Origin of the sequence: Flavobacterium psychroterrae (assembly GCF_018380615.1) — a bacterium.
Classification (GTDB): domain Bacteria; phylum Bacteroidota; class Bacteroidia; order Flavobacteriales; family Flavobacteriaceae; genus Flavobacterium; species Flavobacterium psychroterrae.
Window position 1 is genome coordinate 288,357 of record NZ_JAGYVZ010000002.1, and the last position, 57,671, is coordinate 346,027.

At 33.4% G+C, this 57,671-nt stretch carries 53 protein-coding genes, 2 tRNA genes and 1 riboswitch (1 of these 56 only partly in view); of the genes, 28 read left to right on the top strand and 27 right to left on the bottom strand.

Annotated features, from left to right (window positions below; genetic code table 11):
• Positions 1-63 precede the first annotated feature (63 nt).
• From KHA90_RS03055 to KHA90_RS03075, 5 genes are all read left to right on the top strand, one after another.
• A complete protein-coding gene (locus KHA90_RS03055; protein ID WP_213295199.1) occupies positions 64-792 on the top strand; it encodes a geranylgeranylglyceryl/heptaprenylglyceryl phosphate synthase in 729 nt (242 codons plus the stop codon).
• Positions 793-821: 29 nt separating this feature from the next.
• Positions 822-1,445, top strand: coding sequence for a nicotinamide riboside transporter PnuC (gene pnuC / locus KHA90_RS03060; RefSeq protein ID WP_213295200.1), 624 nt, complete (start codon positions 822-824; stop codon positions 1,443-1,445).
• Positions 1,406-3,520, top strand: coding sequence for a DUF4301 family protein (locus KHA90_RS03065; RefSeq protein ID WP_213295202.1), 2,115 nt, complete (start codon positions 1,406-1,408; stop codon positions 3,518-3,520). Before pnuC ends, KHA90_RS03065 begins: the two co-directional genes overlap by 40 nt.
• Positions 3,520-3,924: an alternative ribosome rescue aminoacyl-tRNA hydrolase ArfB gene (arfB, locus tag KHA90_RS03070; protein WP_213295204.1), complete on the top strand. Its 405-nt coding sequence runs from the start codon at positions 3,520-3,522 to the stop codon at positions 3,922-3,924. The genes KHA90_RS03065 and arfB overlap by 1 nt, the downstream gene beginning before the upstream one ends.
• 315 nt (positions 3,925-4,239) lie before the next feature.
• Entirely contained in the window at positions 4,240-6,402 is a 2,163-nt protein-coding gene (locus KHA90_RS03075; RefSeq protein WP_213295207.1) for a TonB-dependent receptor, read from the top strand.
• A 55-nt stretch (positions 6,403-6,457) separates the two neighbouring features.
• On the opposite strand, the gene KHA90_RS03080 is transcribed toward KHA90_RS03075, so the two are convergent.
• A complete protein-coding gene (locus KHA90_RS03080; protein WP_213295209.1) occupies positions 6,458-6,871 on the bottom strand; it encodes a Rieske (2Fe-2S) protein in 414 nt (137 codons plus the stop codon).
• A 155-nt stretch (positions 6,872-7,026) separates the two neighbouring features.
• Between KHA90_RS03080 and greA the strand changes: the two genes are divergently transcribed.
• Complete coding sequence (gene greA / locus KHA90_RS03085; protein ID WP_213295211.1) at positions 7,027-7,503, top strand: transcription elongation factor GreA; 477 nt, start codon at positions 7,027-7,029, stop codon at positions 7,501-7,503.
• A gap of 73 nt (positions 7,504-7,576) precedes the next feature.
• Positions 7,577-7,963 carry an HIT family protein gene (locus KHA90_RS03090; protein WP_213295214.1) on the top strand — a complete coding sequence of 129 codons (387 nt, stop codon included), beginning with the start codon at positions 7,577-7,579 and terminating at the stop codon, positions 7,961-7,963.
• Between the two features lie 110 nt (positions 7,964-8,073).
• Here the strand turns inward: KHA90_RS03090 and KHA90_RS03095 are convergent, their stop codons facing one another.
• A complete protein-coding gene (locus tag KHA90_RS03095) occupies positions 8,074-9,222 on the bottom strand; it encodes a sensor histidine kinase (RefSeq protein ID WP_213295216.1) in 1,149 nt (382 codons plus the stop codon).
• Positions 9,223-9,385: 163 nt separating this feature from the next.
• Here KHA90_RS03095 and KHA90_RS03100 point away from each other — a divergent pair, with 163 nt between their 5' ends.
• The 4 genes from KHA90_RS03100 to KHA90_RS03115 all read left to right on the top strand — a co-directional run bounded on the left by KHA90_RS03100 (position 9,386) and on the right by KHA90_RS03115 (position 12,263).
• Positions 9,386-10,276, top strand: coding sequence for a flavin reductase family protein (locus tag KHA90_RS03100; protein ID WP_213295221.1), 891 nt, complete (start codon positions 9,386-9,388; stop codon positions 10,274-10,276).
• A gap of 15 nt (positions 10,277-10,291) precedes the next feature.
• Positions 10,292-10,663 carry a DUF3127 domain-containing protein gene (locus tag KHA90_RS03105; RefSeq protein WP_213295224.1) on the top strand — a complete coding sequence of 124 codons (372 nt, stop codon included), beginning with the start codon at positions 10,292-10,294 and terminating at the stop codon, positions 10,661-10,663.
• 165 nt (positions 10,664-10,828) lie between these two features.
• A complete protein-coding gene (aat, locus tag KHA90_RS03110; protein ID WP_213295227.1) occupies positions 10,829-11,464 on the top strand; it encodes a leucyl/phenylalanyl-tRNA--protein transferase in 636 nt (211 codons plus the stop codon).
• 4 nt (positions 11,465-11,468) lie between these two features.
• Positions 11,469-12,263 carry an MOSC domain-containing protein gene (locus KHA90_RS03115; protein ID WP_213295230.1) on the top strand — a complete coding sequence of 265 codons (795 nt, stop codon included), beginning with the start codon at positions 11,469-11,471 and terminating at the stop codon, positions 12,261-12,263.
• On the opposite strand, the gene KHA90_RS03120 is transcribed toward KHA90_RS03115, so the two are convergent.
• The 12 genes from KHA90_RS03120 to KHA90_RS03175 form a co-directional block, all read right to left on the bottom strand.
• Complete coding sequence (locus KHA90_RS03120) at positions 12,260-12,970, bottom strand: HesA/MoeB/ThiF family protein (protein ID WP_213295234.1); 711 nt, start codon at positions 12,968-12,970, stop codon at positions 12,260-12,262. The two genes, KHA90_RS03115 and KHA90_RS03120, sit on opposite strands and share 4 nt — an antisense overlap.
• An 80-nt stretch (positions 12,971-13,050) precedes the next feature.
• The gene (gene thiH / locus KHA90_RS03125) at positions 13,051-14,187 is read right to left on the bottom strand and encodes a 2-iminoacetate synthase ThiH (protein WP_213295236.1); all 1,137 of its coding nucleotides are present in this window, start codon (positions 14,185-14,187) and stop codon (positions 13,051-13,053) included.
• A 107-nt stretch (positions 14,188-14,294) separates the two neighbouring features.
• On the bottom strand, positions 14,295-14,672 hold the full coding sequence (locus KHA90_RS03130) for a GxxExxY protein (RefSeq protein WP_213295239.1): 378 nt from the start codon (positions 14,670-14,672) through the stop codon (positions 14,295-14,297).
• A 130-nt stretch (positions 14,673-14,802) separates the two neighbouring features.
• On the bottom strand, positions 14,803-15,579 hold the full coding sequence (locus tag KHA90_RS03135) for a thiazole synthase (RefSeq protein ID WP_317197370.1): 777 nt from the start codon (positions 15,577-15,579) through the stop codon (positions 14,803-14,805).
• Positions 15,560-16,198 carry a thiamine phosphate synthase gene (locus KHA90_RS03140; RefSeq protein ID WP_213295241.1) on the bottom strand — a complete coding sequence of 213 codons (639 nt, stop codon included), beginning with the start codon at positions 16,196-16,198 and terminating at the stop codon, positions 15,560-15,562. The genes KHA90_RS03135 and KHA90_RS03140 overlap by 20 nt, the downstream gene beginning before the upstream one ends.
• Positions 16,188-16,943 (bottom strand): hydroxymethylpyrimidine/phosphomethylpyrimidine kinase, encoded by a 756-nt coding sequence (locus KHA90_RS03145; RefSeq protein ID WP_213295242.1) that lies wholly within the window; start codon positions 16,941-16,943, stop codon positions 16,188-16,190. Before KHA90_RS03145 ends, KHA90_RS03140 begins: the two co-directional genes overlap by 11 nt.
• Positions 16,910-17,515 carry a thiamine phosphate synthase gene (locus tag KHA90_RS03150; protein ID WP_317197371.1) on the bottom strand — a complete coding sequence of 202 codons (606 nt, stop codon included), beginning with the start codon at positions 17,513-17,515 and terminating at the stop codon, positions 16,910-16,912. Before KHA90_RS03150 ends, KHA90_RS03145 begins: the two co-directional genes overlap by 34 nt.
• A 35-nt stretch (positions 17,516-17,550) precedes the next feature.
• Positions 17,551-19,374: a phosphomethylpyrimidine synthase ThiC gene (thiC, locus tag KHA90_RS03155; RefSeq protein WP_213295243.1), complete on the bottom strand. Its 1,824-nt coding sequence runs from the start codon at positions 19,372-19,374 to the stop codon at positions 17,551-17,553.
• Between the two features lie 290 nt (positions 19,375-19,664).
• Positions 19,665-19,871: a sulfur carrier protein ThiS gene (gene thiS / locus KHA90_RS03160; protein ID WP_213295244.1), complete on the bottom strand. Its 207-nt coding sequence runs from the start codon at positions 19,869-19,871 to the stop codon at positions 19,665-19,667.
• Between the two features lie 85 nt (positions 19,872-19,956).
• Positions 19,957-20,054, bottom strand: a riboswitch (TPP riboswitch).
• 88 nt (positions 20,055-20,142) lie between these two features.
• Positions 20,143-20,712 (bottom strand): DNA-3-methyladenine glycosylase I, encoded by a 570-nt coding sequence (locus KHA90_RS03165; RefSeq protein WP_213295246.1) that lies wholly within the window; start codon positions 20,710-20,712, stop codon positions 20,143-20,145.
• Positions 20,713-21,384: a hypothetical protein gene (locus tag KHA90_RS03170; protein ID WP_213295249.1), complete on the bottom strand. Its 672-nt coding sequence runs from the start codon at positions 21,382-21,384 to the stop codon at positions 20,713-20,715.
• A gap of 13 nt (positions 21,385-21,397) precedes the next feature.
• Entirely contained in the window at positions 21,398-22,060 is a 663-nt protein-coding gene (locus KHA90_RS03175) for a queuosine precursor transporter (protein WP_213295252.1), read from the bottom strand.
• A gap of 169 nt (positions 22,061-22,229) precedes the next feature.
• On the opposite strand from KHA90_RS03175, the gene KHA90_RS03180 reads away from it, so the two are divergent.
• Complete coding sequence (locus tag KHA90_RS03180) at positions 22,230-24,347, top strand: M3 family metallopeptidase (RefSeq protein ID WP_213295255.1); 2,118 nt, start codon at positions 22,230-22,232, stop codon at positions 24,345-24,347.
• Between the two features lie 266 nt (positions 24,348-24,613).
• On the opposite strand, the gene tsf is transcribed toward KHA90_RS03180, so the two are convergent.
• From tsf to KHA90_RS03210, 6 genes are all read right to left on the bottom strand, one after another.
• A complete protein-coding gene (gene tsf / locus KHA90_RS03185) occupies positions 24,614-25,576 on the bottom strand; it encodes a translation elongation factor Ts (protein WP_213295258.1) in 963 nt (320 codons plus the stop codon).
• A 137-nt stretch (positions 25,577-25,713) separates the two neighbouring features.
• On the bottom strand, positions 25,714-26,517 hold the full coding sequence (gene rpsB / locus KHA90_RS03190) for a 30S ribosomal protein S2 (protein ID WP_213295260.1): 804 nt from the start codon (positions 26,515-26,517) through the stop codon (positions 25,714-25,716).
• A gap of 176 nt (positions 26,518-26,693) precedes the next feature.
• On the bottom strand, positions 26,694-27,080 hold the full coding sequence (rpsI, locus tag KHA90_RS03195) for a 30S ribosomal protein S9 (RefSeq protein ID WP_007808909.1): 387 nt from the start codon (positions 27,078-27,080) through the stop codon (positions 26,694-26,696).
• A complete protein-coding gene (rplM, locus tag KHA90_RS03200; RefSeq protein ID WP_213295261.1) occupies positions 27,080-27,535 on the bottom strand; it encodes a 50S ribosomal protein L13 in 456 nt (151 codons plus the stop codon). The genes rpsI and rplM overlap by 1 nt, the downstream gene beginning before the upstream one ends.
• Before the next feature lie 193 nt (positions 27,536-27,728).
• A complete protein-coding gene (locus KHA90_RS03205) occupies positions 27,729-28,541 on the bottom strand; it encodes a ferritin-like domain-containing protein (RefSeq protein WP_213295262.1) in 813 nt (270 codons plus the stop codon).
• Between the two features lie 26 nt (positions 28,542-28,567).
• Positions 28,568-29,314, bottom strand: coding sequence for a ferritin-like domain-containing protein (locus tag KHA90_RS03210; RefSeq protein WP_213295263.1), 747 nt, complete (start codon positions 29,312-29,314; stop codon positions 28,568-28,570).
• Positions 29,315-29,509: 195 nt separating this feature from the next.
• Between KHA90_RS03210 and KHA90_RS03215 the strand changes: the two genes are divergently transcribed.
• Positions 29,510-30,535 (top strand): LacI family DNA-binding transcriptional regulator, encoded by a 1,026-nt coding sequence (locus tag KHA90_RS03215; protein WP_213295264.1) that lies wholly within the window; start codon positions 29,510-29,512, stop codon positions 30,533-30,535.
• Between the two features lie 212 nt (positions 30,536-30,747).
• On the opposite strand, the gene polA is transcribed toward KHA90_RS03215, so the two are convergent.
• Positions 30,748-33,588 carry a DNA polymerase I gene (gene polA / locus KHA90_RS03220; protein WP_213295266.1) on the bottom strand — a complete coding sequence of 947 codons (2,841 nt, stop codon included), beginning with the start codon at positions 33,586-33,588 and terminating at the stop codon, positions 30,748-30,750.
• 410 nt (positions 33,589-33,998) lie between these two features.
• Between polA and KHA90_RS03225 the strand changes: the two genes are divergently transcribed.
• The 7 genes from KHA90_RS03225 to KHA90_RS03255 all read left to right on the top strand — a co-directional run bounded on the left by KHA90_RS03225 (position 33,999) and on the right by KHA90_RS03255 (position 38,727).
• A complete protein-coding gene (locus KHA90_RS03225) occupies positions 33,999-34,211 on the top strand; it encodes a hypothetical protein (RefSeq protein WP_213295267.1) in 213 nt (70 codons plus the stop codon).
• Between the two features lie 35 nt (positions 34,212-34,246).
• Positions 34,247-34,435 carry a hypothetical protein gene (locus KHA90_RS03230; RefSeq protein WP_213295268.1) on the top strand — a complete coding sequence of 63 codons (189 nt, stop codon included), beginning with the start codon at positions 34,247-34,249 and terminating at the stop codon, positions 34,433-34,435.
• 186 nt (positions 34,436-34,621) lie between these two features.
• A complete protein-coding gene (locus KHA90_RS03235; RefSeq protein ID WP_213295269.1) occupies positions 34,622-35,296 on the top strand; it encodes a response regulator transcription factor in 675 nt (224 codons plus the stop codon).
• An 81-nt stretch (positions 35,297-35,377) separates the two neighbouring features.
• Positions 35,378-36,643, top strand: coding sequence for a sensor histidine kinase (locus tag KHA90_RS03240; protein ID WP_213295270.1), 1,266 nt, complete (start codon positions 35,378-35,380; stop codon positions 36,641-36,643).
• A 106-nt stretch (positions 36,644-36,749) separates the two neighbouring features.
• Complete coding sequence (locus KHA90_RS03245; RefSeq protein WP_213295273.1) at positions 36,750-36,938, top strand: hypothetical protein; 189 nt, start codon at positions 36,750-36,752, stop codon at positions 36,936-36,938.
• A gap of 176 nt (positions 36,939-37,114) precedes the next feature.
• Entirely contained in the window at positions 37,115-38,350 is a 1,236-nt protein-coding gene (locus KHA90_RS03250) for a metallophosphoesterase (protein WP_213295275.1), read from the top strand.
• 74 nt (positions 38,351-38,424) lie between these two features.
• The gene (locus KHA90_RS03255; protein WP_059117840.1) at positions 38,425-38,727 is read left to right on the top strand and encodes a thioredoxin family protein; all 303 of its coding nucleotides are present in this window, start codon (positions 38,425-38,427) and stop codon (positions 38,725-38,727) included.
• 23 nt (positions 38,728-38,750) lie between these two features.
• Here KHA90_RS03255 and KHA90_RS03260 read toward each other — a convergent pair whose 3' ends face one another.
• Together KHA90_RS03260 and KHA90_RS03265 are read right to left on the bottom strand one after the other, a co-directional pair.
• Positions 38,751-39,386, bottom strand: coding sequence for a polysaccharide deacetylase family protein (locus KHA90_RS03260; RefSeq protein WP_213295277.1), 636 nt, complete (start codon positions 39,384-39,386; stop codon positions 38,751-38,753).
• Between the two features lie 92 nt (positions 39,387-39,478).
• Positions 39,479-42,757, bottom strand: coding sequence for a protein O-mannosyl-transferase family (locus KHA90_RS03265; RefSeq protein WP_213295279.1), 3,279 nt, complete (start codon positions 42,755-42,757; stop codon positions 39,479-39,481).
• Positions 42,758-43,003: 246 nt separating this feature from the next.
• Here KHA90_RS03265 and KHA90_RS03270 point away from each other — a divergent pair.
• A tRNA-Gln gene (locus tag KHA90_RS03270) sits at positions 43,004-43,074 on the top strand.
• Positions 43,075-43,171: 97 nt separating this feature from the next.
• Positions 43,172-43,242: transfer RNA gene (locus KHA90_RS03275), tRNA-Gln, on the top strand.
• A gap of 226 nt (positions 43,243-43,468) precedes the next feature.
• On the opposite strand, the gene KHA90_RS03280 is transcribed toward KHA90_RS03275, so the two are convergent.
• The 3 genes from KHA90_RS03280 to KHA90_RS03290 form a co-directional block, all read right to left on the bottom strand.
• Positions 43,469-44,275 (bottom strand): helix-turn-helix domain-containing protein, encoded by an 807-nt coding sequence (locus KHA90_RS03280; protein ID WP_213295280.1) that lies wholly within the window; start codon positions 44,273-44,275, stop codon positions 43,469-43,471.
• A 71-nt stretch (positions 44,276-44,346) separates the two neighbouring features.
• Positions 44,347-45,762, bottom strand: a complete 1,416-nt coding sequence (locus KHA90_RS03285; RefSeq protein ID WP_213295282.1) for an aldehyde dehydrogenase family protein — start codon at positions 45,760-45,762, stop codon at positions 44,347-44,349.
• A gap of 194 nt (positions 45,763-45,956) precedes the next feature.
• Positions 45,957-46,781 (bottom strand): universal stress protein, encoded by an 825-nt coding sequence (locus KHA90_RS03290; protein ID WP_213295283.1) that lies wholly within the window; start codon positions 46,779-46,781, stop codon positions 45,957-45,959.
• 175 nt (positions 46,782-46,956) lie between these two features.
• Between KHA90_RS03290 and rimP the strand changes: the two genes are divergently transcribed.
• From rimP to KHA90_RS03310, 4 genes are all read left to right on the top strand, one after another.
• The gene (rimP, locus tag KHA90_RS03295) at positions 46,957-47,421 is read left to right on the top strand and encodes a ribosome assembly cofactor RimP (RefSeq protein ID WP_213295285.1); all 465 of its coding nucleotides are present in this window, start codon (positions 46,957-46,959) and stop codon (positions 47,419-47,421) included.
• Between the two features lie 13 nt (positions 47,422-47,434).
• Positions 47,435-48,682, top strand: a complete 1,248-nt coding sequence (nusA, locus tag KHA90_RS03300) for a transcription termination factor NusA (protein ID WP_065448016.1) — start codon at positions 47,435-47,437, stop codon at positions 48,680-48,682.
• Between the two features lie 48 nt (positions 48,683-48,730).
• Positions 48,731-51,634 carry a translation initiation factor IF-2 gene (gene infB, locus KHA90_RS03305; RefSeq protein ID WP_213295295.1) on the top strand — a complete coding sequence of 968 codons (2,904 nt, stop codon included), beginning with the start codon at positions 48,731-48,733 and terminating at the stop codon, positions 51,632-51,634.
• A 551-nt stretch (positions 51,635-52,185) separates the two neighbouring features.
• Positions 52,186-52,974 carry an acid phosphatase gene (locus tag KHA90_RS03310; RefSeq protein ID WP_213295299.1) on the top strand — a complete coding sequence of 263 codons (789 nt, stop codon included), beginning with the start codon at positions 52,186-52,188 and terminating at the stop codon, positions 52,972-52,974.
• Between the two features lie 164 nt (positions 52,975-53,138).
• Here KHA90_RS03310 and KHA90_RS03315 read toward each other — a convergent pair whose 3' ends face one another.
• Entirely contained in the window at positions 53,139-53,528 is a 390-nt protein-coding gene (locus KHA90_RS03315; protein ID WP_213295301.1) for an SPOR domain-containing protein, read from the bottom strand.
• A gap of 219 nt (positions 53,529-53,747) precedes the next feature.
• Here KHA90_RS03315 and KHA90_RS03320 point away from each other — a divergent pair, with 219 nt between their 5' ends.
• Both KHA90_RS03320 and KHA90_RS03325 read left to right on the top strand, forming a co-directional pair.
• Positions 53,748-55,085: a c-type cytochrome gene (locus KHA90_RS03320; protein ID WP_213295305.1), complete on the top strand. Its 1,338-nt coding sequence runs from the start codon at positions 53,748-53,750 to the stop codon at positions 55,083-55,085.
• A 32-nt stretch (positions 55,086-55,117) separates the two neighbouring features.
• On the top strand, positions 55,118-57,671 hold the 5' portion of the coding sequence (locus tag KHA90_RS03325; protein ID WP_213295308.1) for a TAT-variant-translocated molybdopterin oxidoreductase. 512 nt of this gene lie beyond the right edge of the window; the window shows 2,554 of its 3,066 coding nt (coding positions 1-2,554); it begins with the start codon at positions 55,118-55,120; its stop codon lies off the right edge, out of view.

A 57,671-nucleotide genomic window follows, 5' to 3' on the forward strand; every position in this document is an offset into this window, starting at 1 on the left:
CACAAATATAATTCATTCAAGATAGTTCTTCTGCATTAAAAAACTTTTACTTTTACGCCCGTTATGAGACAAAAAATACCCAACATACGCCATCAAATTTTGGAAGCTAAAAGTAATGGACAAAAATTGCTAGCCATACTTTTAGATCCTGATAAAATTGTTTGGGAAAATTTAGATCATTTATTACTTAAAATAAACCAATCTCCTGCAACACATGTTTTTGTTGGCGGAAGTATTGTTGAATCTACAATATTAGAAGATTTAATTTCAGCTTTAAAACAAAAAACAAACTTGCCAGTTGTAATATTTCCGGGTAATCCATCACAAATTTCACCTCAGGCAGATGCTATTTTGTTCTTGTCTTTACTATCTGGTCGAAATCCGGATTATTTAATAGAATATCAGGTTCAGGCAGCGCCAATTCTTAAAAAAACAAATCTGGAAGTTATTTCAACTGGATATATTTTGATTGAAAGCGGAAATGAAACTGCCGTAGCACGCGTGAGCAAAACAAAACCGCTTAATCGTGATAATTTTGATTTGGTTTTAGCAACTGCGCAAGCCGGAGAAATGTTAGGCAATCAATTGATTTATTTAGAAGCCGGAAGCGGAGCAAAAAAACCGGTTCCTTTGAAAATGATACAGTTAATTGCTCAAAACATTAATATTCCTATTATTGTTGGAGGAGGAATTGTAGATTTGCACGGAATTCAAAATGCTCATAATGCCGGCGCTGATTTAGTAGTTATAGGAACTGCTTTTGAAAACGACAGCCACTTTTTTGAACCATAAAATAAAAACAACCAAAACAACCAAACCTAATGATAGATTTTTTTCTGGAGAGTTACAAAAATGCTCCTTTATGGCATATTGCTTTAGAGTTTTTAGTTTTTGTATTTGGTATTTTAAGTGTTTGGTTTGCTAAAAAAGAAAACATTTGGGTATATCCAACCGGTTTAATCGCTACAGTTATTTCAGTTTATCTTTTATACGTGGCGGGATATATTGGTGATATGATCATTAATGCCTATTTCTCAATTATGAGTATTTATGGTTGGTGGGTTTGGGCAAAAGGAGGAACGGTTGAAGATAATTTGCCTATTACGAGAACGAATCTTAATGAAAAAATAATAGGTATTATACTGTTCTTTGTTACTGTTTTTGTAGTTTTCGGAATTTATAAATATTTTGATTATGAGATTAAAAACGATAATTATGTCGATATGATTTCATCTGGAATATTTTTTGCAGGAATGTGGTACATGGCCAGGAAAAAGATCGAAAACTGGACACTTTGGATCATTGGCGATATTATTGTTGTGCCTCTTTATGCCTATCGTGGCTTAGGGATGTTGTCACTTCAATATTTAATTTTTACAATTTTGGCTATTTCAGCTTATTTAGAATGGAGAAAAATCTTAGACAGCAAAAAACAGCTATCATAAAAATTGCTTTATTTGGTCCTGAAAGTACAGGCAAAACCACATTGGCAAAACAACTTGCAGAATATTATGAAACCGAATGGGTTCCTGAATTCGCACGTGATTATTTACAGCAAAAATGGGAAGAGAATCAGCATATTTGTGTTGAAGATGATATGTTGCCAATAGCATACGGACAAGTTGCATTAGAAAATATAAAACTTGCTTCGGCAAAAAAATATTTGTTTTCTGATACTAATTTGATGGTTACCAAAGTTTTTTCTGAAGTATATTATGGCTTTTGTGATCCGTTTTTAAATGAAGCCGCATTAGAACATGAATACGATTTGTTTTTCCTTACGGATATAGATGTTCCCTGGGAGAAAGATGACATCAGAGATACTTCTGAAGGAAGAGAAACTGTGTTTTCGGTTTTTAAACAAACTCTAATTGATGCAAAAAAGCCTTTCATAACGCTTTCCGGAGATAAAGAAAGTCGTTTGGAAAAAGCAATCGCAATTATTGATAATTTATCAATTGCAACGCAACATGATATTTCATCAGCAGATTTTGTTCAGATATATAATCATGAAATTCCATTTAATAAAATTCTAAAACAATTAGAAATTTTTAAAAGCGGAATTGCAAAAGCAAATCTAATAAGTCCCGCAACAATTAATAACGGAATCTTAAGTTTATCTGAATCGGAATTTAAAGAAAAAGCTGCTTTTTTTGATCTTCAAAAAGAACAATTGAAACTTAAGAAATTTGTTCCAGCCTCAGGCGCTGCAAGCAGAATGTTTAAATTTCTAAATGCTTTTTTGAATGACTTTGAGATTAAAAAAGAAACTATAAATGCTTATATCAACAGAAAAAAAGACAGTGATTTGTCTATTTTTATCGTTGCAATGGATAAGTTTCCATTTTTTAAAGCTTTAGACGAAAAACTAAAAGAAATTTATCCTGATTTTGAAACTTTAGACAGAGATTACAAGAATTATTACTTTATAAAAATATTATTGTCTTCTGATTATTTTGATTTTGCCAATAAGCCAAAAGCAGTATTGCCATTTCATCAATATAAAACCCATATTGCAAATCCTATTGAAGAACATTTGAATGAATGTGTGCATTATGCAACAACAAATCAAGTTTCTAATTTACATTTTACTGTTTCGGAAAATCATCAAAATTTATTTGAAAATGAAGTTGAGGTACTTAAAGAAAAAGTAGAAAAATTATCAGGCGCTCAAATTAATATTAGTTATTCCTACCAAAATAAAAGTACTGATTCTATTTGTGTAGATGCAAAAAACATTCCTATCCGGGATAAAGAAAATAATTTAGTATTTAGACCAGGAGGACATGGTGCATTAATCGAGAATTTAAACGAGCTGGAATCAGATATCATTTTTATAAAAAATATTGATAATGTAATTCAAAACCATATTGATAAAATTGCGTTGTATAAAAAAGCTTTAGCAGGGATTTTAATTGATGTGCAGCAACAAGTTTTTAGTTATTTACAAGCTATTGAAAAGCAGGAAATAAAAGAAAATAACATTGAGGAAATTGTTGCTTTTTTAATGCAAAAACTACACATTGAATTAAATAGCGACTTTAATAAGTTCACTGTTGAAAATAAAATCAGTAAGATTAAAGATTTGTTAGACAGACCAATTCGTGTTTGCGGAATGGTTAAAAATGAAGGAGAACCAGGAGGAGGACCTTTTTGGGTAAGAAATAATAAAGGAACAGTTTCATTGCAGATTGTAGAAACTTCTCAGGTAGATCTGGCAAATAAAAAGCAACAGGAAATTTTAGCAGAAGCAACACATTTTAATCCCGTTGATTTAGTTTGCGGAATTAAAAATTATAAAAACGAAAAGTTTGATTTATTGCAATTTGTAGATCAAAAAGCAGGTTTTATAGTAGAGAAAAGTGTTGAAGGAAAAATAGTTAAAAGCTACGAATTGCCGGGATTGTGGAACGGAGCAATGGCAAATTGGCTTACAATTTTCGTAGCAGTTCCATTGATTACTTTTAATCCCGTGAAAACAGTAAATGATTTATTAAAAGCAGCACACCAACCACAATAATGGATATCGAAAAAATCATATCAGAGTTAAGTTTTAAAGCAGTTAGAAGTAGTGGCGCAGGCGGACAAAACGTGAACAAAGTATCATCAAAAGTAGTTTTGACTTTTGATGTAAATGCTTCTCAGGCTTTATCTGAAGAAGAAAAATTGCTTTTATTAACGAATATTGCATCTCGTTTAACAACCGAACACATCTTGATTTTAAATTGTGATGAAGACAGAAGTCAGCTTAAAAATAAAGATATTGTCATAAAACGTTTTCTGGAAATTATCAAAAAAGGATTATTTGTTCCTAAAGTTCGAAAAGCAACTAAGATTCCAAAATCGGTAATTAGGAAAAGAATCAAAGACAAAAAGAATATTTCTGAGAGAAAGCAATCAAGGAGAAAGCCGGACTTAGATTAAATTCCAAAAAATAAATTCCAAATTCCAAAAAGAAAGGCTACGTTATAGATTTTCAATATAGATTTTCAATTGGAATTTGGAATTTAAAAAATTGAAAATTTGTAAGGTTTGGAATTTCATTTTTTAAGTTTACATTTGTCTCGTCTCAAAGGGGTGCTCTAAATAACGAGCTGAGATCATACCCAAAGAACCTGAGCAAGTAATGTTGCTAAGGGAAAAAACGACAATTTTAGCGTGCACACTATATTTTGTCGTGAAACATTTATTAATTTAACAAAAGAATAATTCCCCCTTTTATTCGTAATTTTTTTACGGATGAAAACATTTTTTTCAGGTACTTTCAAAAGTACAAAGGTACAAAGGCACAAAGGTTCAAAGCTGACTCAAAAGTCTATTTTCTTTCTTCTTTCTTCTATTTTCTTATCACAATTCTCTTTCGCTCAAGAACAAGATTCAACCAAAGTCAACAAGCTTGATGATGTATTGGTTTCTGCTGTTCGTGTAACTACAAAAACGCCGGTTTCGTTTAGTAACTTGGATAAAAAAGATATCAAATACAGAAATCTTGGTCAGGATATTCCAATTTTGATGAACTATTTGCCATCTGTTGTCACGACTTCAGATGCAGGAAACGGAATGGGTTATACAGGAATCAGAGTTCGAGGTAGTGATGCTACAAGAGTAAATGTTACCATAAACGGAATCCCTTATAATGATGCTGAAAGTCAGGGAACATTTTGGGTAAATATGCCTGATTTTGCTTCGTCTCTGGAAAGTTTACAATTGCAGAGAGGAGTTGGAACTTCAACGAATGGTTCTGGTGCGTTTGGCGCAAGTTTAAATATGCTGACAGATAATTATGCATCAAAAGCTATTGGAGAAATTTCAAGCTCTTACGGAAGCTTTAATTCTAAAAAAAATACAGTAAAATTTAGTACGGGTTTATTAAATGACCATTTTGAATTGGCAGGACGTTTGTCTACAATCAAATCCGATGGATATATTGACAGAGCGAGTTCTGATCTAAAATCATATTTTCTGCAAGGAACTTATGTTGGTAAAACGACTTTGATTAAAGCATTGGTTTTTGGCGGAACCGAAAAAACATACCAATCCTGGAACGGAATTGATGCTGAAACCTTAAATTCAGATCGTACATATAATTCGGCGGGAGCCTATACTGATGAAGCAGGAAATCTTCGTTTCTATGATAATGAAACCGATAATTACAATCAAAATCATTATCAATTACACTGGAGTGAATCATTCTCAGATAAATGGAGTACAAACCTGGCTTTACATTATACTAAAGGAAAAGGCTATTACGACAACTACAAAGAAGATGCTGATATGGCAGATTACGGTTTATTGCCAGTTGGCGCTGTAAGTACAACTGATTTAGTGCGTCAGAAATGGTTGGATAACGATTTCTACGGAACTACTTTTTCAGTAAAATACAAAGAAGAGAAGCTGGATGTTATTTTTGGCGGAGGCTGGAATAAATACGAAGGCGATCATTTTGGAAAAGTAATCTGGGCAAGATATGCTTCACAATCTGAACTTGGAGACCATTATTACGATGATTATTCAGCTAAAACGGACGGTAATGTTTTCGCAAAAGCCAATTATCAATTCACAGAAAAGTTAAGTTTTTACGGAGATTTACAATATAGAAATGTAACCTATAAAGCAAATAGTGCCGAAACTGGTTTGGTTGATGATAACTTCAATTTTTTTAATCCAAAAGCGGGTTTGAATTACGATCTTAATCAAAAAAACACACTTTACTTCTCCTACGCAAGAGCAAATCGTGAACCTAACAGAACCGATTATGAAGGGGGAAATGTAAAACCTGAAAAGCTAAATGATTTTGAATTAGGCTGGAGACTCAATTCAGAGAAATTTCAATTGACTTCAAATTTCTATTATATGGCATACAAAGATCAATTGATTTTGACAGGAACATTAGACGATGTTGGAGCGCCAATTCGATCAAATACGGACAAAAGTTACCGTTTAGGTTTTGAAGTTGATGCAACAATTAAGCTTTCGGATAAATTTATTCTAAGACCAAACTTTACTTTAAGCAGTAATAAAAATGTTGATTTGGCAGTTGATGGTCAAAATTACGGAACAACTAAGATTGCTTATTCGCCAGAAGTTATTGCGGGGAATATTATTGTTTACAGCCCAATTGAGAGTTTACATATTTCGTTATTGCAAAAATATGTTGGTGAACAATACATGAATAATATCGAATTACCTGCGGCTAAATTAGCAGATTATTTTGTCAATGATTTTAATATATCTTACGAAATTAAACCTAAATCAATCTTTAAATCAATTTTAATTACAGGTTTAGTAAATAACATTTTAGATAAAAAATATGTGTCAAATGGTTATATGTATGATGTTTATCCATACTATTATCCTCAGGCAGGAATTAATTTCTTAGCTGGATTAACTTTGAAATTCTAAGAAACTTCAAAAAATAAAAAAGCCTGAAAATTTAAACTTTCAGGCTTTTTTTATATTAATTATAAACGTGAATCACGGTTCCTATTACTTCAACCCGATATTGTTTTAAAGGATATTCTTTTCCGCCAAGTCCCGTAAATAAACTATATTCAGTTTTATCGCAGGAACAAACAGCATTAATTCCGTTAATTGTCATTGCGGTACAAGAAGTTAAGGCTTGATTAGGACAAGCTGCATCAAATGCAGTATAGCCGCTTCCTGCATTGAAAATAATAACTCCCTTTGCCCCATAATTAGGAATAATAATACCATTACTTACAAACTTAAGGTTTGAATAAGCAGGCAAATTCATGTCAATAGAAAGGTTAACAGAATAACTAGGTATGTAAGGATTTTTGTTACTGGTGTTGTTATCGCTGCAAGAGAACAAGATAGAAACAAATACAATTAAGAGCCAGAATTTTTTCATTATTTTAATAAGAATTAGTGAAACAAAAATAATTTATTTAGATTTGATTTTTATATGATTAACATATAATTATGTACTATAAAAAATAATAGTATATTTGTAATACAAAATCCCGTCCCGATGGGATTTTTTGTATTTATATAAACGATGAAGTTATGAGTAAAGTATCTTATTATACAGCAGAAGGATTAAAAAAATTAAAAGATGAGTTGGAGCATTTAAAAAGTGTAATGCGCCCAAAGGCATCCCAAGATATAGCAGAAGCAAGAGACAAAGGTGATTTATCTGAAAACGCCGAATATGATGCAGCAAAAGAAGCACAAGGATTACTTGAAATGAGAATTGCTAAAATGGAAGAAGTATATTCGAATGCAAGATTAATTGACGAATCACAACTTGATGTTTCAAAAGCATTGGTACTTTCTAATGTAAAAATTAAAAACCAAAGCAACGGAATGGAAATGAAATATACGCTTGTTGCCGAAAGTGAAGCAGATCTAAAAACCGGAAAAATCTCAGTAACTTCTCCTATTGGAAAAGGTTTACTAGGAAAATCTGTTGGTGAAGTAGCAGAAATCACCGTTCCTAACGGAATATTGAAATTTGAAGTATTAGAAATTACAAGAGATTAAATTATAATGTTTAATTGGTTAATCGTTTATTTGTTTAACCGATTTAACGATTCTACAAATAAACAAATAAACGATGTCAATATTTACCAAAATAGTAAACGGAGAAATTCCTTCTTATAAAATTGCGGAAGACGACAAGTATTTGGCTTTTTTAGATGTAAATCCAAATGCAAAAGGACACACACTTTGTATTCCCAAACAAGAAATCGATAAGATTTTTGATATGGATGATGAGTTGTATTTAGGTTTAATGAAATTTTCTAAGAAAATTGCAATTGCCTTAGAGAAAACCGTTCCCTGCAAAAGAGTCGGAATGGCAGTTGTAGGTTTAGAAGTTCCTCACGCGCATGTACATTTAATTCCGTTAAACGAAATGGATGAAATGCGTTTTCATAATAAAGTATCACTTTCTAAAGAAGAATTTGAAGCTTTGGCAAAAAGTATTAAGGCGAATTTGTAGTCAGGCTGAGTAAACTCGAAACCCAGGTCAACAAATTCGTATGTCGGGCTGAGCGGAGTCGAAGCCCCCAAGACAATAAAAAAATATAAAGTGTAGTAAAGTAATTTTTACTACACTTTTTTATTTAACGAAATCTGGAAAGTAGTTCCTTTCCCAATTTCAGAATGTAATACCTTTATTTTTCCGCTATGATATTCTTCAACTATTCTTTTGGTTAAAGAAAGTCCCAATCCCCAACCACGTTTTTTAGTTGTAAAACCAGGTTCAAAGATTGTTTTATATTGTTTTTTCGAAATTCCAGTTCCGGAATCTTTCACATTTATTTTTACTTGATTTGCATCTTGTTCAATTTTAAGGTCTAAAGATCCTTTTCCTTTCATGGCATCAATGGCATTTTTTACAAGATTTTCAATAGTCCAACTATGTAGCGTTGGGTTTATCATGACTAAAATAGGTTCTTTAGTCCCAGTATATGAGAATGCAACTTGTTTAGAAAAACGGGATTGCAGGTATTCATACGTATTTAAAGTTTCTGCAATAATATCATGTTCCTCTAAAACGGGAACAGATCCAATTTTAGAAAAACGATCCGTAATCGTTTGTAATCTCTCAATATCTTTCTCTATTTCAAAAGTAATTGATTGGTCAATTTCCTCTGTTTTTAATATTTCAACCCAACCAATTAGAGACGATAATGGCGTACCGATTTGATGCGCGGTTTCTTTTGCCATTCCCGCCCAGAGTTTGTTTTGAGTAGCCATTTTAGTGCTTTTGTAGAAATTGTAAATCAAAGCGCCAAACAAAAAGATAATCAGTAATAAAGCAACGGGATAATATTTTAACTTCTTAAGCAAAGCCGAATTGCCATAATAAACCTGTTGTTGCTTTCCAAGAGCATATTCAATAAGAATAGGCTCATTGTCATTTTTTAAATTGGCTAAATACGCTGCAGCCTTATCTTTATCTTCAATAATATCATCAGGAATATTCTTTGAGCTAATCACTTTGTCATACATGGTTAACATAACTGGAACCGAAGTATTGTTGTTTATAATCTCAAGCGGTAAATCTAAATCAGTATTTTCATCGGCATTAATAAGCGTTTTTGAAGCATTTGCCCAAAGATTCATTTTAAGCCTTTCTTCGTTTTTAAAAATCTGAAAAAAAGTGTAAGTATTCCAAAGAATCAGGGAAATGATTAAAAAGGAAATAGAAATGATAATCCATCGCGTAGTATTTCTTCTTTCTGAAAAAGACATAAATAGTTTTTTTGAGGTATAAATATAACGAAATAAACACATTTAATATTTTGTAATGCTTTAAAGATTTTTTTTGTTTTTATATAAGAAAGTATTTCTTTGGATTAAACGATTTATCTACTTTTGCAGTTACCGAAACGAGATTCGGTTAAAAGAAAAATCTATGATTAGCATCGATCCTAAAGAAATACCAACGGCAAAATTGCATGGTTATTTACAAAGTGCCGTAGGTCCCAGACCAATTGCTTTTGCAAGTACAATAAGTACAAAAGGAATCCCGAATTTGTCGCCTTTTAGTTTCTTTAACGTGTTCAGTGCCAATCCGCCAATTTTAATTTTTTCGCCTGCACGCCGCGTTCGGGACAATACTGTTAAACACACTCTGATTAATGCTGAAGCAACGCGCGAAGTAGTAATTAATGTAGTAAATTATGATTTAGTACAGCAAACATCATTAGCCAGTACAGAATATGCCGAAGGTATAAATGAGTTTATAAAAGCCGGATTAACGCAAATTCCATCAGATTTGGTAAAACCATATCGGGTAAAAGAATCTCCGGTGCAGTTTGAGTGCAAAGTCACACAGATAATTCCGTTAGGTACAGAAGGCGGAGCAGGAAATCTGATCCTTTGTGAAGTCGTTAAAATGCATATTCATGAAGCTGTTTTAGATGAAAATGGAGGTATTGATCAACATAAAATTGATTTGGTTTCAAGATTAGGAAATAACTGGTATTCAAGATCCAATCAGGGACTTTTTGAAGTGCCAAAACCGTTGACAACATTAGGAGTTGGAGTAGATGTGATTCCGAAGAACATCAAGGAAAGTACTGTTTTTGACGGAAATGACCTCGGAAAATTAGGTAACATTGAAGCCTTGCCCACAACGGAAGAAGTTAGTATATTTGTGAAAGAAAATTTTTCGGTGAAAGGAGTTTTAAGCTCAGACGATCAGGAAAAGATACATTTAGAAGCCAAAAAATATCTGAATAATGATGATATTTCATCAGCCTGGAAAGTGCTTTTAGCAAAAAAAATAGAAAAGAAACAATAATTAATATAGAAGAAGATGGAAGTTACAGGAAAAGTAAAAGTGGTGAACCCAGAGCAACAAGTTAGTGCTGCATTCAAAAAAAGAGAGTTGGTTGTTACCACAGATGAGCAGTATCCACAGCATATTTTGATCGAATTTACACAAGATAAATGCGATTTATTAAGTAGCTACAAACAAGGAGAGGCAGTAAAAGTTTCTATCAATTTAAGAGGAAGAGAATGGGTTAATCCACAAGGAGAAACCAGATATTTCAATAGTATTCAAGGTTGGAGAATTGAAAGAGTAGCACCAGAAGGTCCTGCACAAACTCCGGCAATGCCAGCTGCAGAAGCTTTTGCACCAGCAACAAACTTAAACGAAGACGAACCGGACGATTTACCTTTCTAAACGTTTAAATTACAAAAAATAAATTCCAAATTCCAATTCATTTACTTGTAATTGGAGTTTGGAATTTTGTTTTTTTGTGAACAATAATTGCGTACAACTTTGACAAAGTTTTCTACCAAATAAGAGTTTGGAATTTGGAATTTCCATTTTGTAATTTTTTTTAATATGTATTACGTATCAAACGATTTATTCTTTCCTCCAGTTTCAGAAGCCGATGAAGACGGTATTTTGGCAATTGGCGGCGATTTAGATTCAGACCGATTAAAACTAGCTTACAAAAGCGGAATTTTCCCGTGGTTTAATGAAGGAGAACCTATTTTATGGTGGTCACCGGATCCCAGAATGGTTTTGTTTCTTGATGAATTGGTAATCTCTAAAAGTATGCGTAATGTTTTGAATCGTAACGAGTTTAGAGTTACTTTTAATCAAAATTTTAGAGATGTAATTTCGAATTGCCAAAAAATAAAACGTGATGGTCAAAACGGGACCTGGATATCAAACGATATGATCGATGCCTATTGCAAACTAAACGAACAGGGAATTGCAAAATCTGTTGAGGTTTGGCAAGGTGAGGTTTTGGTTGGCGGTTTATACGGAATTGATTTGGGGAATATTTTTTGTGGAGAAAGTATGTTTTCAAAAGTATCAAATGCATCAAAAGTGGCTTTTATAGCTTTAGTAAATCATCTGAAAAAAGAAAATTATAAATTATTAGATTGTCAGGTTTATAATCCACATTTAGAAAGTTTAGGTTGTCGCGAAATTGATCGTGAAGAATTTATGTCAATTTTAAAAAGTTAGTAAAATGAGCGCAGTTCATGTTGTAAAAGAAATTTATATTTATCCGATAAAAAGTTTAGCCTCAATTAGTTGTCAGAAAGCTCTGGCTGAAGAAATGGGATTTGAAAATGACCGAAGATGGATGTTAATCGATGCCGAAAATCAATTGATAACACAAAGAGAAAATCCAATTTTGAGTCAGTTTTATCCACAAATTTCAGATGGAAAAATTACCATCACTTTTAAGGATTATAAACATGAATTTTCTACTACTGCACATTTAGAAGATTCTATTGAGGCAAATGTTTGGGAGGATAAAAGTGAAGTATTTGAGGTGGATCCGGAAACTTCAAAATGGTTCAGTGAACGTTTGGGTTTTCAATGCAAATTAGTTAAAATAATTAAAATTGGAGATCGCAAACACGAAAGCTCAAAACTCAAAGAAACGTTCAATGTAAGTTTAGCTGATGGATATCCTTATTTATTAATTGGATCAGAAAGTATCGACTTTCTAAATGAAAAATTAGAAAATAAAATCACAGTTTTAAGATTTCGCCCTAATATTGTCATCACTTCAAAAAATGCTCATGAAGAAGATGATTTTGATACTTTTGCTATAGGAGAAGTTCAATTTAAAAATATAAAACCCTGCGGAAGATGTATTATGGTGAATAATGATCCGCAAAAAAGTATTATAAAAAAAGAACCTTTAAAAACCTTAAGTAAATACCGAGTAGTAAATAATTCTGTTTTATTTGGAACCAATATCGTGAGTTTAAATTCCGGAATAATTAGTGTTGGCGATACTGTTATTTTCTAAAAATCCAGTTTTGTAAAACTCCAATCCAGCGTATTAAAAAGAACCAATTCATTTTTTAGAGTTGGTAAATCCAAAATTAATTTGAGAGTTTCATGCGCCATCATAGTGCCAATAATTCCGGGAAGAGTTCCTAGAACACCGTTTAAATTACAATTGGGAACGTCTTTTGGATCCGGCATTTCAGGAAATAAATCGCGTAGATTTTTACTTCCGTTATGATTGAAAACGGCAACTTGTCCTTCAAATTTTAAAATACTTCCGTAAATTAATGGTTTTTGTAAATCAACGCAAGTATCATTCACCAAATAACGTGTTGCAAAATTATCAGAACCATCTACAACAATATCGTATTGATCAATAATATGACTGGCATTTTCGGTTGTCAATTTCTCATTAATTGCTTCAACTTCAATTAACGGATTTAGTTTTGCAACGACTTCTCTTGCCACAATAGATTTTTCCTGACCAATTTCATTTTCAGTATATAAAATCTGTCGGTGTAAATTATGAATTTCTATTTTGTCAAAATCCATTATCCCAATAAAGCCAACGCCGGCCGTCGCAATATATTGCAAAATGGGACATCCCAAACCTCCGGCACCAATTACTAGAACTCTTGCTTTTTTTAGTTTTTCCTGACCTTCGTCACCAATTTCAGGTAAAATGGTTTGTCTGTTGTAACGAAGGAATTCTTGTATAATGCTCATTTTAATTTAAGTCTTAAAGTTGTAAAGTCGAAAGTCAAAAGTCTAAGATGAAAGCAGGAATCGAAGTAAAGTATTTTACTTTAAGACTTATAACTTTCGACTTTATGACTATAAATTTTGTCCCAATCCTTCCAAACGGGTTCGTAACCTCTATTCGTTATAATTTGGGCGATTTCTTTAGCAGATCGTTCATCACTAATTTCAAATTGTTCCAATGATTGCGGATCAACGACATAACCACCCGGATTTGTTTTAGATCCGGCACTCATACTTGTCACTCCAATTGGGATAATATTGTTTCTGAATTTCTCGTTTTCACGGGTTGAAATTGAGATTTCCAGATCTTCGTTCCATAAACGATAGGCGCAAATAAGTTGTGTCAGATCTTTATCATCCATAATAAAATTAGGTTCAATTATACCTTCGGCTGGTCGAAGTCTGGGAAATGAAACTGAATATTTGGTCTGCCAGTATTTTTTTTGAAGATAATCGAGATGCAAAGCATTAAAGAAACTATCGGTGCGCCAATCTTCTAAGCCTAATAAAACACCTAAACCTATTTTATGAATTCCTGCGGTTCCAATTCTGTCAGGAGTTTCCAATCTGTAATCGAAATTCGACTTTTTGCCCTTTGTATGGTATTTTTTATAAACTTCCTGATGATAGGTTTCCTGATATACTAAAACCGAATAAACGCCAGCTTCATGCAAACGTTCATAATCTTCGGTAGAAAGCGGCTGAACTTCAACAGAAATAATCGAAAACTCTTTTCGTATTAAAGCAATAGCATTCAGAAAATAATTAATATTTACGGTATAATTTGCTTCTCCTGTAACCAATAAAACATGATCAAAACCAACATTTTTCAAAGCTTCAACTTCCAATTTAATTTCAGCATCAGAAAGTGTTTTTCGCTTAATTTTATTGTCTAAACTAAAACCACAATAAGTACAAATGTTCTGGCATTCGTTACTTAGATACAGAGGCGCATACATTTGGATTGTTTTTCCGAAACGTTTTTTTGTTAGATCATGGCATTCCTGTGCCATTTGTTCCAAATAATTCTGAGCAATTGGAGAAATCAAAACTAAAAAATCATCGAGATTTCGTTTGGTTTTTGCCAAAGAAAGTTCAACATCTTTTGCCGAAGTATTGTATATTTTAGATTGGATTGAATCCCAGTCATATTGTTCAAAAACAGATTTAAATGTATTCATTGAATTGTGTTTTTTTGTTTCACGCAGATTTATGGAGATTTAAGCAGATTTAAAATGATTTTATTTTCTATCTAAAATGTCTTAATTTGTAGTGTTTGTTATTGATTTTACATTTTATTAGCGATTCTTTTAATATCGTTTAAAATATTTAGAGTGTTAAAGTTGACTAATAATCCTAGTTTTTTATTTGTGAGTCTTAGATATGTGTCAAGTTGTTTATAATGAATTGGAGCTAGATCTTCAACAGACTTTAATTCTATTATTACTTTGTCTTCCACTAAAAGATCTATTCTAAAAGCAGGCTCTAATGTTATCTCTTCATAAGAAATTGTAACTTCAACTTGTTTTTGAACTTGTAAATCGGCTTTTGTCAGTTCATAAAACAAAGCACTTTCATAAACAGATTCAAATAAACCGGGTCCCAAATTATTATATACTTTGAAAATTGCTCCTCGCACTAAATATGATATTTCATTTTCTGTCATTATTCTTTATTTAAATTTGATTCAAAATTAAAGAATTTTCTTTCATTTAGTATTTTATTGCAAGTAGTTTTAATAAATAAAAAATCATTTTAAATCTGCTTAAATCTCCATAAATCTGCGTGAAATAATTTTAGTCATATAAAAATGATGTCAAAGGACTTGAAGCAATCGCATGATTCTGCTGATTAGCGATTTTAGCTTCAAAAGCTTTTCTGCCTGCAATCACAGCTTCCTTAAAAGCTTCTGCCATTAGTTTTGGATTTCCGGCTACAGCAATTGCGGTATTGACCAAAACAGCATCGGCGCCAATTTCCATTGCTTTTGCAGCGTCAGATGGAGAGCCAATCCCAGCATCTACAATAACCGGAACATTACTTTGCTCGATTATAATCTCAAGGAAATCAATTGTTTTTAAACCTTTATTACTGCCAATTGGCGAACCTAAAGGCATAACGGCAGAAGTTCCGGCATTCTCTAAATGTTTACATAAAACAGGATCTGCGTGAATATAAGGCAATACAAAAAAACCAAGTTTAGCCAATTCTTCTGTTGCTTTTAATGTTTCAATAGGATCCGGCATTAAGTATTTTGGGTCGGGATGAATTTCTAATTTTAACCAGTTTGTTTCTAAAGCTTCTCTTGCTAATTGTGCAGCAAAAATAGCCTCTTTAGCATTTCGCGCGCCCGAAGTATTGGTCAATAAATTAATATTTGGATGTTTTAAATGCGATAATATAGCATCAGTTTCTGTTTCTAAATCAATTCGTTTGAGGGCAACCGTGACCAATTCGCTTCCTGATGCTAAAATAGCTTCTTCCATTTCACGATTTGAACCAAATTTTCCAGTTCCTAAAAATAGGCGTGAGGTTAAGGTTTTATCTCCAATTTTAAACAATGACGTTTGCATATAACTTTTCGTTTAGTTGTTGAATTAGTTTTTCTTTTTGATCGCTTATTGTGATCATTCCGGAAACCGCAATGCCATGAATTCCAGTTTCCATTAACGGACTAATGTCTTTTAATGTGATTCCGCCAATCGCATAAATCGGAATCTGAATTTTATTATTTTTCATTTTTTCGACAATATCATAATATCCAGATAAACCCAATATTGGACTTAATTTTTCTTTTGTTTCCGTAAATCTAAACGGCCCTAAACCAATATAATCGCAGCTATTTCTAACATGATTTACAATATCTTCATAGGTATTTGCAGTTCCTCCGATAATTTTTGTGCTGCCTAAAATAGCTCTTGCTTCAGCAATTTTCATATCGGATAATCCTAAATGCACTCCATCTGCGGCAACTTGCTGTGCCAGATATAAATTGTCATTTACAATAAAGTTGGCGAGATATTCTTCGCATAAAAATTTTACAGCTTCGGCTAAAGCAAAAGTGTCTTTTGCAGTTTGATTTTTAAAACGCATTTGTACCCAATCGCATCCGGCATCTAGCGCCAGATGAATATTATACAATTGCTTTTCGATTGTTTCTCCTTGTGAAATGTATTGCAGTTTATTGTACATAATGATATCCGATTAAAGTTGAAGTTGAACTCAGGTATTTTTCGATGTAAGTTTTAGCATTTTTACACGCTTCTGTTTGAGATTGATTTATGGCTAAATTTGCCGCAATTGCAGATGATAATACACAACCAGAACCATGTTTCTCAAAGCATTTTTTGTCAGAAGGTAATAGGTCAATAATTTCATTTTTTAGAAATAATCGATCAGTTCCAATTTCAGAAGGATTATGTCCGCCTTTTAATAAAATTGCACTTAGGATTTCGTTTTGATGCCAAAGTTCATTAGAAATAAACCCCGGAAATAAAATTTCTATTTCATTGTAATTGGGAGTAATCAAATCGATTTTGGATAGAATTTTATCCAAATCCAATTGATCTTTTATCCTCATAAATTCGAATTTTGTAGTCGATTTTAAAACCGGATCCCAGACAATTTTTGTTGCCGGAGACAGTAATTTTATCGTAGACAGAATTCGGTTTAAATAATGCAACGAAGGAACGATTCCGATTTTTACAGCGTTAATTGTATAGTTTTGAAAAAATGTTTCAATTGACCGAATGACAAAACTCAAATCTGTCCATTGAATTGCATGAAATTCATTTTCTGTTTGGATAGTGTTCGCTGTCATAATTGCAAATCCTGTAACCTGATGCTGTTCGAATGTTTTGATATCTGCCAAAACACCAGCACCGCCAGTTGGATCAAAACCTGCTATAGTGAGTGCAACTGGACGATTTTTTGACATAATTTAAATTGTTTTATTGGATTTTCATTGTTCCAGATACTTCCTAAAAGTGCCACATCATCAAAACCATTTTCAAGAGTTTTTTGAATGTTTTCAGCATCAATTCCGCCTAAAGCGATAACTTTTGTTTTATTATTTGTTTTTAATTTTAAAGCTTCAAAAAGGTTTTCTTTCGGACGATAATTCTCTTTAGAAATACTTGTAAAAACCGGGCTTAGAAAAGCGTAATTAAAATCATTTTCTAAAGCATTAAAATCTTCAATAGAATGTGTTGACGCTGATTTATGCATAGATGATTTTGAAAATCGTATAGCAAAATCAGAATTACGTGCTCTTACTTTTTCAGAAAAATGAATTCTCTTGATTCCAAAATCTTCTGCTAATTTATGATGATGGTGTAAAACTAAATTAGATCGATATCCAAATTTTATCTGATGAATAAAGTGAGCCATTTCTAACTCAGAAAAATCAGGTTTCCGAATATGAAGCAAAGACAATCCTTCGTCAAATAAACCATGAATAATGTCTATTTCATTTGCAATAACAGAAGGATTTGTAATTACTATCATCATAATCTTTTCTCTTGATTCTTTCTTCTATTTTCTTTTTAGATATAAATTTCTTTTCCTTGCTCAATAAACTCTTCTGATTTTTCCTGCATGCCTTTTTCAGCTGCTGCAACGTCTCGAATTTCCTGAGAGATTTTCATCGAGCAGAATTTAGGCCCGCACATAGAACAGAAATGAGCCACTTTTGCACCTTCAGCCGGAAGTGTTTCATCGTGAAATTCTCTTGCTGTATCCGGATCCAATGATAAATTAAACTGATCTTCCCAACGAAATTCGAAACGAGCTTTACTTAACGCATTATCACGATATTGTGCTCCCGGATGACCTTTGGCTAAATCAGCAGCATGAGCCGAGATTTTATAAGTGATAACACCGTCTTTTACGTCTTTTTTGTTGGGTAAACCAAGATGTTCTTTTGGCGTTACATAACACAACATCGCACAACCATACCAACCAATCATTGCAGCCCCAATTGCCGATGTAATATGATCGTAACCAGGCGCAATATCAGTAGTTAACGGGCCTAGAGTATAAAATGGAGCCTCATTACAATGTTCTAATTGTTTGTCCATATTTTCCTTAATCATGTGCATTGGTACGTGACCTGGACCTTCAATAAAAACCTGAACATCATGTTTCCATGCAATTTTTGTTAATTCGCCAAGTGTTTCTAATTCGGCGAATTGAGCAGCATCGTTGGCATCGGCAATAGATCCCGGACGTAAACCATCACCTAAAGAAAAAGCAACATCATATTGTTTCATGATTTCGCAGATTTCCTCAAAGTGAGTATATAAAAAGTTTTCTTTGTGATGAAACAAACACCATTTTGCCATTATTGATCCGCCACGAGAAACGATTCCGGTAACGCGATCAGCGGTTAAATGAATGTAACGCAATAAAACTCCGGCATGAATTGTAAAGTATGAAACTCCTTGTTCTGCTTGTTCAATCAAAGTATCACGGAAAACTTCCCAAGTTAAATCTTCGGCAATTCCTTTTACTTTTTCTAAAGCCTGATAAATAGGAACAGTACCAATAGGGACTGGTGAATTACGAATAATCCATTCTCTTGTTTCGTGAATGTTTTTTCCTGTTGATAAATCCATAATAGTGTCAGCTCCCCATCGACAAGCCCAAACGGCTTTTTCAACCTCTTCTTCTATACTTGAGGTCACGGCACTATTCCCGATATTAGCGTTTATTTTTACTAAAAAGTTACGCCCAACAATCATAGGTTCGCTCTCAGGATGGTTGATATTGTTGGGGATTATGGCTCTTCCGCAAGCTACTTCGCTTCGAACAAATTCCGGAGTGATTTTGCTTTTTGGCGTGTTGGCTCCAAAGCTATGTCCGTTATGTTGGCAACGCATCGCTTTGGTTTGTTCGTTCAAAAGTTCGATACGTTGGTTTTCACGAATGGCAATATATTCCATTTCAGGAGTTATAATTCCTTGTTTTGCGTAATATAACTGCGTTACGTTTGCGCCTTTTTTAGCTCTTTTAGGTTGATGCAAATATTCAAAACGAAGATGATCTAAACTTTCATCTTTCAGTCTGGTTTGACCGTAATCAGAAGTGATTTCGTTTAGAATTTCGACGTCATTTCGATTCAGAATCCAGTTTTCGCGTAAGCGTGGAAGTCCTTTTCGGATGTCAATTTCAATATTTGGATCCGTATATGCGCCAGAAGTGTCATAAATAGTTACAGGTGGATTTTTCTCAATTCCACCATTAGAAAGTTTTGTGTCGCTAAGAATCACTTCACGCATTGCAACTTCTATTGGATGAATTTCACCTTTTACGTATACTTTTTTGGAGTTTGGAAAAGGAGTTCTGGAGATTTTTTCTTCGTTAGTCATAAGGAGAAGTTTATAGTTTGTTGTTTATAGTTTTTTGTTTCAGGTTTCAAGTTTTAGGTTGATGTAGATTGTGTTTTATGCAATTGTCTACGACTTGTATGTCAATTGGAATTTGGAATTTAATTTTTGGAATTTGTTTTTTCTGCTAGGGATAGAAGTGGAAAGCCCGTAAAGGAGGAAGCCGGAAAAAATAAGGATTAGGAAAGCGACCAACGGAAGCTTTGCTAAGACTATATTTTTTTGGTTGACGACTGCGGACTTGAAACGGATAGCCCGTTTAAGCAGCCATATTATCCTCCTTGCGTTGCAGAAATAATTAAGATTTCGTCAGTTTCGCGTACGAGGAATTTGTTCCAGTTGATTTTTGGAACAACGGTATTGTTAATGGCAACGGCGATTCCGTTTTGTTTGTTTGGAATTTCGAGATCTAGCAATGACTGAACGCTTAGCGATTCAGCATTGAATTGTTTGATTTGTTGGTTGATTTTTAGTTCCATTCCTTAAGTTTTTAGGTTTTATTAAGATTCACTATAGTGAATCTCTACCTTAGGAATGGCTACAATTACGCATAAAAATGCGCGCAGAAGTCATCTTACTTTTCCCTACGCTAGTATGAACTAGATCAGGTTCAGAGGGTAAAATCTCAGCCTACTTATTAGTAGACACCCCTAAAGTGTGAAGCAAATGTAATAAAAAAAATAGTTAAAAGTTTCAGGTTTCAAGTTTAAAGTTGATTTTAAGAGACTGAAAACTAAAAACTGCGACTGGTTACTTGACTCTTGTCCAGCAATTTTCGACATGATCGTTGACCATTCCAGTGGCTTGCATATGTGCGTAAATTACGGTTGAACCAACAAATTTAAAGCCTCTTTTTTTTAAATCTTTACTGATTTCGTCTGAAATTGGAGTAGTGGCGGGAATGTCTTTTGTGGTTTTTGGATTGTTGATGATGGGTTTTCCGTTAGTGAATTTCCAGATGTAATTAGAGAAACTTTCAAATTCTTCCTGTACTTTCATAAATGCCTGCGCATTTGAAATAGTAGCCCGTATTTTAAGTTTGTTGCGAATTATTCCAGCATCTTGTAATAATGATTCTATTTTTTCTTCCGTATAATTGGCTATTTTTTTATAATCGAAATGATCAAAAGCAAGTCTGAAATTTTCTCTTTTATTTAAAATGGTAATCCAGCTTAAACCAGCCTGGAAAGTTTCTAAAATTAGAAATTCAAATAATGAAGGATCGTCATAAACTGGAACTCCCCATTCTTCGTCATGATATTTTTTATATAAATCACTGGCAGAACACCAACTGCATCTTATTTGATTTTCTGTTTCCATTTATTTGCCTATTTGCCAACTATATCCTTTCACACCCGGAATATAAGCTGAACGACCAATTATAACAAGTTCATTGTAAATTCTTTTATCATATTTAATACCAATAGCAGTTCCGGATGTATACAATTTATTGGCTTTAAAAGTAATTTTCATCAACCCGTCTTTGAATTTAGCATCTGATACTTTTTCTACGAACCAAGTCGAACGCCATTTAATAGCAATTTCATCTTTATCGGTTTTTGTAATGGTTTTTATGAGTTTTACAGCTTCCTGCGGAATTTCAAATTTCTCAGCTAACTGATCCTGAGTTAAAGTTTGCCCAATTTTACTTCCGTAAAGTATCTTACGCAGGTTAACGAATGTCATTAAAGTCTTATTTGCTTCCTTGCTAAAATCCAAATTATGGTTTTCAGTACTTTCCGAACTTTGAATCTGCGGTTTAGAGCTATTATCCTCTTTTATTGAAAAAGAATCCTCTTTATTTATAACATATTTCTTTTTTGAAAGAGATACAATTTCCGGAGATTTTTTTGCAAAGACTTTTGCTGATGCAGCTTTTAATTTATTTACAGGATAAACTTTTTCTTGTTCAGGCTGTTTTTTTGCATCGTTACCACAACCTATAAAAAAATAGGTTATTAAAAGCAGTAATATGGCAATTGTCTTTTTCATAACTACAAGATACTTAATCTTTTTTAGAAGGATCTTCTTCCAGATATTTTTTTATCAAATGATGACCTAAATAAATCAAAGGCGTTAATAAAACGGCAACTGAAAGTTTAAAAATATAACCCGTTAATCCGGATGATATAAAGGTTTGAAAATCAATTTTTCCGGGTAACCAAAAAGCAATACCCAATACAATAAAAGAATCGAATAATTGTGAAATTACCGTTGATCCAGTTGTTCTAAGCCATATTTTTTTTTCGCCTGTTCTTCTTTTAAAAAACCAAAATATCCAGACGTCAATTAATTGTGATGCCATAAAAGCTATCAAACTACCCACAATTATCCACATACTTTGTCCGAAAACTGCTTGAAATTGTTCATCATTTACGGGGCTTATTCCTTTTGCTGCCGGAATTACAATTGCCATAAATAATAGTAAAAAGGCATATGCAATTAAACATGCAGTTATAACTGAAAGTTTTTTTACACCTTTTTCACCAAAATATTCATTGATCAAATCTGTTGTTAAAAAAACTATTGGCCACGGCAAAATACCTATGCTCATTACAAATGGACCAATTTGAATTAATTTTCCTCCAATAAGTTCAGCGACAACGGCGTTCGTTATAAATATGCCCGCTAGAACTACAAAAACAATCTCTTTTCTGGTTTTAAACATGTGATGTGATAAAATGAAGTTTCAAATTTAAGGTATTTCTCTATAACTTGGAATGGATATTTTTAATTTAAAGTATGGTTTACGCATATTCTATAAGTTAAAATTTTCTTTTGAATACTGATTTTTAGTTACATTTGGAACAGTAACATATTAAATCAAATTAATGATAATGAAAAAAATAATAACAATTTTTCTCATGGGAACAACCTTATTTTCGGCCAACGCACAAAACAATTCCGACAATCCATTGCTTAAAAAATGGACAGGTCCTTACGGAGGAGTTCCTGCTTTTAATGAGTATAAAGTTTCGGATTTTAAACCTGCAATTCAATTTGTTATTCAGGAAAAACTTAGCGAAATAGACGCTATTACTAATAATCCAAAAGCACCAACTTTTGATAATACTATCGCAGCTTTAGAACGTTCAGGTAAAACAATGTCTAGAATTTATACCAGTTACGGTATTTATGGTTCGACTTTAAGTACTCCGGAATTTGATGCGGTAGAAACAGAAATGTCTCCGAAATTATCCGAGTTTAGTGATAAAATAGTTCAAAATAAAAAACTTTTTGCAAGAATTGAAACTTTATACAATTCAAAAGAAAGCAAAAAACTTACAAGTGAGCAACAACGCTTAATTTGGTTGTATTATACTGATTTTGTTCGTGAAGGTGCAAAACTAAATGAAAAAGACAAAGAAAAGGTAGCAAAAATCAATCAGGAATTAGCGAGTCTTTTTACAAAATTCAGTCAGAATTTATTAGCTGAAGAGCATAATCAATATGTAGCCCTGAAAACTGAAAGTGATTTTGATGGTTTGCCAAATGAGGTAAAAAATGCAGCAATTGCTGAAGCTAAAAGCAGAAAATTAGATGTTTTGGGATGTGTTGCAAATACACGTTCTTCTATTGAGCCATTTTTGACTTTTTCAACTCGCAGAGATTTAAGAGAAAAAGCTTTTGATATTTTTGTGAAACGTGGAGATAATGGCAATGCAAATGATAACAATGCAACTCTTGTTTCTATTTTACAATTGCGCACACAAAAAGCAAAATTATTAGGTTTTCCTACTTTTGCTGATTGGAGTTTGTCAAATAAAATGGCAAAAGATCCTAAGAAAACATTAGATTTAATGTTATCAGTTTGGGAGCCGGCTGTTGAAAAAGTACATCAGGATGTGGCTGAAATGCAGAAAATTGTAGATGCAGAAGGTGGTAAATTTAAAATTCAGCCGTGGGATTATCGTTTTTATGCTGAAAAAGTTAGAAAAGCAAAATACGATCTTGATCAAAATGAGGTTAAACCGTATTTGCAGCTGGAAAATTTACGTGAAGGTATGTTTTGGGTTGCAGGCGAATTGTTTAATTTAAGCTTTAAACAAATTACAAATGTTCCTGTATACCATCCAGATGTTCGTGTTTGGGAAGTAAGTAATAAAGTAACTGGTAAAGTGGTTGGATTATGGTATTTTGATCCTTATGCACGTGCAGGAAAACGTTCTGGTGCCTGGATGAATGCTTACCGTGACCAACAAAAAATGGATGGTGAAGTTCTTACTATCGTATCTAATAATTGTAATTTTATAAAAGGTACAGCAAATGAGCCAGTTTTAATTTCATGGGAAGATGCTACAACTTTGTTTCATGAGTTTGGTCATGCACTTCACGGATTATGTTCTAATGTAACATATCCGAGTTTGGCAGGAACAAGTGTTGCAAGAGATTATGTAGAGTTTCCATCGCAATTGTTAGAGCATTGGCTAGCTACTCCTGAGGTATTGAACAAATTTGCTTTGCATTACAAAACAAACCAACCATTACCACAATCTTTAGTAGACAGAATTGAAAAAGCATCTAACTTTGGTGAAGGTTTTTCAACTGTAGAAACTATTTCAAGCTCTTTAATTGATATGAAATTACACTTGGCTACAACAACTATAGATCCTCATAAATTTGAGAAGGAAACTTTAGATGCACTTCATATGCCATCAGAAATTGTAATGCGTCACAGAATTCCTCAATTCGGACATATTTTCTCAGGAGATGGATATGCAGCCGGATATTATAGCTACTTATGGGCAGATGTAATTAATGCAGATGCTTATGAGGCTTTTACAGAAGGAAAAGGACCTTATGACAAAGAAGTAGCAAAACGTCTTTATGATAATATTTTCAGTGTTGGAAATACTATTGATCAGGAAAAGGCTTATGAAAACTTTAGAGGAAGAGCTCCTAAATCTGATGCTTTAATGCGTGCGAGAAATTTTCCGATTATAGATAAAAAATAGTACGATTAGATTTTTATTGAAATCCCCGGATAATGTAATTATTCGGGGATTTTTTTATTTTGAATGGCTTTAGCTCAATGTCATTAAGTTAAGAAAAAACAGTATTAATATTGGAACGAATAAATCTCACGCAAAGTCGCAAAGCCGCCAATTTTACACATGAAATCTTTGCGCTTTTGCGTCTTTGAGAGAAACCAATTAACCATTATTAGCAAAAAAAAAGCCCGAATAAATTAATATTCGGGCTTTTATATTGAAATAATATATTAACCTAAAGTAACTCTTTTGAAACCTGTAATTTCAACATTGTATCCTTTAACGTAATCACCAACTTTTTTACTATCGTCTTTGATAAAGTTTTGATCTAACAGAGCTTTCTCTTGATCTAAAGTAGTATTGTCAGAGATGAAACGTTGAACTTTTCCTGGAATAATTTTATCCCAAATTTGTTCTGGTTTGCCTTCAGCTTTTAATTCAGCTTTAGCATCTTCTTCAGCTTGTTTTATAACTTCTTCAGTTAATTGAGAGAAAGAAATATATTTAGGAACATTTTTTAAAGTTTTTCCTAAACGTTTAGCTTCTTCATTGTCTTTTTCGATTACAGCAATACGAGCAGCAAGTTCAGATTCAACGAATGCAGGATCAAAATCTTTGTAAGATAATGTATCAGCTCCCATAGAAGCAACTTGCATAGAAACATCTTTAGTTAAAACGTCAGCATTAGGAATTGCAGCAGAAATTGCAGTTAATGCAGCAATTTTGTTAACGTGAACATAAGATCCCACGAAAGCACCTTCTAAGATTTCAAAACCACCAATTTCGATTTTTTCACCGATAACACCAGTTTGCTCGATTAATTTTTCAGCAACAGTAATTCCGTTGAAATCTGAAGCTAAAAAATCTTCTTTAGAAGAGAAGTTAATAGCTCTTTCTACTAGTTCTTTAGCTAAAGTTACGAAAGCCTCATTTTTACCTACGAAATCTGTTTCGCAGTTTAAAGTGATGATTGCTCCTTTAGTTTTATCAGCATTAACAAAAGAAACAGCAGCTCCTTCAGAAGACTCACGGTCAGAACGATTAGCAGCAACTTTTTGTCCTTTTTCTCTAAGGTTTTGTATAGCTTTATCGAAATCTCCGTCAGCTTCAACTAAAGCTTTTTTACAGTCCATCATTCCGGCACCTGTAGTTTGTCTTAATTTATTTACGTCTGCAGCAGTAATTGTTGCCATAATATTTTGAGTTTTAATGTTAAAAGTAAAAATTCCATCTTCTAAATCCCAAACTCCAATTTTATTAAATTATCAACATAACGTTTTTAATTTTGTATTTGGAATTTGGAATTTAAAATTTGGAATTTAAATTTGATTTATTCTTCAGTTGCAGCAGGAGCAGCAGCTTCAACAGCTGGTGCAGCAGGAGCAGCTTCTACAGCAGCAGGAGCCGTAGCTTCTTCTGTTGTAGCTTCAGTTTCTTTGTCAGAACCTCTGTCAGAAAGACCTTCGATTACAGCAGCAGTCACTAAAGATAAAATTTTGTCAATTGATTTAGAAGCATCATCATTTGCAGGAATAACGTAATCAACCTCTCTTGGGTCAGAATTCGTATCAACCATTGCGAAAACTGGAATGTTTAATTTTTGTGCTTCTTTTATTGCGATATGTTCAGCTTTGATATCTACTACGAACAATGCAGCTGGTAGTCTAGACATGTCAGCGATTGAACCTAAGTTTTTCTCTAATTTAGCACGTAGACGATCAACTTGCAAACGCTCTTTTTTAGATAACGTCATGAAAGTACCATCTTTCTTCATTTTATCAATAGAAGACATTTTTTTAACTGCCTTTCTGATAGTAACAAAGTTAGTTAGCATTCCACCAGGCCATCTTTCAGTGATGTAAGGCATGTTTGCAGCTTTTGCTTTTTCAGCAACGATGTCTTTTGCTTGTTTTTTTGTAGCTACGAATAAGATTTTTCTACCTGATGCAGCAATTTTTTTCATCGCTTCACTAGCTTCTTCAATTTTCGCTGCAGTTTTATATAGATTGATAATGTGAATACCATTACGCTCCATATAAATGTAAGGGGCCATATTTGGATCCCATTTTCTAGTCATGTGTCCAAAGTGAACACCTGCTTCTAGTAAGTCTTTTACTTCTATTTTGTTTGCCATTTTTGTACTAGTTTACGTTCTGTTGATTAGCAATGTATAAATGGCGGTTTCCCAGGCTTTATACATTTAGATGCTAAACTATTTCCTACCTCGGTAGGAGAGCAACAACAACTGTGTTTTTTAATTTCAATAAATAATTGATCATGTCTTGTCCTAATTGAACAAGACAGGTAATATTAACGTTTAGAGAATTGGAATCTCTTACGAGCTTTCTTCTGACCGAATTTCTTACGTTCAACCATTCTTGGATCTCTTGTTAATAAACCTTCTGGTTTTAAGATAGCTCTGTTTTCAGCATTTACCTCACACATAACGCGTGCTAATGCCATTCTTACAGCTTCTGCCTGACCAGTTGAACCACCTCCGTAAACGTTTACTTTTACATCAAAGTTGTTTACATTTTCTGTCATAGACATTGGTTGTAAAACTTTGTATTGTAAAGTTGCAGTTGGAAAGTAAGTTGCGAATTCTTTTTTGTTTACAGTGATTTTACCTGTTCCTTCAGAAACATATACACGTGCAACAGCGGTTTTTCTTCTACCGATTTTGTGAATAACTCCCATTACTTAAGATCGTTTAGGTTAACAGTTCTAGGTTTTTGAGCTCCTTGTTTGTGCTCAGAACCTACAACAACATTTAGATTTCTAAAAAGTTCAGATCCTAATTTGTTTTTAGGTAACATTCCTTTTACAGCTTTTTCTACTAATAATGCAGGGTTTTTAGATTGCAATACTTTAGCAGTTAAAGTTCTTTGTCCTCCTGGGTAACCTGTATGACGAATGTAAGTTTTGTCATCCATTTTTCTACCTGTAAGGTTAATTTTTTCTGAGTTGATAACAATTACGTTATCTCCACAGTCAACGTGCGGTGTGTAACTTGGTTTGTACTTACCTCTTAAGATCATTGCAATCTTTGAAGCAAGACGACCCAAGTTATGACCTTCAGCGTCTACAACGATCCACTCTTTCGTTACAGAGGATTTGTTAGCTGAAATTGTCTTGTAGCTTAATGCGTCCATAATATTATTTTAATTAAACATTCCATCCCCAATAAAGGGGATGCAAAAGTACAATTAATTATTTTAAAACCAAATACCTGAAAAGAATATTTTATCTGCTGAAAATCAGGACATCAGTTTTATAATTAATTGAATAAAAAAAAACCACCTTCTCAATAACGCGAAGGTGGTTCAATATTTAGAATTGTTTTTGTTAAACAATAAATAAATTTGCAATGTCTACGACTTGTTGTGTCGTAAGTGGTTCATCATAAGCTTCTGAACCTGCGGCAGGTCCAAATGCAGTTGAAGTATTGAATCCTGCCTGAGTAGTAACCCCTTCACCATCATAAACGGCTTGTGTTGCAGGTGGCATTCCTGCGCCTCTTTCGCTATTTGAGATCCATCCTTTTAATCCGCGTAATCTTCGTACTTCAGATGCGTGGCGTGCTTCTACAGAGTGAATTTGTAATGCGGCAGTCAATAAATCAGGTGCGCTAATTAAATTTGCTGCCTGACCTTTGTAAGCTCTTACGCCTGTATCTTCAAAAGCTTGGGCTAATGCTAAAAAGGTAGGATAGTCGTGAAACGGGTCAAATGCGCCGCCAACAGTGAAATCAAAAGTAGGTTTAGCAACAAAGTTCGCACTTGCTGGTCCGCCCAATCCTGCAATTAAAAATTTAACATGACTTGATTCGTGCGCTGCTATTTGTTGGAAAACTTTTAAATCACGACCTCCATTTTCTGATGCCGGGATTACGCCTGAATCTAATGCCATGGCATAAAATTCGTTTTCCAGGTATTCTAATGTCAATGCAAATTGCAATGCTCCAATTGAAGTTGCAGGCGTTGCAGTAATATCTTTTGCGAATGCCTTATTTGCCATAGCTGATAATCCAAATGGGATTGATGCGTATGCCAATGTTTTTCCTATGTTTCCAAACTGATTAAAACTATCTCTTCGAGAGCCAGTGCTTCTCATTAAGCTATCATCAGTAAATGTTTCTATAAATTTTAAAATATTCATAATTTCTAAGTTTTAGCTAGTTAAGATTAAGGTAAATATTTGGCAGTAAATTTTGTAGTAATGAAACCTCCGGCAATTGGCAGAATTTTAGAAGGATCTTTAGCAGCATCTAAACCTGTAGTTACATTAACGGTATCGTCTCCGGCAAAATCCTTAGAATTAGGATTAATCAAACTTCTAATAGCTGAGGCATGTCTTGCTTCTACCGAAACAATTTTTCCGGCTAATAGTAAATAATCAGGGCTTTTAATTAATTTCCCGGCTCCGTTATAAGCTGCAACACCAGTATCTTCTAATGCTTTTGCAGTAGCAAGAACGTCATTACGGCTGTTAAAATTTAGGGAACCATAATTAAAGGCTAAGGATGGAAGTAATTGGGAACTTGGATCTGGAAGTGCTCCGGTTAAAGCAGCTTTAAAAAAATCTCTGTGAATTACTTCATGATGATATAAGTCAGTTAGTACCTGACGTTCAATATCATTAAATGTGCTGTTAAAGCTTGTAGAGTTTACAACTTTAGTATAAAAATCAGCTTCTAGCTGTTCGAGAGCATAAGCATAGGTTAATACTCCAAAGTCGCCAGAGCCTAAGTCAAATACGCCATTTCTAATTCCTGGTAACGATGTGTCCTCCATATCGTTATCATCGTCATTATTGCTGCAGCCAGCCATTACCAAACCTGCAGTAACTAATGTTAAACCGCTGAGCTTAAGAAAGCTCCTTCTATTATTCAATGAAGGGTCAACTTCATGAATTTTAACTTCGTTTTTCATAATCAAGGTTTTTTAAAAAGGTTAATAACATGTATTAAGGTATTAACGAAATTTTTGTAAGTGCGGTTTTAGAAATTGAAGGTTTTTTTATTTTATTTTAAAAAGACCTTATAATTTCAAATACTGGTAGGTGTTTTTTGTTTTATTTTAGGTAATTCTACTATATTTGTATTAATTACATAAAATATTTTTTAAATGAAAGCTAAAGCAACTCTAAAACAAATTGCGAAAGAACTAGGTGTTTCTGTGTCGACTGTTTCAAAGGCATTAAATGACAGCCCGGAAATTAGTGAGCAAACGAAAGTGAAGATTAAGGAGTATGCCAAACTCAAAAATTATAAGCCTAATGTTATTGGTTTGAATTTGAAGAACCGTAAAACCAAAACTATAGGTGTAATTATACCTAATATATTAAACTCATTTTTTGCGAAGGTTTTTAGTGGTATCGAAAAAGTAGCCGATAAAAAAGGATATAATGTAATTACGTGTATTTCGAACGAATCATTAGAAAAAGAAATTCACACGCTTGAAATGTTGAGCAACGGAACAATTGACGGTTTTATATTGTCAGTTTCTGAAGAAGCTCAGAAATTACAGGATTACAGTCATTTTTCTGCTATTATTAATGATGGAACACCAATTGTAATGTTCGACAGAATCGCTGATGAAGTAGAATGTGATAAAGTTGTGGTTGATGATTTTGATTCGGCTTTGAATTCTACGCAGCATTTAATTGATTTAGGATGTAAAAATATCGCCTTGATTTCGTCTGTAGATAATTTAAGCGTTGGAAAATTAAGAGCTGATGGATATTTGAAAGCTTTAAAAGACAATAATATTCCGGTAAACGAAAAAATTATTCTTCGTACTGATTCTGAAGAGGATATGAAAGCTAAAATCGATGCAATTTTTGACAATAATATTGATGCAATTTTTGCTTTAGATGAAAATGATTCAGTTGCGGCTTTAAGAATTAGTTTGAAAAAAGGATATAAAGTTCCGGAAGATATTTCGATTATAGGTTTTGCCGATGGAATTTTAGCTTCAAGACGTTTATCACCAAGTTTAACAACGGTGAGTCAACACGGAATTGAAATTGGAGAAGTTGCTGCCAAACAATTGATCAAACGTTTAGAAGAAAAAGAAGATGAAACTTCAGATTATGAAACAATCGTTATTAAAACTAAGTTGAAAGAACGAGAATCGACCAGAAAAAAATAAGAAATTTAAATCCATAAAAAAAGACTGTCTGAAAAGGACAGTCTTTTTTTATACATATTTTTTGTCATTTCGACGGAGGAGAAATCACAGACAGAGAGCAACGCACTGTGGGGATTCAGCTCATGTGATTTCTCCTCCGTCGAAATGACAAATGTGTTGTTTTTTATTCAAAAACATAAAATCTAAACTCTGAAATCTAAACTCTAAAATTTTTAATGCGCAGCTAACCAATCTACACCCATACCAATTTCCACATCTAAAGGAACACTCATCATAAATGCATTTTCCATTTCGTGTTTGATCATTGGCTGAATTTTTTCGAGTTCATCATTGTGAACATCGAACACAAGCTCATCATGAACCTGAAGTAACATTCTTGATTTCCAGTTTTCTTCTTTTAGTTTTTTATGAATGTTGATCATTGCAATTTTGATCACATCGGCAGCACTTCCCTGAATTGGTGCGTTTACGGCATTTCGTTCAGCAGCACTTCTAACAACTGCATTTGCAGAGTTAATATCTTTTAAATATCGGCGACGGCCTAAAATAGTTTGTACGTATCCTTTTTCGCGCGCAAATTCTATTTGTTCATTAATATAAGATCTTAATCTTGGATACGTTTTATAATAAGCTTCAATCAAAGCCGCACTTTCGCTACGGGATAATGAAGTCTGGTTACTCAACCCAAAGGCAGAAACACCATATATAATACCAAAGTTTACGGTTTTAGCATTGCTTCTTTGTTCGCGTGAAACTTCTTCTAAAGGAACATCAAAAACTTTTGAAGCGGTTGCTTTATGAATATCTTCTCCGTTTTTGAAAGCGGCAATCATATTTTCTTCCCCGCTTAAAGCGGCAATAATTCTTAATTCTATTTGCGAGTAATCGGCAGAAATTAAAGTATGGTTTTCATCGCGTGCAACGAAGGCTTTACGAATCTGACGACCTCTTTCAGTACGAATTGGGATATTTTGCAAGTTTGGATTATTAGAACTCAAACGACCTGTTGCGGCAACAGTTTGCATATAATCCGTATGAACGCGTAGTGTTTTTTTGTCTACTTGTTCCGGCAAAGCCAAAATGTAAGTACTTTGTAATTTGACCATTTGACGCCAATCTAAAATTTCTTTTACAATTGGATTATCGTTTGCTAAATACGTTAAAACTTCTTCGCCAGTAGCATATTGACCTGTTTTGGTTTTCTTTTGTTTTGCACCGCCAATTTTCATCTTATCAAATAGAATATCTCCTAATTGTTTTGGAGAAGCTAAATTGAATTTTTCACCGGCAGTTTCGTAAATTTTTAGTTCCAAAGATTTAATTTCAACATCCATTTCTTTAGACATTGCACTTAAAAATTCAACATCTAACCTGATTCCTTCAGTTTCCATTGCGGCTAAAACGCTTACTAGCGGAATTTCGATTTCATCAAACAACTTTTTAGTTTCGGTTTTGTCTAATTTGGCAGTAAAAATTTCTTTTAATTGTAAAGTAATATCAGCATCTTCTGCGGCATATTCCTTGATTTCTTCAAGGGCAACATCGCGCATTGTAATTTGGTTTTTTCCTTTTTTACCAATTAAAGTTTCAATTGATTTTGGAGAATATTTTAAATACGTTTCAGCAAGAATATCCATATTATGGCGCATATCAGGATTAATCAAATAATGCGCGATCATGGTGTCAAAAAGTTTTCCTTTTACAACAACGCCATAATTAGAAAGGATTTTTAAATCATACTTTAAATTCTGACCAATTTTTTCGATGTTCTCATTTTTAAAAAACGGTCTGAACTTTTCAATTAAAACCTGAGCTTCTTCTTGGCTTTCCGGAAACGGAACGTAAAATGCTTTTCCTTTTTCGTAAGCAAAAGATATTCCAACCAATTCAGCATGTAAAGCATCTAAACCAGTGGTTTCGGTATCAAAACAAACCGAAGTCTGTTTTTGTAAATTTTGTAAAAGTAATTTAATTCCTAAATCGCCTTCAACGGCTTGATAGGAGTGAGGTGTATTTTCTAATGTATTATAAAAAGAAGTTCTTTCTTCAGCATCTTCACTTGTTGTTGCGCCGCCTCCAAAAAGATCAAATTGATCGTCGTTCTTCGGTTGTGGTTTTTTGTACAATTTGGCATCATCACCTTTGTTTGCTAATTCGTTTCCGCCGCCAAATTTAAATAAATTGTCAAATTGCTCCGCCATTCTTCTAAATTCCAATTCCTGAAAAATAGCGTCTGTTTTTTCAATATCAGGACGTGAAAGCTCGTAATCATTTTCGTTGAAAACCACATCGCAATCACATATAATAGTAGCCAGTTTTTTAGATAAAATTCCTTTTTCTTTATTGGCTTCAATATTCTCTTTCATTTTACCTTTCAGTAAATGAGTATTTTCAAGAAGTTTTTCCATTGTGCCAAATTCTTTCAGGAACTTTTTAGCAGTAACTTCACCCACACCAGGCAATCCCGGAATATTATCGACAGCATCGCCCATCATTCCCAGAAAGTCGATGACTTGTTCCGGTCTTTCGATTTCAAATTTTGCCAAAACTTCAGGAACTCCCCAAATTTCGATACCATTTCCCATTCGGGCTGGTTTGTACATAAATATATTTTCAGAAACTAATTGAGCAAAATCCTTATCCGGTGTAACCATAAAGACTTTGTAGTTTTCTTTTTCGGCTTGTTTGGCAATTGTTCCAATCAAATCATCGGCTTCACAACCTGCCATTTCAATAATAGGAATGTGCATTGCTCTTAATAAATCCTGAATATAAGGTATAGCAATTTTAATCGCTTCGGGCGTAGCATCACGATTGGCTTTATAATCAGAATACATTTCTGTTCTAACCTGACTTCCTTCTTTATCAAAAGCTACAGCTAAATGATCTGGTTTTTCACGTTTAATTACATCTAAAAGCGAGTTCATGAATCCCATGATCGCTGATGTATCCATTCCCTTAGAATTAATTCGCGGATTTTTTATAAAGGCATAATAACCACGAAAAATTAATGCATAAGCATCAAGAAGAAAAAGACGTTTTTGAGTTGACATAAAAAAAATATTAGTCTGTAAAAATAAACAATTGGGTTTTAAAAATGATTCTGTTCTGAAAAATAAACACAAATTTAAAACATGTAGATATTTTTCACCCTATATATATTGTAGAGGGGCACAGCGGTGCGTCTCAGGTTTGAAACATTTAATAAATTGAATTAACCATATAAGTAATATAAGTTCATTTTAGCAGTATGCGCTCCGTAGAGATGCACTGCATTGTAGACACGCACAGCATTTCATTGATAAAATTAAACGAACTTATATTACTTATATGGTAGAAAAGCACCCAATAGTTAATGTCAAGTTAAAATATTTATGTTCAGGGTTTTCTTCATTTTGTCTTCATATTACCGGGGTACATTTGATCTATAAATAAAATGTTATTAATTAAAATATTAGAAATCATGAGAAACGTATTAATGTTATTAGTTGCAGTTTTAGGAACAAGCGTTATGGTAAGTGCATTTCCTGCAAAAGAAGTTAAAACTGCTCCGGCCAAAGAAGTAAAAGCTACAAAACACCCGAAAAACAAATCTGATAAAAAAGTAAAATCAGAAAAAAGCCAGACTACAAAAGTAGAAGCGGTTAAAGTAAAAAATAAGAACAGATTATTATAAAATAAAAGGTTAATTAATTTAAAATATTAGAAATCATGAAAAATTTATTTATTGTATTGGTAGCAGTTTTAGGAACAAGTGCAATGGTTAGCGCTCAAACAACTCCCTCTCAGACAGCTCCGGCTAAAGAAGTGAAAGCTACAAAACACCACAAAAGCAAAGCTGACAAAAAAGCGAAAACAGAAAAAAGCGAAGCTAAGGCAGAAGCAACTAAAATGAAATAAAGAATTGTTTCTGTTTTGTTTTCAAAGATTGTAAAGGAAGCAAAACAGAAGTAATGATTATGAAGAATGCAGATGGGAAAGCTGGTAAAGAAATTTATCAGCTTTTTTTGATTCGTTAATTTTTTAATAATGCGTGACTGTATTTTTTAGAATTGCTTAAATTTAGTTGCGCTTAAACGCTGTGATATGAATATTTTAATTGTTGAAGATAATAAGGAACTGGCTGTAGAAATTTATGATTTTTTGTGCAATGTAGGTTACGTTTGTAAAATTGCCCATAATTGCGCCGATGCTTTAGAAGAGGTGAGCAGCAATGATTATGATGCAATGCTGCTGGATCTTGGTTTGCCTGACGGAGATGGTTTTGATATTTTGAAAACAGTTAGAAAAACAAACTCAAAAATGGCTGTAATTGTGCTTACGGCGAGAGGTGAATTAGACGACAGAATAAATGGTTTGCATCTTGGTGCAGACGATTATTTGACAAAACCTTTTGCTTTGACTGAATTAAGTGCGCGATTGTTTGCTGTAATTCGTAGAATTCATGGTTTTACCTTGAACAATTTGAGCATTCATGGTTTTTTGTTGCAACTTCAGGATTATAAGGTGAGTTTCGATGAAATTCCAATTAATCTGACCAAAAAAGAATTTGATATTTTTCAATATTTGGTTCTGAACAAAAACCGCGTAATTACCAGATTGCAGTTGACAGAACATATTTGGGGAGATATTCTGGAGGTAAATTCAGATTCTAATTTTATAGATGTTCATGTTCGAAATCTTCGTAAAAAACTTGATAAACATACTACTATAGATTGGTTTGAAACGGTTAGAAATGTTGGTTATCGTATAAATGAATAAACAAGTATTGTGAAGATAAAACATCAATTGGCTATTTTTAACGCACTAACAAGATTGTTGGTAATTTTAATTTTATGGCTAATGCTACCTATTTTGGTTGAAAATGTTGTTTACAGACACATTAATAATGGATTGCTGGAGAAAAAACAAAAATTTATTGATCATTTAGACCGAAATGAGATCAATGATTTCATCGAAAATTCAGATGATTCAACCGAAACGTATTCTCAGTTTTCAACATTGCATAGTGAGTTTTTAGTACTTTCAAAATCTCCTGTAAAAGCGCATAAAAAGAAAGTTGTTTTTACTAATGAATACCGAATTATTGAGGGTGAAGAAAATGAATATAGAATTTTACAATACCATTTTGTTTACGAAAATCAAGCCTATCAGCTGGAAATAGGAAGCAGTCTTGGCGAAGTAAATGACCTGACTTTTATCATAAGGTTTTTTATTATCATTGTTTTTGTCGTCATACTATTTATTACTTTTTTGGCAGATACTTTTTATATCGAATATTTGCTAAAGCCTTTTTATAAAATTATTGATACAAAAATAAGGCGCGTCAATGAACCCGAAGCTTTTGATCATACTCCAATAAAGGCAAGGTCGAGAGATTTTAGAGAACTTGATTCGGTTTTAAATCAAATGATGGATCGGATTGCAGAGCTTTTTAAAAAAGAAAAACAATTTATTTCTAATGTTTCTCATGAATTGCTTACGCCAATTGCCTTGCTTAAAAATAAGTTCGAAAATTTACTTCAAAATGATTCTCTAGATGATAATGCTTTTGATAAGATTGCTGGTTCGCTTAGAACATTAGACATGTTAAAAAAAATCATCAATAACTTATTGCTAATCTCCCGAATTGAAAATAACCAATACGAGGCAAACGAAGATGTGAATTTTCATGAGATTATAACAAATCTTCAAGATGATTTACAAGACAGGATTGATGATAGGGAAATTCAGTTTTTAAATCAAATGCAGCATGATTTTAATTTTAGAGGAAATAAAACACTAATTCATATTTTGATTTATAATTTAGTTACCAATGCTATAAAATATAATAGACCAAACGGAACCATTATTGTGACCGATGGTTTTCTCGAAAACAACTATTTCATTTCTATAACGGATTCAGGTATTGGAATGAATGCTTCTCAAATCGAAAATATATTCAACAGGTTTGCCAGAATAAGTTCAGATCAGGACGGGCAGGGATTAGGGCTTGCAATTGCTGATAGTATTGCTTCTTTTCATCACATAGAAATAAAAGTTGTTTCGGTAATAAATGAAGGTACAAGCTTTTCGTTATTGTTTCCTGAAGTTTCAAAAACACAATAAAAAGTTAATTTTGCGAGAGTGGTTTCATCTTCATTTAATCTTCATTTAGTGATTATATCTTTGAGGTATAATAAATGAAAATAATAATAATCATAAACTACAAATCATGAAAAAATTAGTAATGTTAGCAGTAGCTGTTTTAGGAACAACTGCAATGGTAAGCGCTCAAACAACTCCAGCACAAACAACTCCGGCAAAAGAAGCAAAAGCTCCTAAAAAAGAGAAAAAAGCAGACAAAAAAGCTAAAAAAGCAGAGGCTAAAGCAGAAGCAGCTAAACCAGAAGCTAAAAAATAATACGATGTTGTTTACATGTGTAAACTATGTTGTGGATTAAAAGGTTTTAAAAAATTTGGTAGAGAAAAGGCTGGTAGAGAAATCTATCAGCTTTTTGTTATTATTTGAGTTAAATTTTTGATAATAAAAAGCAATAAAAATTTCATTCTTTGTTACTTTGCTTAAAACTATAAATAATGATCTTACGTTTTGTACTTTTATGTGCTCTTTTTTTATTTATTGAGTTCTATTCCTATCAAGCCTTTCGTACTTTAATAAAATTAAGATGGGTTTTGATAAGTTATCAAATTATAAGTTTACTGCTTTTAATTTTTATCATTTACTCTTTTACGCAGTTTGATCGTTCTGTTGGGCAAACCAAACAAACCATGTTTACAATGGGATTATTGTTGCTGGTTTATGTTCCAAAAATAGTTTTAACGCTTGTAATGTTCGGAGAGGATATTTTTAGAATAGGAGCAAGTATCCTGAATTATTTCATGTACAATGCTTCACGTTCTGAAATGATGCCAAACAGAAGAAAGTTTGTCAGTCAGATCGCGTTAGGATTAGCAGCTGTGCCATTTTTATCATTGATTTATGGAATTTTTGAAGGAAAATATAATTTTAAAGTTTTTAAACAAACAATCTATTTTCCTGACTTGCCGGATGCTTTTGATGGTTTTAAAATCACTCAGATTTCAGACGTTCATAGCGGAAGTTTTGATAATCCGGATAAAATAAATTATGCGATCGATTTGATTAATCAGCAGGAAGCAGATATGATTTTATTTACAGGAGATATTGTGAATACTCATGCTAAGGAAATGCATCCGTGGTTAGAAACTTTCAATAGAATAAAACCCTATAAATACGGAAAATTTTCTGTTTTAGGTAATCATGATTATGGCGAATATGTAACATGGCCATCTGAACAAGAGAAAGATCATAATTTTGAAGAAATTAAAAAATTATACGGGCAAATAGGTTTTGAGCTTTTATTGAATGAACATACTTATATCCAAAAAGGCGCTGATAAAATCGCATTGATTGGAGTAGAGAATTGGGGTCAGAATTTTAAAAAGGCGGGAGATTTAAATAAAGCTTCTCAAAATGTGCATCAGGATGATTTTAAGGTATTAATGAGTCATGATCCAAGTCATTGGGAATATGAGATTAAAAATCATCCTAAAAACTTTCATTTAACATTATCAGGTCATACTCACGGTATGCAGTTTGGAATTGAAATTCCCGGATATTTTAAATGGAGTCTGGCACAATATATTTACAAACAATGGGCAGGCTTATACGAAAATGTTGGCCGATACGTTTATGTAAATCGCGGATTTGGTTTTCACGCTTATCCAGGACGAGTGGGGATTATGCCTGAAATAACAGTGATTGAACTAAAAAAAGGGAACAATGTGGCTTAATTCGTTAAAAATGCTACATTTGTATATAAATACCTCTTTTTAACAGATTAAAAAAGAATTAAATTTTTGGTTATATGTCAAAATTTGGAGAACTTATAAATGCTCAGGTTCCAGTGTTAATTGATTTTTACACAGATTGGAACGAATCATCTGTATCGATGCATCCTGTAATTAAGGATGTTGCGGCTGCACTAGGCGATAAAGCCAAAGTGATTAAGATTGATGTGGATAAAAATCAGGAATTAGCAGAAGCACTAAGAATTAAAGGACTTCCTACTTTAATGATTTATAAAGAAGGGCAAATGATCTGGAGACAATCAGGCGAACTTGATGCAAATACAATTATCGGAATTGTCCAGGAACAATTCAGCGTATAAAAACTTCTTTGCTGATGTTGTTTTTAGTGAATAATATCAAATGTATATCCGTTTTCCTTTAAAAAGTGTAAGGTTTTAGGCAACGCAAATTTTAAATTAGGCGAAGCTTTTATACTGTCATGAAATACAATTACACTTCCGGATTTTACATTTTTAGTGACATTTTCAAGACATTTTTCAGGAGTTATAGTTTGATCAAAATCAGCGCTTAAAACATCCCACATAATGATCTTATAACCTAGTTTTCGTAAAATTTTAGATTGAGCCTTTTTTATTTTTCCGTAAGGAGGACGAAATATAAGGTTGCATGTTTTTTCTTCTTCCAGAACGGCAGCACAATTTTTCACGCTTTCGATATAATCATCAGTTTGACTTTTCCAGCCATTCATGTGATTCATTGTGTGATTTCCTATGGAGTGTCCGTCTGTAATTAACTTTTCGAATAAGGATAAATTAGCTTTTATGTTTTTTCCAATGCAGAAGAAAGTTGCCTTTGCATCAAACTTTTTCAATTCAGATAAAACCCAGTCCGTAATCTCCGGAGTAGGTCCATCATCAAAAGTGAGGTATATTTTCTTTTCATTGTTTGGGATATCCCAGCAATATTTAGAAAACACCGTTTTTATAAAAGAATTAGTTTTTACCCAATAAAAGCTCATTTTAAATTAATTTACAGATATGTAAAAATAAAAAATGCAGCGCTATATATCAAGCAGCGCTGCATTTTTTTAATTGCTATGTTTTTCGTATATTATTCTTTTTCTCTTCCAAAACGTTCAAAAACGTTTACATAAGTATTAAAAGTAACTTTTTGTTTCTCGTAGAAAGCAAGATCTTTATGGTCTTTCATAACTTGTAATAAGCTTCTGTAGCGCTCAATATCAGTAATAATATCAATTGCTAAATCCGTTTGATCTCCAGGTGTTAAAGTAGCATAATAGTTAAGTTCTTCTTTGTATTTCTGAACTAGTTTATTAAGTAAATCATGTGCTTTTGCAGTTTCTCCTACTTTGTAATATCCTCCGGCAAAAGGCTCGACTAATGAATAATATCCATATTTATCCAAAGGCATTTTAGTTATCGCTAAGTTGATCACATTTTTAGCTTTGTCAATTTTGCCTTCTGCAATAAGCTGATTCATTAAACGGGATAAATTTGTGCGGTACGTTATGCTGTTTCTTCTGGTTTCCGGATCATGATAAATGTTGCCGTTGCTATTACCCCAGTCCCATTTCATTACGATATCGTACATTTTATCGGCGTCAATTTGTCCCATATCCATTGGTCCGCCATCTTTTGAAGGCGTATTTTTAACAGGGACTAATTTGTAGACCATTCCGTCAAGTTGTAAGTAATCTTTCAACCATAAATAATCTTCATCGTCAAAAGCACCTCCGCTAAAATAAATTGGTCGTTTCCAATCATTATTTGCAAGGATATCCAGCATCATTAAACGATTTTTATAAAGCGCACTTCCTTTGATATCGATATCCATATAAGGAACGATAGAATCATTGTATTTAGGATTAACCACTTTGTTTTTGATGATGGTATTTTTATCAACAGGAACTCTGATTTTATTTGTTGGATAAAAATGGATGATTTGACCATTTTGCAAACCTACAGTTGATTTAGGGTTCTTGATAAAATCAATAAAATCCTTAATATTCCAGCGTGTGTCAATTTTTTGAATGTAAGCTACATAATCCAGTTTATCACCCACATATTCATCGTGTGTAAATGATATTGGTAACGGATCAGATTCATAAGCTTTCGCCTTCATTTGATCAATATACCAATCTGTCATAAATAAACTCGTATTTACGATTTTCACATCGGTTCTAATGCCTTCAATTTCCTGAGCGTACCATAATGGGAAAGTGTCATTATCTCCAATGGTGAATAAAATACCATCTTTATCGCAGGAATTTAAATATGCTTTTGCCATTGCAACTGCAGTATATTTTCCTGATCTGTCGTGATCATCCCAGTTTTGAGATGCCATTAAAACCGGAGCTGCTAATAAACTTGCCGCAATAATAACCGGACCGGCAATTTTAGGGGCAATATATTTCTGAATGCTTTCGTAGAGCGAATAAACCCCAAAGCCTATCCAGATAGCAAATACATAAAAAGATCCTACAAGGGCATAATCTCTTTCACGAGGTTCAAACGGACGCTCGTTTAGGTAAATTTTTAATGCGATCCCGGTAAATAAAAACAATGCTAAAAGCACATAAAAGCTTTTTAGATCTTTATTTGCGTGGTACATTAATCCAATAAGTCCTAATATAAATGGCAAGAAGAAATAAACGTTTCTTCCCTTATTGTTTAAAACATCTGATGGCAAATTATCCTGAGAACCAAGGTGTAATGAGTCAAGCGCTTTGATACCGCTAATCCAGTTTCCGTCAAGATTGTCGTATTTACCCTGAACATCACTTTGACGTCCAACAAAATTCCACATTAAATATCTCCAGTACATATATCCAAATTGATATTCGAACATAAAACTGAAATTATCTACTGTTGTTGGTTTTTCGATAATTAAATAATCGCCGTAGCTTCTTAGGAATTTAACGTAACCTTCGTTGTCAATTTGTTTTTGAGAATACGCTTTTCTGAATTCAGAAATTGTTTTTTCAACTTCATTACGCAATTGCGCTGTAGCTTTATTGTATTCTTCTTCACTTAACTGACTTGCATCAATTCCGTATTTTCCTAAATCCTGTTCATAATCATAATTAGGATTTATCTTAAATTTAGGAGGATTTGTAAAACTGATATAGTTTTGAACGTGTCCAGTTTCGGTACTCCACATTCTTGGCAGAATCGTTTTTTGATTGTCGTCTGTATTTTGACTAGCGTTTTTGAAATTATTGGTAATAATGTATTTACCAGTTTTATAATCTCTCTCGTAGTTAGGTTTTTTGTCAGAGTAAGGATTTTTTGCATCAAGACCAGCAAAAACTTCTGTGTATTGAGGTCCGTAAAATAAAGGATTTACCCCGTATTGTTCACGATTATAATAGGCTAAAACTTCGGCAGCATCAGATGGTTTATTTTCATTAATTACAGTATTCGCATTTGCACGAACCGGCAACATCATCCAGGTTGAGAACCCAATAAAAATAAATAAGACGCAAAGAATTATAGTATTGTAGAAAACATGTCCTTTTTGTCTGGTATATTTTAATCCAAAATAAAAGAATGCAATTAAAAATAAAACTACAAACAAAGTTCCGGAGTTAAAAGGCAATCCCATGCTGTTTACCATGAAAACTTCGGTATCAGCAAAAGCTTCCATAGTTAATGGCAGAAGCAATTTGAAGATAAATAACAAAACTCCAATTACTACAACATTTGCAATAAGAAAGTTTTTAATCGTAACTTTTTCATAATGTTTAAAGTAGTAAAGAAATCCTATTGAGGGAATGGTTAATAAAGCCATAAAGTGAACTCCAAATGAAAGTCCTACAACAAGCGAAATAAGTAATAACCATTTATTTCCTTTAGGTTCGTCCATGTCTTGCTCCCAACGAAGACCCAGCCAGAAAAGCAAAGCAATTAATAAAGAAGCCATTGCGTAAACTTCGGCTTCAACTGCATTAAACCAGAAACTATCAGAAAAAGTGTAGGCAAGAGCTCCTACAAAAGAACTCCCTAATATAACAATTGAATTATTTTGATTGATTTCACTAAATCGCGCTATGATTTTTTTCAATATCATAGACGAAGACCAAAACAAAAATAGAATAGTAAATGCGCTTGAGAAAACAGACATCATATTTACCATCACCGCTACATGTTGCGCATCTATGGCAAACATGGCGAAAAATGCACCTATCATTTGAAATAAAGGGGCTCCTGGTGGGTGACCAACTTCTAATTTTGCTGCTGTGGCAATGTATTCTCCACAATCCCAAAAGCTCATTGTAGGTTCAACAGTTAGTGTATAAGTAATTAAAGCGATTGCAAATGCAAACCAACCAATAATAGTATTCCATTTATTGAAATTGAATTGTGCCATATTTAGGTGTTAAAATTTTGTATGTTTTCTATCCTACAAAGAAAATGTTTTTTTGTTTAAAGAAACGAGCATTAACAAAAAATTCTATAAAAGTATTTGGTAAAAGTAACGTATTGTTTGTGAAATACTTGCGTGATTATTATGGATTCTGAAGAAAAAAAAATAGATAAAAATGATTTTTTTTCATCAAAAAGTTTGCGCAAACTAAAAAAAGCTTTAAATTTGCACTCGCTTAACCGCTTTTACTGGTCTATGGTGTAATGGTAACACAACTGTTTTTGGTGCAGTCTTTCAAGGTTCGAGTCCTTGTAGACCAACAAAAAAGCCTCTCAATCGAGAGGCTTTTTTTTTATACTAAAAAAGTTGTGTAGACTAAATTTTTTTTTACATTTGCACTCGCTTAAGCAATTTTACTGGTCTATGGTGTAATGGTAACACAACTGTTTTTGGTGCAGTCTTTCAAGGTTCGAGTCCTTGTAGACCAACAAAAAAAGCTTCTCAATTGAGAAGCTTTTTTTATGCGATGAACTTTCGTTGAATAAATCCCAATTTTTAAAATCCCAAATTCCAATTCTGGAACTGTAAAGAATTATTTAAATCTTCGATTTTTTATTTATTTATATTTGACGATATTTCTTATTCTGTCAAAACTGCCAGTTTATGCATTTTGGAATTTGGAATTTTAAAAATTTGAATTTTGATTGTAACTTTTTATTTCAAAAGTAAAGAAGATGGAACTACTCCGAATTTCTTTTTGAATGAAAACGAAAAATGTGATAAATCCTCAAAACCAACTCCAATATAAACTTCTGATGGTGAGTTTCCCTGATTGATTAAATAATAAGCTTCCTGAAGTCTTTTGTTTAGGAGCCATTTTCCGGGCGTTTCCTGAAATACTTTTTGGAAATCTCTTTTAAATGTGGCTAAACTTCTGCCCGTGAGATAAGCAAAACGTGTTAGTTGCACATTAAAATGGAAATTTTTATTCATAAAAGCTTCCAGATCTATTTTTCCGGGTTCGTTAAAATCAAATAAGATGTCTTTTAATTCAGGATTTACTTTGAGTAAAAGATGAACAGCTTCTTTTATTTTTAAATGAAATAAAGCTTCGTTGTTTTCTTGTTCCACTTCCAGATAAGAGATAAGTGAATCCATGAAAGATTTATAAAGGGTATTTGGAGCTAATAAAATCATCGCTTCAGAATCTGGTTTTTTGTTGACCTTAAAATTAAGTTCTCTGTTTATTTCACGCAGAATTTCCTGATCTAAAAAAAGTGATATTGCTTTGAATTCGCCTCCTTCGGGAGGAATTTTGACGAATTTTGCTAAATGATTTCTTTTGCTAAAGCGAAAATCACCTTCTTTTGAATGATACGTATTTTTACTGTCAGAAGCTATCATCTCTCCTGAAATCTGATAACTAAACACATGTTCCGGTATAAAATGTTCTCCTTCGCGACTACGCGCAAAATAGCAGGAGTATAGTATTTTTGGTTTGGTGATTATTTTTGCTGTCATATTGTAAAATTACTAAAAGATCCGGAAAAGTCTTTTGGGTGAAGACTTTCCGGATTTGTTTTTTTTAAAATTTATCGAATCAACGCTTTTGGTTCAAGATAAGCTTCAAGTCCAATTGTGCCAAATTCCCTTCCGATTCCGGATTGTTTAAATCCTCCAAAAGGTGCCATCGGATCATGACCAATTCCGTTTATTTGTACGCGTCCGGCATTTATTTGTGACGCAACTTTGTGAGCTCGCTTTTCGTTTGATGAACTTACATAAGCTTGTAATCCGTAAGTGGTATCGTTTGCAATTTCAATCGCTTCTTCTTCAGTTTTATAAGTAATAATAGATAAAACAGGACCGAAAATTTCCTCTCTTGCAATTCGCATTTGATTGTTTACGTTTACAAAAACGGTAGGTTTTACAAAGTTACCTTTTTCTAAGCCTTCAGGTTTTCCTAATCCGCCTATTAGGACTTCAGCGCCTTCATTAATTCCTGTCTGAATGTAATTTTGAACGCGTTCATATTGTTTTTTGCTGACCATTGGTCCAACTGAAGTTGTTTCGTTTTTTGGATCTCCAACAATAGTATTTGAAACTACTTTTTTCACAAGTTCTTTTACTTCTTCAATTCGGTTTTCTGGAACTAATAATCTCGTTCCTGCAATACACGCTTGTCCACTATTCATATATGCGGCAATTATCGCAAGCGGAATTGCTTCTGCAAAATTTGCATCGTCAAGAATGATATTTGGCGATTTTCCTCCAAGTTCAAGTGTGACGCGTTTCATGGTTTCTACAGCTTCTTTCGCAATAATTTTTCCGACATTTGTAGAGCCTGTAAAAGATATTTTAGCAATATCAGGATTATGGCTTATTTCTGCTCCAACTATTTCTCCTAAACCGTTTACAATATTAAAAACGCCTTTTGGTAATCCGGCTTCGTGCAGGCATTCGGTAATTAATTGAGTTTGCTGTGCGCTCATTTCGCTTGGTTTTATTACCGCGGTACATCCTGCTGCTATTGCGGTTGAAAGTTTACTGCAGATAAAACCGTTGCTTGAATTCCACGGAATAATAATTCCAACTACGCCAAGTGGTGTCATTTGAACTTCTGATTCTCCCATTGTTTTTGTAAAATCATAAGTGTTTAAAAGTTGAATTGCCGATTGAAAACTCTTTAGCATATAAGTATAGCTAATTGTTGCAAATTGAAGTGTTCCTCCATATTCTTCAATCATAACATTAATAAATTCTTCTTTTCTTTTTTCTATAGAAGATTGAATATTTTCTAAATATTGAATTCTTTCTGCTGTTGTGGTTTTAGAAAAAGTTTTGAATGCTTCTTTAGCTGCGGCTATTGCTTTTTGTGTGTCTTTTTGATTTCCTAAAAGTACTTTTCCCAGTTTTTCGTTTGTTGTTGGGCTAATAAGGTCGAAATATTCTGTCCCTTCAGGAGTTATGAATTCTCCGTTAATGTAAATTTTGTCTATTGTTTTCATGTTGTTGTATTTTATGATTTTATTTGACAAAGATCCAAATTAACCACGCTGCCGACTTTGTTAAAAAGCTCAAAGTAACTTTGTTGAAAAGCTCACGAATATTTCTTTATATTTTGAAGTTTATTATTCTTATTGCATAAAAAAAACCTCCGATAAAGAGGTTTGTCTTGTAATGTGTTTGGTTAAGCTGCTTTTTAGATTTTGAATGTTATGACTGGCTTAACTGCATGATTTACTAATCCTTCGCTTATGCTTCCATTGAAAAAATGAGCAAAACCAGTTCTTCCGTGTGTGCACATTCCAATGATATCTGCATTTATGCTGTTTGAAAAATTGATGATTCCTTTTTCAATATTAGTGTCATTATAAATATGTGTTTCGTAATTGTTAAGTCCAAATTCACTTGCAAAATCATTCATTGATTTTTCTACAACGTGAGTGGGTTTAAAGCTATTTGGAGTGCAAATAGTAACAAGATGTATTTTTGATTCAAATGATCTGGTAAAGTTTAAGAGTTTTTCGAAAGGTTTTTTTGTTTCGTCAGAAAAGTCGGATGCAAATACAATATTTGAGGCGCTGAAATTTGTAATGTCTTTTTTGATAACCAAAACGGGAATTTCAGAATTACGAACGACTTTCTCGGTGTTAGACCCAATTAACAATTCTTCAATTCCGGAAGAACCGTGAGATCCCATTATGATTAGATCTACATCGTAATCTTTGCTGACTTGTGAAATTCCATGAATGGGTTTGTCCATTTTTACAATTTCGGTAACCGAAATACCATCTAAATATGGTCTTGATGAAATTTCGTCCAGCATTTCGTTGGCTTTTTTCATAAAAAGCATCGTTTCCGGAATACTTGCTCCGCCTAGAACCGCGTCGCTCATTTGGCTGGGCAGCTCAAGCATGTGTAAAACGATAATTTCGGAGTTGTTTTTTTTAGCAATTTGTGCTGCCACTTTTAAGGCGTCTTCTGCGTGTTCGGAGAAGTCAGTAGGTACTAGAATTTTTTTCATAGTTTTTTGGGTTAAATAATGTGAAATTCTATTGTTTTAATGCTCTTATAAAGATAAGAAATATTTTTAGAGCAATCTATTTATTTTGATTTATAAAAAAAACACTATATTTGCACCGTTATTTATTAAAATCTAAATAATGAGGGGACTAAGTGTCCCCTCTTTTTATAAAATTATGACATTTAAAGAAAAAGTAAACGGATTAATTGCAGAGGCTCTTTTAGAAAAGCCATCTATCTTTTTGATTGATCTGAGTATTTCAGACTCTTTCAAAATTAGCGTGGGTTTAGACGGGGATAATGGAGTGGCGTTGCAGGATTGTATTGATGTAAGTCGTGCAGTCGAAAATAATCTGGATCGCGAAGAGCAGGATTTTTCGCTTGAAGTAGCATCGGTTGGAGTAGGATCACCCTTGAAATTTACAAGACAATACATCAAAAATATTGGTAGAACATTGATTGTTACTACAAATACTGAAAAAATTGAGGCAGAATTAGTGGAAGCTAACGATGTTTTTATAATTTTGTCTTGGGAAGCAAGAGAACCGAAAAAAGTAGGAAAAGGAAAAGAAACAGTTCAAAAAGAGCAACAAATACCTTATACAGAAATTAAAGAGGCAATTGTTACAGTAACATTTTAATTAAAGAATTCGCATGGAAAATTTAGCATTAATCGATTCATTCTCAGAGTTTAAAGATAATAAACTTATTGATCGTGTAACGCTTATGGCAATTTTAGAGGATGTGTTTAGAAATGCATTGAAGAAAAAATACGGTTCTGATGATAACTTTGACATCATTATAAATCCTGATAAAGGAGATATGGAGATTTGGAGAAGACGTGTAATCGTTGCTGATGAGGATCTTGATTTTGAGAACGAAGAAATTACCCTGACTGAAGCAAGATTGATCGAAGCGGATTTTGAAATTGGTGAAGAAGTTTCTGAAGAAGTTAAATTAATTGACTTAGGAAGAAGAGCTATTTTGGCTTTGCGTCAAAACTTAATATCTAAAATTCACGAACACGATAATACAAATCTTTACAAGCAATTTAAAGATATTATCGGTGATATTTATACTGCCGAAGTGCACCACGTTCGCCCAAGAGTTGTTATTTTAGTGGATGACGAAGGAAACGAAATTGTGCTTCCGAAAGAAAAACAAATTCCATCTGACTTTTTCCGTAAAGGAGATAATGTTCGTGGAATCATTGAAAGCGTTGAATTGAAAGGAAATAAACCTCAAATTATTATGTCTAGAACTTCAGAGAAGTTTTTAGAGAAATTGTTTGAACAAGAAATTCCTGAAGTATTTGACGGTTTGATTACAGTTAAAAATGTAGTGCGTATTCCAGGTGAAAAAGCAAAAGTAGCTGTGGATTCTTATGATGATAGAATTGATCCTGTCGGAGCTTGTGTTGGTATGAAAGGTTCTCGTATTCACGGAATTGTTCGTGAGTTAGGAAACGAAAATATCGACGTAATCAACTATACAAGTAATATTCAGTTGTTTATTACAAGAGCGTTAAGCCCTGCAAAAGTTTCTTCAATCAAAATTGATGAAGAAAACAAAAGAGCTGAAGTATTCTTGAAATTAGAAGAAGTTTCTAAAGCAATTGGTAGAGGAGGTCATAATATAAAATTAGCGGGTCAGCTGACAGGTTACGAGCTTGATGTTATCAGAGAAGGTGATGTTGCAAGTGGCGAAGATGATGACGTTGAATTAACTGAGTTTTCAGATGAAATTGAAGGCTGGGTTATCGAAGAATTTGCAAAAATTGGTTTAGATACAGCTAGAAGTATCTTAAAACAAGAGGTAGAAGATTTAGTTAGAAGAACAGATTTAGAAGAGGAAACTATTCTTGATGTTATGAAAATACTAAAAGAAGAGTTTGATAGCTAGTTATCTGCTCTAACAACACAACGAAAAAGGTAATAATAAAAAGGTTATATGTCTGAAGAGAGAGTAATAAGAATAAACAAGGTTTTAAGGGAATTAAATATTTCGTTAGAAAGAGCTGTTGATTATCTAAAAGATAAGGGAATTGCTATTGATGCAAATCCAAATGCGAAAATTTCTGATAGCGAATTTAATATCCTACAAAGCCAATTTGCGGGCGATAAGGGGAACAAAGAAGCTTCTAAAGAAGTGGGTGAGGAGAAAAGAAAAGAAAAAGAAGCTTTGCGTGTAGAACGTGAAAAAGAAATTGAAGACAAACGCAGACAAGACGAAGAGCGCCAAAAACAACAGGAAGTTATAAAAGCGAAAGCAGTTGTAACAGGACCTGTTCAAGTAGGTAAAATTGATTTGAATCCAACAAAGAAGCCTGCAGTTGTTTCTACTCCTGCTGAGGAACCAGTTAAAACTGAAGAGCCTAAAGCAGTTGTTGTTCCAGCTCAACCAGAAAAACCTGCTCAAAAAGAAGTTGTACAGCCTGAGCCAGTGGTTCCTGCGGTAGTTTCTGAAGAGAAAAAGGTAGAAAAACCTATTATTACAGAAAAAGTAGAAAAAGTAGAGAAAAAAGAAATAAAAGTAGAAAATGCTCCTAAAGTTTCGCAAGAACCAGTTGTTTCAACTGATCCTGCAACTGCAGAAGAGACAATTACTACTCAATATCAAAAATTATCCGGAACTACTCTTACAGGTCAAACAATTGATTTATCTCAATTTAATAAGCCTAAGAAAAAGAAAGAAGATCCAAAGATAACTCCTAATAAACCAGGAGCTCCAGGAGCCGGAAATAACGCTAATAAAAATAAGCGTAAAAGAATTGCGCCTAAACCAGGAGCACCGGGTGCGCAAAAACCTGCTACAATTCATCCTCCGGGAACTCCAAACCCTAATAAAATTACACCAAATACTGGTGGTGGAGGTTTTAATGCTAACAGAAGTGCAAGACCTGGATTCGTAAAAGGAAACCGTCCTGCAATTGTAGCTAAAGTAGAGCCTACTGAAGAGGAAGTAAAAAACCAAATTAGAGAAACTCTTGAAAAACTTCAGGGTAAAGGTGGAAAATCAAAAGCTGCTAAATACAGAAGAGATAAAAGAGATACGCACCGTCAGAAATCTGATGAGGAGCAAAGAGCAATTGATGAAGGAAGTAAAACTATTAAGGTTACGGAATTCGTTACAGTTGGTGAAATTGCAATCATGATGGATGTGCCGATTACTAAAGTAATTGGAACTTGTATGTCACTTGGTATCATGGTTACCATGAACCAGCGTTTAGATGCTGAAACATTAACTATTGTAGCTGATGAATTTGGTTACGAAGTTGAATTTATCACGGTTGATATCGAAGATGCTATTGAGGTAATTGAAGATAAAGAAGAAGATTTAGTAGTTAGAGCGCCAATCGTTACTGTAATGGGTCACGTCGATCACGGTAAAACATCTTTACTGGATTATATTCGTAAAGAAAATGTTATTGCTGGTGAGTCCGGAGGTATTACACAACACATTGGAGCATACGGAGTAACTTTAGATAATGGTCAAAAAATTGCATTTTTAGATACACCGGGTCACGAGGCGTTTACCGCAATGCGTGCACGTGGAGCTCAGGTTACCGATATCGCTATTATTGTAGTTGCTGCGGATGATGATATCATGCCACAAACAAAAGAGGCAATTTCTCACGCACAAGCTGCGGGAGTACCAATTATATTTGCAATCAATAAAATTGATAAACCAAATGCTAATGTTGAGAAAATCAAAGAGCGTTTGGCTGGTATGAATTTACTTGTTGAAGACTGGGGTGGAAAAATTCAATCACATGATATTTCTGCAAAAGTAGGAACAGGGGTAAAAGAATTATTAGAAAAAGTATTGTTAGAGGCTGAGATTTTAGATTTAAAATCGAACCCAAATAAAGCGGCTCAGGGAACTGTAGTTGAGGCTTTCTTGGATAAAGGAAAAGGTTATGTTTCTACAATTTTAGTTCAACACGGAACTTTAAAAGTTGGAGATTATATGTTGGCAGGTAAGCATCATGGTAAAATTAAAGCTATGCATGACGAACGTGGGCATATAGTTAAAGAAGCTGGACCGTCAACTCCGGTATCTGTTTTAGGTCTTGATGGTGCTGCAACTGCAGGTGATAAGTTCAATGTATTTGAAGACGAAAAAGAAGCAAAACAAATTGCATCTAAACGTTCTCAATTAATGCGTGAACAATCTGTACGTACACAACGACATATTACACTTGATGAAATTGGTCGTCGTATCGCACTTGGTCAGTTTAAAGAATTGAACGTAATCCTTAAAGGAGACGTTGACGGATCTGTTGAAGCATTATCAGATTCATTCTCTAAACTTTCTACTGAAGAGGTTCAGATTAATATTATACATAAAGGTGTTGGAGCAATTACTGAAACTGACGTTATGTTGGCTTCTGCTTCTGATGCAATCATTATTGGATTTAACGTTCGTCCTGCTGGAAATGCGAGACAACTTGCTGATAAAGAAGAAATTGATATCCGTTACTATTCTATTATCTACGCTGCTATCGATGACTTGAAAGATGCGATGGAAGGAATGTTAGCTCCAGAGATGAAAGAAGAGATTTTAGGAACGGCTGAAATTCGTGAGATTTTCAAAATTTCTAAAGTGGGTTCAATCGCTGGTTGTATGGTGATGGACGGTAAAATTATGAGAACTTCTAAAATTAGAGTTATCAGAGAAGGTGTGGTAGTGCATACAGGAGAACTTGTTGCATTAAAACGTTTCAAAGATGATGTTAGAGAAGTTGCTAAAGGTTACGATTGTGGTATTCAAATTAAAGGTTATAATGACATCGAAGAAAGAGATGTTATTGAATCATACCATGAAGTTGCTATTAAAAAGAAATTGAAATAATATTCAATAAATATATTTTAAAAGTCCCAATGAAAATTGGGATTTTTTTTGTTTTTATATTTTAAAGAATGTATTAAAAGCATTCTTAAGTTGAAGTGTTTTATTTTATAAGAATTTGTAGAAGTCTTAATAATATGCTACTGATTTAAAATAGTCTTACTACATATTCTTAAATGAAGCATTTAACAGAAATTATCTATAGAGGTTGTTGGATTTTATTTTATTTGACTTTTGTATCTATTAATAGATGTTTTATGATTGAATTAAAAGTTATTGTTGCACGTGAGTCGTTGTGTTGCAATTTATAATATGAAACACAAATAAAGAAAAATCGTATATTTTGTTAGGGCTTTATTTATTCCTTTGTATATTATCTTTTTTATTGAAGGTAAATGTTAGTGATTTAGATGATGAATTAGTTGTTGTAATGTATTCTGCTATGATATTAAATCAGGTGACATTTAAGGTTTGTAAAGTCATTTGTTGATGTGCAATAGTTGTTAATTTACGAATGAAATAGATGATTAATGAGTTTGTAGCTGAAAGCTTATATGAGATTAAAAATAATTCATATTATTCGCGATTTTATAAATAATGGTTTTAAATCTAATAAAACCGTGCTTTCCTTTGCAAATGTGGATCAGTTAAGAGAAATACTGCCTGATTTACTATATGGCTATTTATCCGAGGATGAACTGCCAAACAGTTTGCTTCTGTTATCACCGCCACCAAAGTTTGATACTGAAATTTTTGCACTTGATTTAAAATATGCCAAAAGAGCAACAGAATCTATAAAAAGCATTCGTTTTATTCAGGCTGCCAGTGACGCTAATCTGGCTTTTCCGGCGGCAGTAAAATCTTTTGAGGCTACTTTAGGAATCGAGATTAGTGAAGCAAAAACGCCTAAACTATATGTTTTAATGCGTAGGGTAATGACAGATGCTGGATTGTCTACTTACGCTGCTAAAAATCATTACAATCGGGAGCGTCCATTTATGATTAATAAACTAAAAACATGTACACCTGAACAAGAAGAGGTATTGCGTAAAGTTGGTTCATTTCCGTCAGGACACGCTGCTGTAGGTTGGGCATGGGCGCTTGTTTTTAGTGAAATTTTCCCTGATAAAAAGGAAGAAATTTTAAAACGTGGACATGACTTTGGCGAAAGCCGTGTGATTTGCAATGCACATTGGAATAGTGATGTAGAAATGGGTAGAATAATGGGAAAAGCTGTTGTAGATTGTCTTTATACTCATAATGTCTTTAAAACTGATTTATCAGCAGTGAAAGAAGAGCTATTAACTATTTTTGGGGATGCTGTATTTAAAAATAGGGAGTGATTAATTGGTAAGAATAAAGCTTTGACGCTTAAATGAAGTACTTTTTTTATAGATGGATATATGAGATAGCTACTGCCGAAAATACTTTTTGTCAAAAGGACATCTATTTAAAAAAGCAACTCAATTGAGCTGCTTTTTTAAATAGATGTCCTTTGTTTTTAAAATTACTTATTTGGCTTAATTAGAAAAACACTTTTGTATTTTTTCTTAATCTCGGCCAGATTTCGTTCCGCTTCTATTCTTGTTTTAAAATTCCCAACCATTACTTTATAGTTTGGTGTGTTGAAAATTATTGTTCCGTCGATATTGGTATATTCTCTTTTAAAATCAGATAAAGTTTTTTTAGCTTCCTCGCTTTTGCCGCTAAAAATTTGGATTTTGTAAGTATCATTTGTATTTATTGACGTGTTAATTTTTCGTTTATCATTCAATAATTGATCAAATTTAGGATCTTGGTTTACAGTTAAATTTTGGTCTTGAGCATGAATATTATATGCTAAAGTGAACATTGCTAATGTTAAGAAAACTCTTTTTGAAGGGGTTAAAATTCTCATAATGTGATGGTTTTTATGCAAAAATAGTATTTAAAAATTGTATCGAAAATTTTGATATTATTTAGAATTGATATAAATTGATATTTAAGAGTATTTTAAGGTTTTGAGAATAGTTCATAAGTCGTATTTTTGTGCAAGTTTTAAAAGAAGGTATTAGTTTTTCGTTGATTTGATACAGAAAAAATCATACCAAAAATTAGTAGATAATTATTATACTATATGAAAAAGGTGGGTAACCATAATTCGATCTCAAGAAAATTACTACTTAGCTTATCGCTAACGTTAATTTTCTCCCTAACTTCATTTGCTCAAGATGCTGCTGCTACGGCGGCGCCTGAAGCTGCTGCTCCGGCTGCTGCTGCAGGTGGTGATCCAGTAAAAGGGAAGGAACTTTTTAATGCAAATTGCGCTGCATGTCACAAATTAGATGCTAAATCAACTGGTCCTGCCTTAAGAGGTGTTGCCGGTAAACATGAGATGGCTTGGATTTACAAGTGGGTGCATAACAGCTCTGAAATGATTAAATCAGGAGATGCTGCTGCAGTTAAACTTTTTGAAGAAAACAACAAGTCTGTAATGACTGCTTTTCCTCAATTATCAACAGGTGATATTGATAATATCATTGCTTACACTTCTCAGCCTAAAGCTGAACCTGCTGCAGGTGCTGCTGGTACTCCGGGCGCATTGCCAACTGGTGGTGTTCAGGATGGAAGTGGAATTTCTAATAATATTATTTTAGGAGCTCTTGCTCTTGTAATGGCAATTCTAGTTGTTATGTTGTTCATGGTGAACAAGGTGTTGACTAAGGTAGCTGGTAATAATGGTATTGTAGTTGCTCCGAGAGAAGCAAGGACTCCAATCTGGAAAGCTTTTGCTAAAAACCAATTCCTGGTACTAGTTACTTCTATATTTTTGCTTTTGGCAAGTGGTTATTTTGTTTATGCTTTCTTAATGCAAGTTGGTATTGATCAAAATTATGAGCCAATTCAGCCAATTCATTATTCTCATAAAATCCACGCTGGAGATAACGAAATCAATTGTAAATATTGTCACTCTGCTGCTCGTGTAAGTAAAAATGCTGGTATTCCATCTTTGAATGTTTGTATGAACTGTCATAAAAACATTTCTGAAGTTGCTGAAACTACTGCTACTCCTGAGTACAGTAAAGCATTTTACGATGCTCAGATCCAAAAATTGTATGATGCTGTTGGTTGGGATAAGGCTAAGCAAGCTTATACTGGAAAAACGCAGCCTGTAAAATGGGTTCGTATTCATAATCTTCCTGATTTTGTTTACTTCAACCACTCTCAACACGTTAATGTTGCAGGAGTTGAATGTCAAACTTGTCACGGTCCAGTGCAGGAATTTGAGATCATGAAGCAATATTCTAAATTAACAATGGGATGGTGTATTGATTGCCATAGAAAAACTGATGTTAAGATGGAAGGTAATGCTTACTATGATAAAATTCATGCTGAACTTTCTAAAAAATACGGTGTAGAGAAATTGACTGCAGCGCAAATGGGAGGTTTAGAATGCGGTAAATGCCACTATTAATCGAATTATTAAGATTTTAATATTTATATACAATGTCATCAAACAAAAAATACTGGAAAAGTGTTGAGGAACTAGAGAATAGTTCTATTGTTGAGGCGCTTAGAAATAACGAATTTGTTGAAGAAATTCCTACTGAAGAATTCTTAGGAAATGCAGATGCTTTAGCTTCATCTGGAACTTCACGTCGTGACTTTTTAAAGTACGTAGGATTTAGTACTGCAGCTGTTACACTTGCTGCCTGCGAAGGTCCTGTTCACAAGTCTATACCATACGTGTTACAACCGGAACAAATCATTCCTGGTGTTGCTGATTATTATGCAACTACTGTTTTTGATGGTTTTGATTTTGCTAACCTATTAGTAAAAACTCGTGAGGGTCGTCCAATTAAAATTGATAACAATACTATTTCTGGAGCTAAGTTTTCAGCCAATGCTAGAATTCATGCGTCTATATTATCATTATATGATAGTATGCGCTTGAAAGAGCCTAAATTGGACGGAAAAAATGGTAGCTGGTCTGCTGTTGATTTAAGAATTAAATCAAGTCTTGCTGAAGCAAAAGCAAAAGGCGGGCAAGTAGTGTTGCTGACTAATACTTTGGCAAGTCCATCTACTGAAAAATTAATAGGTGAATTTATCGCTAAAAACCCTAATGCTAAACATGTTGTTTATGATGCAGTTTCTTCGTCTGACGCATTAGATGCATTTGAAACGGTTTATGGTGAAAGAGCTCTTGCTGATTATGATTTTTCAAAAGCTTCCTTAATTGTTTCTGTTGGTGCTGATTTATTAGGTGACTGGCAAGGTGGTGGATATGATGCAGGATATGCACAAGGTAGAATTCCGTCAGGATCTACCGGAGCTAAAAAAATGTCTCGCCATTTTCAGTTCGAATCAAATATGACATTGTCCGGAGCTGCTGCTGATAAACGTATCCCTATGGGAGTTGCAGATCAAAAGCAAGCTTTAGTTCAAATTTATAATATAATTACAGGATCTTCTGTTGCTGTTTCTTTAGATGCTAAATTTAAAGCTGAAGTTGTTAAGGCTGCTCAGCAATTAAAACTTGCAGGTTCTAAAGGCGTTTTAGTTTCAGGGATTGAAGATAAAAATGCTCAATTATTAGTTTTTGCTATCAACCAAGTGTTGGCTAGTGAAGCTTTTAATACTGTAGGTACAAGACAAATTAGAAAAGGATCTAATGCTGTTGTATCTCAATTGATAAAAGACATGAACGCTGGAAGTGTTCATACTTTAATCATGAGCGGAATTAATCCGGTTTACACATTAGCTGATTCAGCTTCTTTTGTATCTGGATTGAAAAAAGTAAAAACTTCAGTTGCATTTTCTTTAAAAGAAGATGAGACTGCATCTATAACTACGATTGCTGCTCCGGTACCTCATTACTTAGAGGCTTGGGGAGATGTTGTAATTACAAAAGGAACTTATAGTTTGACTCAGCCAACTATTCGTCCTATATTTAACACTAAACAATTTCAAGACGTTTTATTGTCATTAAACGGAATTCCTGGAAATTTCTATGATTATATTAAAGCTAATTCAGCTTCAGTAATTGTAGGTTCTTCATGGAATAAAGTTTTACATGATGGTGTTTTCGTTATTGGCTCATCTGCATTAGCTGCAGGATCTGTTGATTATAGTGCGGCTGCAAGTGCTGTTGCAAAATCAAGATCTGCAGGAGACTTCGAATTAGTATTATATACTAAAACAGGTATGGGTGACGGGCAACAAGCAAACAATCCTTGGTTGCAAGAGTTTCCGGATCCAATCACAAGAGTTTCTTGGGATAACTATATAACTGTTTCGAATGCTGATGCTAAAAAATTAAACTTAACAAATGAAATTGTTGCAAACGGAGGTTTAAACGGAAGTTATGCTACAATTACTACTGCTGATGGTTTAAAATTAGAAAACGTTCCAGTAATTGTTCAGCCAGGACAAGCTTTTGGTACAGTTGGTTTAGCATTAGGTTACGGTCGTAAGGCTGCATTGAAAGAAGAAATGATGGTAGGTTTAAATGCTTACTCTCTATATAAAAATTTCAATAGTGTTCAATCTGTTTCTATTGCGAAAGCAAATGGAGTTCATGAGTTTGCTTGTGTTCAGGGACAGAAAACATTAATGGGAAGAGGAGATATTATTAAAGAAACTTCTCTTGAAATTTTCAACACTAAAGATGCAGAACATTGGAACGAACAACCAATGGTATCTTTAGATCACCAGGAAGTAGCAGCTACAACAGTTGATTTATGGGAATCATTTGATCGTTCTACAGGACATCACTTTAACCTTTCAATTGACTTGAACGCATGTACAGGTTGTGGAGCATGTGTTATTGCTTGTCACGCTGAAAACAATGTGCCAGTTGTAGGTAAAGCAGAAGTAAGAAGAAGTCGTGATATGCACTGGTTGCGTATAGACAGATATTATTCTTCTGAAAGTACTTTTGAAGGTGATAACGAAAGAAAAGAGAATATCGCTGGTTTGTCAAGTTCATTATCTACATTTAATGAAATGGAAAAACCTGGAGATAATCCACAAGTTTCTTTCCAACCAGTAATGTGTC

What these genes read in the sequence shown, in the direction of transcription:
- KHA90_RS03055 (WP_213295199.1), top strand. Translation starts at nt 64, where the DNA reads ATGAGACAAAAAATACCCAACATACGCCATCAAATTTTGGAAGCTAAA.
- pnuC (WP_213295200.1), top strand. Translation starts at nt 822, where the DNA reads ATGATAGATTTTTTTCTGGAGAGTTACAAAAATGCTCCTTTATGGCAT.
- KHA90_RS03065 (WP_213295202.1), top strand. Translation starts at nt 1,406, where the DNA reads ATGGAGAAAAATCTTAGACAGCAAAAAACAGCTATCATAAAAATTGCT.
- arfB (WP_213295204.1), top strand. Translation starts at nt 3,520, where the DNA reads ATGGATATCGAAAAAATCATATCAGAGTTAAGTTTTAAAGCAGTTAGA.
- KHA90_RS03075 (WP_213295207.1), top strand. Translation starts at nt 4,240, where the DNA reads ATGAAAACATTTTTTTCAGGTACTTTCAAAAGTACAAAGGTACAAAGG.
- KHA90_RS03080 (WP_213295209.1), bottom strand. Translation starts at nt 6,871, where the DNA reads ATGAAAAAATTCTGGCTCTTAATTGTATTTGTTTCTATCTTGTTCTCT.
- greA (WP_213295211.1), top strand. Translation starts at nt 7,027, where the DNA reads ATGAGTAAAGTATCTTATTATACAGCAGAAGGATTAAAAAAATTAAAA.
- KHA90_RS03090 (WP_213295214.1), top strand. Translation starts at nt 7,577, where the DNA reads ATGTCAATATTTACCAAAATAGTAAACGGAGAAATTCCTTCTTATAAA.
- KHA90_RS03095 (WP_213295216.1), bottom strand. Translation starts at nt 9,222, where the DNA reads ATGTCTTTTTCAGAAAGAAGAAATACTACGCGATGGATTATCATTTCT.
- KHA90_RS03100 (WP_213295221.1), top strand. Translation starts at nt 9,386, where the DNA reads ATGATTAGCATCGATCCTAAAGAAATACCAACGGCAAAATTGCATGGT.
- KHA90_RS03105 (WP_213295224.1), top strand. Translation starts at nt 10,292, where the DNA reads ATGGAAGTTACAGGAAAAGTAAAAGTGGTGAACCCAGAGCAACAAGTT.
- aat (WP_213295227.1), top strand. Translation starts at nt 10,829, where the DNA reads ATGTATTACGTATCAAACGATTTATTCTTTCCTCCAGTTTCAGAAGCC.
- KHA90_RS03115 (WP_213295230.1), top strand. Translation starts at nt 11,469, where the DNA reads ATGAGCGCAGTTCATGTTGTAAAAGAAATTTATATTTATCCGATAAAA.
- KHA90_RS03120 (WP_213295234.1), bottom strand. Translation starts at nt 12,970, where the DNA reads ATGAGCATTATACAAGAATTCCTTCGTTACAACAGACAAACCATTTTA.
- thiH (WP_213295236.1), bottom strand. Translation starts at nt 14,187, where the DNA reads ATGAATACATTTAAATCTGTTTTTGAACAATATGACTGGGATTCAATC.
- KHA90_RS03130 (WP_213295239.1), bottom strand. Translation starts at nt 14,672, where the DNA reads ATGACAGAAAATGAAATATCATATTTAGTGCGAGGAGCAATTTTCAAA.
- KHA90_RS03135 (WP_317197370.1), bottom strand. Translation starts at nt 15,579, where the DNA reads ATGCAAACGTCATTGTTTAAAATTGGAGATAAAACCTTAACCTCACGC.
- KHA90_RS03140 (WP_213295241.1), bottom strand. Translation starts at nt 16,198, where the DNA reads ATGTACAATAAACTGCAATACATTTCACAAGGAGAAACAATCGAAAAG.
- KHA90_RS03145 (WP_213295242.1), bottom strand. Translation starts at nt 16,943, where the DNA reads ATGTCAAAAAATCGTCCAGTTGCACTCACTATAGCAGGTTTTGATCCA.
- KHA90_RS03150 (WP_317197371.1), bottom strand. Translation starts at nt 17,515, where the DNA reads ATGATGATAGTAATTACAAATCCTTCTGTTATTGCAAATGAAATAGAC.
- thiC (WP_213295243.1), bottom strand. Translation starts at nt 19,374, where the DNA reads ATGACTAACGAAGAAAAAATCTCCAGAACTCCTTTTCCAAACTCCAAA.
- thiS (WP_213295244.1), bottom strand. Translation starts at nt 19,871, where the DNA reads ATGGAACTAAAAATCAACCAACAAATCAAACAATTCAATGCTGAATCG.
- KHA90_RS03165 (WP_213295246.1), bottom strand. Translation starts at nt 20,712, where the DNA reads ATGGAAACAGAAAATCAAATAAGATGCAGTTGGTGTTCTGCCAGTGAT.
- KHA90_RS03170 (WP_213295249.1), bottom strand. Translation starts at nt 21,384, where the DNA reads ATGAAAAAGACAATTGCCATATTACTGCTTTTAATAACCTATTTTTTT.
- KHA90_RS03175 (WP_213295252.1), bottom strand. Translation starts at nt 22,060, where the DNA reads ATGTTTAAAACCAGAAAAGAGATTGTTTTTGTAGTTCTAGCGGGCATA.
- KHA90_RS03180 (WP_213295255.1), top strand. Translation starts at nt 22,230, where the DNA reads ATGAAAAAAATAATAACAATTTTTCTCATGGGAACAACCTTATTTTCG.
- tsf (WP_213295258.1), bottom strand. Translation starts at nt 25,576, where the DNA reads ATGGCAACAATTACTGCTGCAGACGTAAATAAATTAAGACAAACTACA.
- rpsB (WP_213295260.1), bottom strand. Translation starts at nt 26,517, where the DNA reads ATGGCAAACAAAATAGAAGTAAAAGACTTACTAGAAGCAGGTGTTCAC.
- rpsI (WP_007808909.1), bottom strand. Translation starts at nt 27,080, where the DNA reads ATGGGAGTTATTCACAAAATCGGTAGAAGAAAAACCGCTGTTGCACGT.
- rplM (WP_213295261.1), bottom strand. Translation starts at nt 27,535, where the DNA reads ATGGACGCATTAAGCTACAAGACAATTTCAGCTAACAAATCCTCTGTA.
- KHA90_RS03205 (WP_213295262.1), bottom strand. Translation starts at nt 28,541, where the DNA reads ATGAATATTTTAAAATTTATAGAAACATTTACTGATGATAGCTTAATG.
- KHA90_RS03210 (WP_213295263.1), bottom strand. Translation starts at nt 29,314, where the DNA reads ATGAAAAACGAAGTTAAAATTCATGAAGTTGACCCTTCATTGAATAAT.
- KHA90_RS03215 (WP_213295264.1), top strand. Translation starts at nt 29,510, where the DNA reads ATGAAAGCTAAAGCAACTCTAAAACAAATTGCGAAAGAACTAGGTGTT.
- polA (WP_213295266.1), bottom strand. Translation starts at nt 33,588, where the DNA reads ATGTCAACTCAAAAACGTCTTTTTCTTCTTGATGCTTATGCATTAATT.
- KHA90_RS03225 (WP_213295267.1), top strand. Translation starts at nt 33,999, where the DNA reads ATGAGAAACGTATTAATGTTATTAGTTGCAGTTTTAGGAACAAGCGTT.
- KHA90_RS03230 (WP_213295268.1), top strand. Translation starts at nt 34,247, where the DNA reads ATGAAAAATTTATTTATTGTATTGGTAGCAGTTTTAGGAACAAGTGCA.
- KHA90_RS03235 (WP_213295269.1), top strand. Translation starts at nt 34,622, where the DNA reads ATGAATATTTTAATTGTTGAAGATAATAAGGAACTGGCTGTAGAAATT.
- KHA90_RS03240 (WP_213295270.1), top strand. Translation starts at nt 35,378, where the DNA reads ATGCTACCTATTTTGGTTGAAAATGTTGTTTACAGACACATTAATAAT.
- KHA90_RS03245 (WP_213295273.1), top strand. Translation starts at nt 36,750, where the DNA reads ATGAAAAAATTAGTAATGTTAGCAGTAGCTGTTTTAGGAACAACTGCA.
- KHA90_RS03250 (WP_213295275.1), top strand. Translation starts at nt 37,115, where the DNA reads ATGATCTTACGTTTTGTACTTTTATGTGCTCTTTTTTTATTTATTGAG.
- KHA90_RS03255 (WP_059117840.1), top strand. Translation starts at nt 38,425, where the DNA reads ATGTCAAAATTTGGAGAACTTATAAATGCTCAGGTTCCAGTGTTAATT.
- KHA90_RS03260 (WP_213295277.1), bottom strand. Translation starts at nt 39,386, where the DNA reads ATGAGCTTTTATTGGGTAAAAACTAATTCTTTTATAAAAACGGTGTTT.
- KHA90_RS03265 (WP_213295279.1), bottom strand. Translation starts at nt 42,757, where the DNA reads ATGGCACAATTCAATTTCAATAAATGGAATACTATTATTGGTTGGTTT.
- KHA90_RS03280 (WP_213295280.1), bottom strand. Translation starts at nt 44,275, where the DNA reads ATGACAGCAAAAATAATCACCAAACCAAAAATACTATACTCCTGCTAT.
- KHA90_RS03285 (WP_213295282.1), bottom strand. Translation starts at nt 45,762, where the DNA reads ATGAAAACAATAGACAAAATTTACATTAACGGAGAATTCATAACTCCT.
- KHA90_RS03290 (WP_213295283.1), bottom strand. Translation starts at nt 46,781, where the DNA reads ATGAAAAAAATTCTAGTACCTACTGACTTCTCCGAACACGCAGAAGAC.
- rimP (WP_213295285.1), top strand. Translation starts at nt 46,957, where the DNA reads ATGACATTTAAAGAAAAAGTAAACGGATTAATTGCAGAGGCTCTTTTA.
- nusA (WP_065448016.1), top strand. Translation starts at nt 47,435, where the DNA reads ATGGAAAATTTAGCATTAATCGATTCATTCTCAGAGTTTAAAGATAAT.
- infB (WP_213295295.1), top strand. Translation starts at nt 48,731, where the DNA reads ATGTCTGAAGAGAGAGTAATAAGAATAAACAAGGTTTTAAGGGAATTA.
- KHA90_RS03310 (WP_213295299.1), top strand. Translation starts at nt 52,186, where the DNA reads ATGAGATTAAAAATAATTCATATTATTCGCGATTTTATAAATAATGGT.
- KHA90_RS03315 (WP_213295301.1), bottom strand. Translation starts at nt 53,528, where the DNA reads ATGAGAATTTTAACCCCTTCAAAAAGAGTTTTCTTAACATTAGCAATG.
- KHA90_RS03320 (WP_213295305.1), top strand. Translation starts at nt 53,748, where the DNA reads ATGAAAAAGGTGGGTAACCATAATTCGATCTCAAGAAAATTACTACTT.